Annotated in this window: 47 protein-coding genes and 1 tRNA gene (1 of these 48 running past the window's edge); 26 read left to right on the top strand and 22 right to left on the bottom strand. The window is 68.2% G+C overall.

Annotated elements, in window-relative coordinates:
• On the top strand, nt 1-1765 hold the 3' portion of the coding sequence (locus VFK57_08085) for an alpha-glucuronidase family glycosyl hydrolase (protein HET7695649.1). It extends 311 nt beyond the left edge of the window; only the last 1765 of its 2076 coding nucleotides appear in the window; its start codon lies beyond the left edge, outside the window; its stop codon occupies nt 1763-1765.
• Between the two features lie 347 nt (nt 1766-2112).
• Here the strand turns inward: VFK57_08085 and VFK57_08080 are convergent, their stop codons facing one another.
• Complete coding sequence (locus VFK57_08080; protein HET7695648.1) at nt 2113-5343, bottom strand: TonB-dependent receptor; 3231 nt, start codon at nt 5341-5343, stop codon at nt 2113-2115.
• Between the two features lie 138 nt (nt 5344-5481).
• Nucleotides 5482-6837 carry a PQQ-binding-like beta-propeller repeat protein gene (locus tag VFK57_08075; protein HET7695647.1) on the bottom strand — a complete coding sequence of 452 codons (1356 nt, stop codon included), beginning with the start codon at nt 6835-6837 and terminating at the stop codon, nt 5482-5484.
• 95 nt (nt 6838-6932) lie between these two features.
• On the opposite strand from VFK57_08075, the gene VFK57_08070 reads away from it, so the two are divergent.
• The gene (locus VFK57_08070; GenBank protein HET7695646.1) at nt 6933-9377 is read left to right on the top strand and encodes an ABC transporter permease; all 2445 of its coding nucleotides are present in this window, start codon (nt 6933-6935) and stop codon (nt 9375-9377) included.
• A gap of 274 nt (nt 9378-9651) precedes the next feature.
• Here VFK57_08070 and VFK57_08065 read toward each other — a convergent pair whose 3' ends face one another.
• The 6 genes from VFK57_08065 to VFK57_08040 all read right to left on the bottom strand — a co-directional run bounded on the left by VFK57_08065 (nt 9652) and on the right by VFK57_08040 (nt 15528).
• Complete coding sequence (locus tag VFK57_08065; GenBank protein HET7695645.1) at nt 9652-10167, bottom strand: prepilin-type N-terminal cleavage/methylation domain-containing protein; 516 nt, start codon at nt 10165-10167, stop codon at nt 9652-9654.
• A 138-nt stretch (nt 10168-10305) separates the two neighbouring features.
• On the bottom strand, nt 10306-11724 hold the full coding sequence (locus tag VFK57_08060; protein ID HET7695644.1) for an arylsulfatase: 1419 nt from the start codon (nt 11722-11724) through the stop codon (nt 10306-10308).
• Nucleotides 11725-11734: 10 nt separating this feature from the next.
• Entirely contained in the window at nt 11735-12967 is a 1233-nt protein-coding gene (locus tag VFK57_08055; protein ID HET7695643.1) for a DUF2264 domain-containing protein, read from the bottom strand.
• 54 nt (nt 12968-13021) lie between these two features.
• The gene (locus VFK57_08050) at nt 13022-13912 is read right to left on the bottom strand and encodes a VWA domain-containing protein (GenBank protein HET7695642.1); all 891 of its coding nucleotides are present in this window, start codon (nt 13910-13912) and stop codon (nt 13022-13024) included.
• On the bottom strand, nt 13909-14907 hold the full coding sequence (locus VFK57_08045) for a hypothetical protein (protein HET7695641.1): 999 nt from the start codon (nt 14905-14907) through the stop codon (nt 13909-13911). Before VFK57_08045 ends, VFK57_08050 begins: the two co-directional genes overlap by 4 nt.
• A gap of 24 nt (nt 14908-14931) precedes the next feature.
• Entirely contained in the window at nt 14932-15528 is a 597-nt protein-coding gene (locus tag VFK57_08040; protein ID HET7695640.1) for a murein L,D-transpeptidase catalytic domain family protein, read from the bottom strand.
• 293 nt (nt 15529-15821) lie between these two features.
• Between VFK57_08040 and VFK57_08035 the strand changes: the two genes are divergently transcribed.
• The 4 genes from VFK57_08035 (at nt 15822) to VFK57_08020 (ending at nt 21765) form a co-directional block, all read left to right on the top strand.
• Nucleotides 15822-19229 carry a phospholipase D-like domain-containing protein gene (locus tag VFK57_08035; GenBank protein HET7695639.1) on the top strand — a complete coding sequence of 1136 codons (3408 nt, stop codon included), beginning with the start codon at nt 15822-15824 and terminating at the stop codon, nt 19227-19229.
• A gap of 183 nt (nt 19230-19412) precedes the next feature.
• Nucleotides 19413-19499: transfer RNA gene (locus tag VFK57_08030), tRNA-Leu, on the top strand.
• Between the two features lie 684 nt (nt 19500-20183).
• Nucleotides 20184-21176, top strand: coding sequence for a hypothetical protein (locus tag VFK57_08025; GenBank protein HET7695638.1), 993 nt, complete (start codon nt 20184-20186; stop codon nt 21174-21176).
• 7 nt (nt 21177-21183) lie between these two features.
• Nucleotides 21184-21765: a hypothetical protein gene (locus tag VFK57_08020; protein ID HET7695637.1), complete on the top strand. Its 582-nt coding sequence runs from the start codon at nt 21184-21186 to the stop codon at nt 21763-21765.
• Here VFK57_08020 and VFK57_08015 read toward each other — a convergent pair.
• From VFK57_08015 to VFK57_07990, 6 genes are all read right to left on the bottom strand, one after another.
• The gene (locus tag VFK57_08015; protein ID HET7695636.1) at nt 21708-22130 is read right to left on the bottom strand and encodes a hypothetical protein; all 423 of its coding nucleotides are present in this window, start codon (nt 22128-22130) and stop codon (nt 21708-21710) included. The two genes, VFK57_08020 and VFK57_08015, sit on opposite strands and share 58 nt — an antisense overlap.
• 301 nt (nt 22131-22431) lie before the next feature.
• A complete protein-coding gene (locus tag VFK57_08010; protein ID HET7695635.1) occupies nt 22432-22758 on the bottom strand; it encodes a hypothetical protein in 327 nt (108 codons plus the stop codon).
• Between the two features lie 1276 nt (nt 22759-24034).
• Nucleotides 24035-24220 (bottom strand): hypothetical protein, encoded by a 186-nt coding sequence (locus tag VFK57_08005; protein HET7695634.1) that lies wholly within the window; start codon nt 24218-24220, stop codon nt 24035-24037.
• A 204-nt stretch (nt 24221-24424) separates the two neighbouring features.
• Nucleotides 24425-24859, bottom strand: coding sequence for a sigma 54-interacting transcriptional regulator (locus VFK57_08000; protein ID HET7695633.1), 435 nt, complete (start codon nt 24857-24859; stop codon nt 24425-24427).
• 152 nt (nt 24860-25011) lie between these two features.
• Nucleotides 25012-25677, bottom strand: coding sequence for a response regulator transcription factor (locus VFK57_07995; GenBank protein ID HET7695632.1), 666 nt, complete (start codon nt 25675-25677; stop codon nt 25012-25014).
• On the bottom strand, nt 25670-27574 hold the full coding sequence (locus tag VFK57_07990) for a PAS domain S-box protein (protein HET7695631.1): 1905 nt from the start codon (nt 27572-27574) through the stop codon (nt 25670-25672). Before VFK57_07990 ends, VFK57_07995 begins: the two co-directional genes overlap by 8 nt.
• 61 nt (nt 27575-27635) lie before the next feature.
• Between VFK57_07990 and VFK57_07985 the strand changes: the two genes are divergently transcribed.
• On the top strand, nt 27636-28472 hold the full coding sequence (locus VFK57_07985) for an alpha/beta hydrolase (GenBank protein ID HET7695630.1): 837 nt from the start codon (nt 27636-27638) through the stop codon (nt 28470-28472).
• A 66-nt stretch (nt 28473-28538) separates the two neighbouring features.
• A complete protein-coding gene (locus VFK57_07980) occupies nt 28539-28925 on the top strand; it encodes a hypothetical protein (protein ID HET7695629.1) in 387 nt (128 codons plus the stop codon).
• Between the two features lies 1 nt (nt 28926).
• Here the strand turns inward: VFK57_07980 and VFK57_07975 are convergent, their stop codons facing one another.
• Nucleotides 28927-30336, bottom strand: a complete 1410-nt coding sequence (locus VFK57_07975; GenBank protein HET7695628.1) for a PQQ-binding-like beta-propeller repeat protein — start codon at nt 30334-30336, stop codon at nt 28927-28929.
• Nucleotides 30333-30857: a hypothetical protein gene (locus tag VFK57_07970; GenBank protein HET7695627.1), complete on the bottom strand. Its 525-nt coding sequence runs from the start codon at nt 30855-30857 to the stop codon at nt 30333-30335. Before VFK57_07970 ends, VFK57_07975 begins: the two co-directional genes overlap by 4 nt.
• A 94-nt stretch (nt 30858-30951) precedes the next feature.
• Here VFK57_07970 and VFK57_07965 point away from each other — a divergent pair, with 94 nt between their 5' ends.
• From VFK57_07965 to VFK57_07955, 3 genes are all read left to right on the top strand, one after another.
• Nucleotides 30952-32397 carry an acyl-CoA synthetase gene (locus VFK57_07965; protein ID HET7695626.1) on the top strand — a complete coding sequence of 482 codons (1446 nt, stop codon included), beginning with the start codon at nt 30952-30954 and terminating at the stop codon, nt 32395-32397.
• 97 nt (nt 32398-32494) lie between these two features.
• Nucleotides 32495-32683, top strand: a complete 189-nt coding sequence (locus tag VFK57_07960; GenBank protein HET7695625.1) for a hypothetical protein — start codon at nt 32495-32497, stop codon at nt 32681-32683.
• 22 nt (nt 32684-32705) lie between these two features.
• Nucleotides 32706-33617, top strand: coding sequence for an MBL fold metallo-hydrolase (locus tag VFK57_07955; GenBank protein ID HET7695624.1), 912 nt, complete (start codon nt 32706-32708; stop codon nt 33615-33617).
• A 236-nt stretch (nt 33618-33853) separates the two neighbouring features.
• Here VFK57_07955 and VFK57_07950 read toward each other — a convergent pair whose 3' ends face one another.
• Nucleotides 33854-37159 (bottom strand): carboxypeptidase regulatory-like domain-containing protein, encoded by a 3306-nt coding sequence (locus VFK57_07950; protein HET7695623.1) that lies wholly within the window; start codon nt 37157-37159, stop codon nt 33854-33856.
• A 93-nt stretch (nt 37160-37252) separates the two neighbouring features.
• On the opposite strand from VFK57_07950, the gene VFK57_07945 reads away from it, so the two are divergent.
• From VFK57_07945 to VFK57_07935, 3 genes are read left to right on the top strand one after another with little or no spacing between them, the layout of a single operon-like run.
• On the top strand, nt 37253-38227 hold the full coding sequence (locus VFK57_07945; GenBank protein HET7695622.1) for a ring-cleaving dioxygenase: 975 nt from the start codon (nt 37253-37255) through the stop codon (nt 38225-38227).
• On the top strand, nt 38224-38859 hold the full coding sequence (locus VFK57_07940) for an alpha/beta hydrolase (protein ID HET7695621.1): 636 nt from the start codon (nt 38224-38226) through the stop codon (nt 38857-38859). Before VFK57_07945 ends, VFK57_07940 begins: the two co-directional genes overlap by 4 nt.
• 9 nt (nt 38860-38868) lie before the next feature.
• Entirely contained in the window at nt 38869-40677 is a 1809-nt protein-coding gene (locus VFK57_07935) for a phosphoenolpyruvate carboxykinase (GTP) (GenBank protein HET7695620.1), read from the top strand.
• A gap of 74 nt (nt 40678-40751) precedes the next feature.
• On the opposite strand, the gene VFK57_07930 is transcribed toward VFK57_07935, so the two are convergent.
• Nucleotides 40752-42206, bottom strand: a complete 1455-nt coding sequence (locus VFK57_07930) for a glycosyltransferase family 39 protein (GenBank protein HET7695619.1) — start codon at nt 42204-42206, stop codon at nt 40752-40754.
• Between the two features lie 43 nt (nt 42207-42249).
• Between VFK57_07930 and VFK57_07925 the strand changes: the two genes are divergently transcribed.
• From VFK57_07925 to VFK57_07910, 4 genes are read left to right on the top strand one after another with little or no spacing between them, the layout of a single operon-like run.
• Nucleotides 42250-43365: a carboxylate-amine ligase gene (locus tag VFK57_07925; protein HET7695618.1), complete on the top strand. Its 1116-nt coding sequence runs from the start codon at nt 42250-42252 to the stop codon at nt 43363-43365.
• On the top strand, nt 43362-44309 hold the full coding sequence (locus VFK57_07920) for a hypothetical protein (GenBank protein ID HET7695617.1): 948 nt from the start codon (nt 43362-43364) through the stop codon (nt 44307-44309). The genes VFK57_07925 and VFK57_07920 overlap by 4 nt, the downstream gene beginning before the upstream one ends.
• A 58-nt stretch (nt 44310-44367) precedes the next feature.
• Nucleotides 44368-45693 carry a circularly permuted type 2 ATP-grasp protein gene (locus VFK57_07915; GenBank protein ID HET7695616.1) on the top strand — a complete coding sequence of 442 codons (1326 nt, stop codon included), beginning with the start codon at nt 44368-44370 and terminating at the stop codon, nt 45691-45693.
• An 8-nt stretch (nt 45694-45701) separates the two neighbouring features.
• The gene (locus VFK57_07910; GenBank protein ID HET7695615.1) at nt 45702-46748 is read left to right on the top strand and encodes an aminopeptidase; all 1047 of its coding nucleotides are present in this window, start codon (nt 45702-45704) and stop codon (nt 46746-46748) included.
• A 67-nt stretch (nt 46749-46815) separates the two neighbouring features.
• Here the strand turns inward: VFK57_07910 and VFK57_07905 are convergent, their stop codons facing one another.
• Complete coding sequence (locus VFK57_07905) at nt 46816-47544, bottom strand: alpha/beta hydrolase-fold protein (GenBank protein ID HET7695614.1); 729 nt, start codon at nt 47542-47544, stop codon at nt 46816-46818.
• A 14-nt stretch (nt 47545-47558) separates the two neighbouring features.
• On the opposite strand from VFK57_07905, the gene VFK57_07900 reads away from it, so the two are divergent.
• From VFK57_07900 to VFK57_07875, 6 genes are all read left to right on the top strand, one after another.
• Nucleotides 47559-48299, top strand: coding sequence for an alpha/beta hydrolase-fold protein (locus VFK57_07900; protein ID HET7695613.1), 741 nt, complete (start codon nt 47559-47561; stop codon nt 48297-48299).
• Between the two features lie 12 nt (nt 48300-48311).
• Complete coding sequence (locus VFK57_07895) at nt 48312-49247, top strand: MBL fold metallo-hydrolase (protein HET7695612.1); 936 nt, start codon at nt 48312-48314, stop codon at nt 49245-49247.
• A 315-nt stretch (nt 49248-49562) separates the two neighbouring features.
• A complete protein-coding gene (locus tag VFK57_07890; GenBank protein ID HET7695611.1) occupies nt 49563-49970 on the top strand; it encodes a response regulator in 408 nt (135 codons plus the stop codon).
• 44 nt (nt 49971-50014) lie between these two features.
• On the top strand, nt 50015-50887 hold the full coding sequence (locus VFK57_07885; protein HET7695610.1) for a sulfite exporter TauE/SafE family protein: 873 nt from the start codon (nt 50015-50017) through the stop codon (nt 50885-50887).
• 84 nt (nt 50888-50971) lie between these two features.
• Nucleotides 50972-52000: a hypothetical protein gene (locus VFK57_07880; GenBank protein ID HET7695609.1), complete on the top strand. Its 1029-nt coding sequence runs from the start codon at nt 50972-50974 to the stop codon at nt 51998-52000.
• A gap of 30 nt (nt 52001-52030) precedes the next feature.
• Nucleotides 52031-54418: a prolyl oligopeptidase family serine peptidase gene (locus VFK57_07875; protein HET7695608.1), complete on the top strand. Its 2388-nt coding sequence runs from the start codon at nt 52031-52033 to the stop codon at nt 54416-54418.
• 91 nt (nt 54419-54509) lie between these two features.
• Here the strand turns inward: VFK57_07875 and VFK57_07870 are convergent, their stop codons facing one another.
• Complete coding sequence (locus VFK57_07870; GenBank protein HET7695607.1) at nt 54510-56456, bottom strand: VWA domain-containing protein; 1947 nt, start codon at nt 56454-56456, stop codon at nt 54510-54512.
• 120 nt (nt 56457-56576) lie between these two features.
• On the opposite strand from VFK57_07870, the gene VFK57_07865 reads away from it, so the two are divergent.
• Entirely contained in the window at nt 56577-56750 is a 174-nt protein-coding gene (locus VFK57_07865) for a hypothetical protein (protein HET7695606.1), read from the top strand.
• A gap of 10 nt (nt 56751-56760) precedes the next feature.
• On the opposite strand, the gene VFK57_07860 is transcribed toward VFK57_07865, so the two are convergent.
• Both VFK57_07860 and VFK57_07855 read right to left on the bottom strand, forming a co-directional pair.
• On the bottom strand, nt 56761-56919 hold the full coding sequence (locus tag VFK57_07860) for a hypothetical protein (protein ID HET7695605.1): 159 nt from the start codon (nt 56917-56919) through the stop codon (nt 56761-56763).
• A gap of 10 nt (nt 56920-56929) precedes the next feature.
• Complete coding sequence (locus tag VFK57_07855) at nt 56930-57343, bottom strand: hypothetical protein (protein HET7695604.1); 414 nt, start codon at nt 57341-57343, stop codon at nt 56930-56932.
• Nucleotides 57344-57403: 60 nt separating this feature from the next.
• Here VFK57_07855 and VFK57_07850 point away from each other — a divergent pair.
• On the top strand, nt 57404-57671 hold a 268-nt coding region (locus VFK57_07850), incomplete at its 3' end, for a hypothetical protein (protein HET7695603.1).

Below are 57671 nucleotides of genomic sequence, written 5' to 3'. Positions count from 1 at the left end.
CGCCGCGCTCGGGTGGAACGCAGCGCTCGCCCGCCTCGGTGACGAAGGGTACGTGATCCGCAGCGCGACCGTCGCGGGCACGCCGGCAACGGTCGTCGCCTCCGCCGGCGAAGCGGGTGTCCTCTACGGCGTCTTTCATCTGCTGCGGTTGATCCAGACGCGCGAGCCGCTCGCCGCACTCGACATCGCCGAGCGTCCCCGCCTGTCGCGCCGGCTGCTGAATCACTGGGACAATCTCGACGGCTCGATCGAGCGCGGCTACGCCGGGCGGTCGTTCTGGTGGCCGGAGCCGGCGCAGACGCGGATTCTCGACTACGCGCGCGCCAATGCGTCGATCGGCATCAACGGCACCGTCGTCAACAGCGTCAACGCCAACCCGCAGTCACTCACTGCGCCGCGTCTCGCGCAGGCGGCGGCGATCGCCGACCTGCTCCGTCCGTATCGCATCCGCGTGTATCTCGCCGCCAACTTCGCGGCGCCGCGGACGATCGGCGGGCTCGCCACCAACGATCCGCGCGATCCGGCGGTCGTCCGCTGGTGGCGGGCCAAGGCCGAGGAGATCTATCGGCGGATTCCCGATTTCGGCGGCTTCGTCGTCAAGGCCAACAGCGAAGGGCAACCCGGTCCGCAGGATTACGGGCGCACGCACGCCGACGGCGCCAATCTGCTCGCCGACGCGGTCGCGCCGCACGGCGGGATCGTCATGTGGCGGGCGTTCGTCTACAACGCGGACGTCGATCCCGATCGGGTGAAGCGCGCCTATGCCGAGTTCGTGCCGCTCGACGGCGCGTTCCGCCCCAACGTGTTCGCGCAGGTCAAGAACGGGCCGCTGGACTTTCAGCCGCGCGAGCCCTTCCATCCGATGTTCGGCGCGATGCCGCGCACGCCGCTGATGGCGGAGCTGCAGATCACCCAGGAGTATCTCGGCCAGTCCACCCACCTCGTCTACCTGGCGCCGATGTGGAAGGAGTTCCTCGACGCCGACACCTTTGCCAAGGGATCGGGCTCGCGCGTCGCGAAGATCGTCGACGGATCGCTGGACGGCCGCCGGGAGACCGGTATGGCGGGCGTCGCCAACACCGGACGCGACACCAACTGGACCGGCCACGACTTCGGCCAGGCGAACTGGTACGCGTTCGGCCGCCTCGCGTGGAATCCGGATCTCTCCGCCGAGCGCATCGCCGAGGAGTGGATCAGGATGACGTGGGGCGACGCGCCGGCGGTCGTCAGCACGATTCGTTCGATGATGCTCGACTCGCGCGAGATCTACGTGCGCTACACCATGCCGCTCGGCCTGCACCATCTGATCGGCGGCGACCATTACGCGCCGATGCCCGAGAACACGGATCCGCGCCGGGCGGACTGGTCGGCGACCTACTACCACCGCGCGGATCGGGACGGCATCGGCTACGACCGCACGCGGCGCGGGAGCGGCGCGGTCAATCAGTATCGTGCTCCGCTCTCGGCGCAGTGGAACGATCCGTCGGCGACGCCCGACGCCCTGCTGCTGTGGTTCCACCGGCTGCCGTGGGATTACCGGATGAAGTCGGGCCGGACGCTTTGGGATGAACTGGTGCTCACCTACCGGCGTGGCGCAGACGAAGCGGCCGGACTCGTCGAGCGCTGGACGGCGCTTCGCGGATCCGTTGACGAGGAGCGCTACCAGTCGGTGCTCGCCCGCCTGCGCCGTCAGGCGGCCGACGCCGCGGCCTGGCGCGACAAGTGCCTGCAGTACTTCGAGCGCGCCCGGTCAGGCGGGCTGTAGGCGCCGCTCTGTCATTCAAATCGAAGGACGCGAAGGAGGCGAAGCGACGAAGGAGCGTCGACGGAGGCAGTCGCGTCGGGGATCGAAGGACGCGATGAGCGAAGGAGCTTTCCTGTCGCTCGTTTCACGGGGCTTACTTCGAATCCTTCACCCTTCGCATCCTTCGCCCTTCGACCTTCGAGTCCTTCGATCACCGACGCGACTGCTCCTTCGACGCTCCTTCGCCTCCTTCGCGTCCTTCGCCCCTTCGATTAGAAGGACAGCCTTCGACCTTCGCGTCCCTTCGATCACCGACGCGACTGCTCCTTCGAGGCTCCTTCGCCTCTTCGCCTCCTTCGCCCCTTCGATTAGAAATACAGCTTCACGCCCAACTGCATCTGCCGCGCCGGCTGCGCGCTGGTGATCGTGCCGAACGCGTTCGACGAGCGGTTGCCGTTGGGGGTGTTGAAGTTCGTCCGGTTGAACAGGTTGAACGCCTCGATGCGCGCCTCGAGACGCGTGTTGGCGCGGCCGAGGCCGAACGCCTTGTGCAGCCCGAGATCGAACTGCGCGAAGCCTGGCCCGCGGGCGGCGTTGCGCGGCGCGTTGCCGAACGGCTGCGATCGATCGGTCGGGACCGTGACGTTGCCGCCGTTCAGATAGGTGCCCGGGCCGCCGTCCTCGGTCTTGGGGTCGCCGCTCAGGTTCGGCCGGTAGGTGAAGGCTCCGCCGACCGAGAACTGCGAGGTCGGCGTGTAGGACAGGTTCACCGGCGCGCCGCTCGTCATCGTGTTGATCCCGACGAGGCGCCAGCCGCCGAGGAACCCTTCGGCGATCGCCCCCATGTTCGACGCCCACTTGCGTCCCTCGCCGAACGGCAGCTCCCACACGAAACTGGTCGTGTTGTTGAACGGCTGATCGTAGCCGGAGCGGCCGTAGTCCCCTTCGATGTTGGCGAAGTTCACCCGGCTGTTGTCGCCGTTCTGGACCTCGAGGTGGCCGGAGGCATTGTCGCGCGCGCGCGACCAGGTGAACGAGTTGAGCAGGTACAGCCCGCGGCTGTAGCGCCGCTCCACCTTCACCTGCAGCGCGTGGTAGTCCCCCCTGCCGCCGTCGAACGCGATCTGAATCTCCGAAAAGTTCGGAATCGGACGGCGCGCCTGGACGGAGAGGCTCTCGTTCGGCCCGTTCACCCGCGCCTGGTTGTAGTCGGCGAGGATCATGATGTTGCGGCTCTTGTTGCCGACGTAGCCGACGTCGACCAGGAGGTTCGGCAGGATCTCGCGCTGCACCGAGGCGTGCCAGCTCGCTACGCTGCCGGTCTTGTTGTCCTTCGGGATGTAATTCACGCGGACGTTCAGCGGATTGAAGCTCGCCGGCGTCGTGTAGCCCTCGGGATACCCCTGTTGCGTCGTCCGGAAGCAGGTGGTCGGCGCCTGGTTACCAGTGCAGAGCGGCTGGCTGACCGTCTGGTTGATCGTCAGACCGACGACGTGCGGGCCGTTGAAGGAGAGCAGGTTCTCGCCGCCGAGCCGGTTGAAGTGGATGTAGCTCATGCCGTAACCGGCGCGGAGCACGGTCTTGCTGTCGAGCGCGTAGGCGGCGCCGATCCGCGGGGCGAAGTTGTTGCGATCCGGGTTGACCAGCGCCCGGTCGTAAATCGAGCCATCCTTCGCTTGAATCAGCGAGTTCGTCGCCGGATCGAAGTTGGTGAGGAAGTTGTCCTTCTCGTACTGCGGCGTCGCGTACTCGTAGCGCAGACCGACGTTCAACGTGAGCCGCGGGTCGACCTTGATGTCGTCCTGCACGTAGCCGAAGTGCATCCGCTGGCGCAGGTTGGCGAGGAACGGGGTGATGATCGAATACGAGCTGCGCAGGCCGAGCATGAAGTCCGCGAGGTTGTAGGTCGCCGGATCCGCGGTCAGGGCCGACGCCGGGCGCGAGAACTGGCTGCCGTAGCTGTCGCGGCCGTACTTCGGGTTGAAATCGTCGATCTGCGTGTTGATCGCCTGGTACTCGTAACCGGTCTTGAAGCTCTGACGGCCGCGGACCCACGAGAAGTTGATGCGTGGATTGAACACGGTCGGATCCTGGAACTGGGGATTGCTGTTCTGCCGTCCCCAGGTCGTCCAGCCGGTGACCCCCTGTTCGGTGAGGCCGCCCGCGAAGCGCGGATCGGTCGGCAGTCCGGGAATGCCGTAGGCCTCGAGCATGCCGGGCGATCCGACGCCCGGAGGCTCCTTGCCCGCCTTGGTGCGCGACCAGCCGAGGCGGAACTCGAGCAGCGAGCTGACGGCGGGCATGTAGGTGATGCCGCCGGCGACCTGCGTGTTCTTCACGTGGACGAACGCGTTGCTCGGGCTGCCCGTCTCCCCGGGAATCGGCCCGGGCTCGAAGTTCTCCAGGTTCCGGTGGCTGACGCGCACGAACGCGGTGGTGCGCGTGCTGAAGGTGTTGTCCACCTTGACGTCGAACTTGTCGTTGAAGTCGGTGCGCTCGGGGAGCGAATCGAAGTTGTTGGCGATCCCGGCGCGGGTCGGCTGCGGCAGTCCCGCGAGGACCTTCCTGGCGAACGGCGTGATCGCGCTGTCGGGGATGACGCCGTTGGCGTAGGTCTCGCCGGTCAGCGGGTTGAAGATCGGCTTGCCGAGGTTGCCGGCGCGCATCGCCGCGGTCGGGATGCTGGCGAACATCAGCTCGCGGCGCGTCTGCCGGAAGCCTTCGAAGTCGGTGAAGAAGAACGTCTGGTTGCGGACGATCGGGCCGCCGAAGACGAACCCGTACTGGTTGCGATCGAACTTCGGCTTCACCCCCGACGACGGCTTGAAGAAGCCGACGGCGTTCAACGCCGTATTGCGGTTGAACTCCCAGCCGGTGCCGCGGAACTCGTTGGTGCCGCTGCGCAGCGACGCGTTGATCACGGCGCCGCCGGTGCGGCCGTACTCGGCGCTGAAGTTGTTGGTCTGCACCTTGAACTGCTCCACCGCGTCGGGCGAGACCTGCACGACCTGGTTGGAGAAGCCCTGGTTGCTGGTGCCGTAGGAATTGTTGTCGACGCCGTCGAGCATGAAGCTGTTGACGGCGCTGCGCAGGCCGTTGACGTTGAACGACGCGTCGCGCGACTCGGAGATCGCCGAGCGGCGGACGCCGGGGCTCAGCAGCGCGAGGTCGGCGTAGGCGCGGCCGTTCAGCGGCAGATTGACGATCTGCTCCTTGGCGATGACCTGGCCGCGATCGCTGGACTCGGTTTCGAGCAGCTTGACGCTGGCCGTGACGTCGACGGTTTCGCCGACGCTGCCGACCGACAGCGTCAGGTCGACGCGCTGGCGCGCGCCGACGGTCACCGCGATGTCGCGCGCCTCCGCCGCCGAGAAGCCCTGCAGCTCCGCGCGCACCGTGTAGGTGCCGACGCGCACGGTCAGGAACTGGTAATTCCCTTCCGCGTCGGTCACCGCGGTGGAGGCAATCCCGGTCTGGACGTTCTTCAAGGTCACGGTCGCGCCGGGGACCACGGCGCCGGACGCGTCTTTGACCGCGCCAAGCACCGTCGACGTGTCGAACTGCGCGAATACGGGGGCCGGCAGCAGAGCGGCCAGCATGACGAGGAGGGCGAGAGCGAAACCCGCCCGACCGGATCGAGACTGCATGTAGCGTCCTTTTTGTGGTGAGGTGAGGTGAAAAGCCGGCACCGATGATACACCGGCACCCCGCGATTCGCGGCCGGCGAACCGATCCCGCTACTTCCGTCCAATCGCCATGATCTGGTCCTGCGTCCGCAGGATCAGCCGGCCCTCGGAGATGGCGGGCGTCGCCAGCACGGGCGTGGACATCTCGTTCATCGCCAGCTGCTCGTATTTCGGGCCGGCCGCGATCACGTAGATCTGGCCGTCCTCGCTGGCGATGAAGACCCTGCCGTCGTTGGCCACCGGCGACGCGGTGAACGCGGAGGTGGCGCCGCCAAGGCGGGTCTCGTATTTCTTCTCGCCGGTCCTGGCGTCGAAGACGTTCAGCACGCCGTTGTAGCGGACGATGTAGACGAGACCGCGGTAGACGAGCGGCGTGCACATGTACCCGCCGCTGCGCGGGGCGCTCCACGCGACGTGATCGTTGCTCGTGGCGTCGGCCTTGAGGCTGATGTCACCGGCGGCGGTATCCTTGATCGCGTAGACCGGCGACGCCGGGCCGTGCGCGTTGGTGATGTAGATCAGGCCGTCGTTCACCACCGGCGTCGGCACCGGGATGTCGCCGCCGCCGGACAGCTTCCAGACTTCCTTGCCGGTCTTGAAATCATAGGCCCCGACGTGGCGCATGCCGTTGACGAGGATCTGGGTCTGGCCGTTCACGGTATGAATCGTCGGCGTGCTCCACGTCGGCACGTCGGTGCGCGCGACGCGCCACACCTCGCGGCCGTCCCTGGCGTCGAACATCGCGAGGAACGATCCCTTCTGGACGTCGGCCTGCACGATCACCATGCCGTCGTGCAGCACCGGGGAGCTGCCGGTTTCCCACTGCGCGTCGGGCACCATGTAGTAGCCGGCGTCGAGCACGCCGAGATCCTTCTTCCACAGCAGCGTGCCGCGCATGTCGTAGGCGTAGAGGCCCTCCGACCCGAAGAAGGCGACGATCCGTTCGCCGTCGGTCGCCAGCGTGGAGTTCGCGTGGCTGTTCTTCATGTGCCGCTTGACCTTCGGCACACCCTTGTACGCCGTCCGCTGCCACTTCACGCGGCCGGTCTTCTTGTCGAGCGCGTAGACGCGCCACTCGTGTTCGGTGTCGTCCGGCACCGAGGCGATGTCGCCGTAATAGCCGACGCGAAGGCCCGCGTCCTTCTTCCCGCTGATCGCCGTGGACAGGAAGATGTCGTCCTTCCAGACGATCGGGCTGGAGAGACCCAGCCCGGGAATCGGCGTCTTCCACAGCACGTTGGCGCCGCCGGCGGTGTTCCACGTCGCGGGAAGCGAGAAGCCCTCGGCCACGCCGGACGCCGCGATGCCGCGGAACTGCGGCCAGTCGACGCCGGGCGTGGGCGGCGCCGGTGCCGCACGAAGCACGGCCGTCGCCACGACGATCACGAGCGCGGTCACGGTTCTCATCGGCGAAATCCTACACCGCTTGCCGTCCCGCGGCGGTACTATGTCGCCGCGGATCGAAGCCGCCGTGGGACGAAGACGACGATGGGGAGGCAGACGTGCATCAGGACCTGCGATACGCGGTGCGGATGCTGCTGCGGCAGCCGGGATTCTCGATCGTGGCGATCGTCACCCTCGCCCTCGGCATCGGCGCCAACACCGCGATCTTCTCGCTGCTCGACAAAGTGATCGTGCGGCCGCTGCCGGTCGAGGCCCCCGAACGGCTGGTCGCCTTCGATGCGAACGACTCGCCGCTGATCGTCTCCAATCCCGTGTACGAGGCGCTGCGCGATCGCGCGCCGGCGCTCGCGTCCCTGGCGGCGCACGCGGAGCGTCCGTTGACGCTCAGCGGCGGCACGCACGGCGAACGCGTCACCGGCGCCATCGTCTCCGGCAACTACTTTCGAACGGTCGGCATCACCGCGGCGGTCGGGCGGCTGTTCGGCGCCGACGAGGATCGTGCAGGCGGGACGCATGCCGTGGCCGTGATCAGCCACGGTCTGTGGCGCCGCGCATTCGCCGCCGATCCCGGGGTCATCGGCCGCAGGATCACGGTCAATGCCCGCACCCTCACGGTGGCCGGCGTGCTGCCGTCCGGCTTCTTCGGCACGACGCGCGGCATCAGCGTCGACGTCTACATTCCGCGCATGATGGCGCCCGCCATCGAGCCCCATAGCGAAGACGCGCTGACGGCGACGAACTGGGGATGGCTGCACGTCATCGCACGCCTCGCGCCGGGCGCGACGATGGCACAGGCGCAGGCGGCGCTGGATCCGGCATTCGAGGAATTCGGCTTCGGCCGCAAGGCCGCCGGCAATCCGAAGAAGGACAGCTTCAACCTGGGGCCGCTGCCGGCCGTGCGGCTGCGTGACGGCAGCCGCGGCGACACCGACGACGTCGACGGCCTCGAGCTGCCGCTGAAGATGGTGATGGCCGCGGTCGGGCTCGTGCTGCTCATCGCTTGCGCGAACATTGCCAGCCTGCTGCTCGCCCGCGCCGTCGTCCGCCGCAAGGAGATGGGCATCCGTCTGGCCGCCGGCGCCGGCCGCGGCCGCATCGTCCGGCAATTACTCACCGAGGGCGTGCTGCTCGCATCGATCGGCGGCGCCGCCGCAATCGTCGTCGCGTCGAAGATCGCGGAGGTGCTCGTCGGATTCCAGCAGCAGGTCACCTACATCCCGCACTCGCTCGACGCCGCGATCGATGCGCGGGCGCTGGCGTTTGCGGCGACTCTGGCGCTGCTGACCGGCATCGTGTTCGGCCTCGCGCCCGCGCGCCAGGCGCTCGCCGCCGATGTCCTGCCGGCGCTGAAGGTAGATGTGTCCGCGCCGAGCCGCGGCACCTGGCGGGCCGGCAGTCTGCTCATCGTCGTGCAGACGGCGCTGTCGATCGTCGTCCTCGTCGGGGCGCTGCTCTGCATCAAGAGCCTGCGCGCGATCCAGGCGGTCGACAGCGGCATCGACACGACGAAGGTCATGACCGCGTCGTTCGATCTCAACATGAACCACTACGACGTCGACCGCGGACGGCAGTTCATCGCGGCGCTGCACAACCAGGTCGCCGCGCAGCCGGGGGTGGAGAGCGTCGCGTTCGGCACGATCGTGGCGTTCAGCGACAGCCTCTGGGTGAGCGGCGCGCGCCCCGAGGGCTATCGGCCGGCGGCCGGCGAGCGGCTGGCGTTCGACTTCAACACGGTCAGTCCGGGGTACTTCCGCACGCTCGGAACGCCGCTTGCCGCAGGCCGCGAGTTCACCGAGGCCGACCGCCTCGACGCGGCGCCGGTCGCCATCGTCAACGAAGCGCTGGTCCGGCGGTTCTGGCCCGGCCAGAACGCCGTCGGCAAGCGGCTCGATCGCGGCCGCCGTGTCGTGGAGATCGTCGGCGTGGTGCGCGATACCCGGGCCAGGAAGATCACCGAAGAACCACGGCCGACGATCTTCCTGCCGTTGTCGCAGTTGTATTCATCGAACGTGACGATTCACGTCCGCTCCGCTGCCGATCCACGCGGCGTGCTTGGCGCGGTGCGCGCGGAAATTCAGAACCTCGATCCGGGTCTGGCCGTGTCGAACCTGCAGACGCTCGACGCGCAGCGCAACGGGTCGCTGTATGCCGAGCGGCTCTCCGCGGCGCTGCTCGGCATGCTCGGCCTGCTCGCGCTGACGCTGGTCGCGATCGGGCTCTACGGAATCCTCTCGTATGCGGTGACACAACGGACGCGCGAAATCGGCGTGCGCAGCGCGCTCGGCGCACAGCCGCACGATCTCCTGCGCCTGGTCATGGCACGCGGCCTGTGGCTGACGACGATCGGAATCGCCGCCGGAGTGGCCCTGTCGCTGGGGCTGGTGCGAGTGATCCGCGGCGTGCTGTTTCAGGTGAGCCCGCTCGATCCGCCGACGTTCGTGCTGGTACCACTCGGCCTGATGGCCGTCGCCGTCGCCGCGTGCTGGCTGCCCGCGCGCCGCGCCGCACGGCTCAACCCCCTCGCGGCGCTGCGGCGGGAATAGGGAGCGAGGAGCCGGAAGCTGGAAGCTGGCAACCGGCAACCGGCAACCGGCAACCGGCAACTGGCAACTGGCAACTGGCAACCGGCAACTGGCAACCGGCAACCGGCAACCGGCAACTGGCAACCGGCAACTGGCAACCGGCAACCGGCAACCGGCAACCGGCAACTGGCAACCGGCAACTGGCAACCGGCAACCGGCAACCGGCAACCGGCAACCGGCAACTGGCAACCGGCAACTGGCAACCGGCAACTGGCAACCGGCTACTGGCAACCGGCTACTGGATCGTGACCGCCCCAGACGGCGCGGCCGAATCGCTCGCGCCGGACATCGTGCTGGTCGCCTGCCACACGCTGCCGGTCGTGTTGAGCATGAAGTATCGCGTGCCGGTGCTGACCGCGATCGGATCGGCCCAGGCGTGGAAGCCCGACGCCAGATTCGCCGCGCCGTTGCACGCGGTGAACCCGCTGACCGCGGTGCCGGTCATCGACACCGTGTAGCCGCTCTTGCTGACGCTCGGCGCCTGCGCGAGATCCGGGCTGAGGAACGGCGCGCCGCCCGACGGGCCGCTCCCGAGCGTATCCAGCCCCTGGGCGTAGCGGCCGCTCGCGCAGCTGGCGGCGAACGTCCCTTGCGCGCTGCCGATGGCGCGGAGCGAGCCGATCGCCCACGCTTCGTTGCCGGAGATACGGGCGCGGACCAGGCCGGGAATGGCGATCGCCGCAATGATGCCGATGATGGCGACGACGATCAGCAGCTCGATGAGCGTGAAGCCGTCCGCGTGGCGTTTCATGAGCTGGACGACAGAGCAACGCCGGTGCCACGGCGGCGCGCGGCGGCGTCAGGGCGTCAATCGCTGCACCTGCAAGCACTTATGTGCAGCGCACGATCGGCGCGGCGACTGACAGAATTCGGCGGGTGACGTTCGTTGTCACTCCCGCCGGTCGTTCGCCTTGACGGGCCACCGCTCGCTGTCGGTGCGCGCGGTGCGGAGGTACGCTTCGATCTTCTGCACCACGGCGGGATTGGCCGCGGCGACGTTGCTCGATTCCGCGGGATCGTGCTCGAGATCGTACAGCTCGAGCGCCTGATCCTTCGCCAGCCGCACCGCCTTCCATCGTCCCATCCGCACCGCCTGCTGGAAGCCGCGCTCGTGGAACTCCCAGTAGAGGAACTCGTGCTGGCGCTGGCGTTCGCCGCGGAGCGCGCGCGCCATCGAGAGACCGTCGATCCCGGCCGGCACCTTCGCCGAGGCGATCTCGGCGAGCGTCGGAAACATGTCCCAGTGCGTCCACGGATGCGCGCTGACGCGCCCCGCCGGGATGGTGCCGGGCCAGCTCGCGATCATCGGCACGCGGATCCCGCCTTCGTAGAGATCGCGTTTGATCCCGCGCAGACCGCCCGAGCTCTTGAAGAAGGCCGGCGCGGCGCCCCCTTCCTGGTGCGGACCGTTGTCGCTGACGAACATCAGCAGCGTGCGGCGATCGAGACCGCGCGAGCGCAGCAGATCGTGCAGCCGCCCGATGTCGCGATCCATGCGGACGATCATCGCGGCAAACGCCGCCTTCGGCGCCGGCTGGGATCGGTATCCGAGGGACGGGCCGTCCGGGCCGGTCGGGCGGCCGTCTGCGGCGGCATTGGCGAACGGCGTTTCCGGAAACCGGCCGCGCAGCGCTTCGAGCGAATCTTCCGGCACGCGCAGCTCCGCGTGCGGCACGGTGTAATTGAGATAGAGGAAGAACGGCCGCGGATCGGCGCGCTCGATGAACGCCGCCGCCTCGCGCGTGAAGAGGTCGTTCACGTAGTCCTTCTCGAGGTCCGTCGCCACCGGCTCGCTGTTGCGAAACAGGTGATCGGTGTACTGGCGGTGCGCGTGGCGGTGATCGAGGAATCCGAACGAGTACTCGAAACCCTTCCGATCCGGCTGTCCCGGGGTGCCGGGACGGCCGAGCCCCCACTTGCCGATGACGGCGGTGCGATAGCCAACGTCCTTCAACGCCATCGCGATGGTGACGTCCTCGTCACGCAGCGGGATCTCGCCGTTGCCGCGAATCCACGCGTGGCCGGTGTGCAGGCCGGTCATGAGCGCGGCGCGCGAAGGCGCACACACGGTGCTGCCGGCGTAGTACTGCGTGAAGCGGATGCCGCCGGCCGCCAGGCGATCCAGCGACGGAGTGCGGAACCGCGCCTGCCCGTAAGCGCTCAGATCGCCGTAGCCGAGATCGTCGGCCTGGATGAGGACGATGTTCGGCCGCGACGGCGGCGGCTGCGGCACCGCGGCAATCGCGGCCCAGGACACCGCCGCGGCGCCCGCGGCGGCGAATGGCAGGGTGCGGATGAAACTCGGCATCTCTGAACTCCTACACCGAAATCGCCTTGTCGATCGCGAACGGCTGACCCGACCAGGCGCGCCGTGCGGTCCACGGCTCCGGCGCGGCCGCCCAGAACGCATCCGCCGCCGGAAGGCCGAGCGGCAGAAACGCGGTCGCGCACAGGTAGAGAGAGCCGGTGGAAATGTACGACTCGCCGACGCCCGGCTGATGACCGCAGAACCCGATCCGCAGCCATCCGTCCGTATCGAAGGTGCCCGGCGCCTCGAGTGTACGGCGGATCACGGCGGTCAGCGCGCCGCGCACCTGGGCCGGCGACACGTTCTCGGGCAGGGCGCGGCGCAGCGCGATCTGGGCGAGCAACTGGAACGCGCCGCAGCGGTAGGCCAGCGATCGGCCGAGCGGCGGAAAGCTCCCATCGGGGCCGATCAACCGCTCCTGCACCGCGGCGTACCGCCGCGCCCGCTCCTCCACCCGCGCGGATAGCGTCTTCCAGGCGGGCTGGCGTTCGCGGAACACCTCGAGCACGTCGAGCAGCATCGGCTGGATCACGAAGCTGTTGTAGTAGTCCCAGTGAAACGCGGGACCGTCGCCATAGGCGCCGTCGCCTTTGTACCAGGCCTCGTGCTGCCGGACGGCGTAGTCCACGCGCATCAAATCGGCACGGCCGCCGAGCGCCGACACGCCGGCCTCGACCATCGCCGAGAACAGCAGCCAGTTGTTGTAGCCGGGCGTGATGACGCGCGTCGACTCGAGCGCCGCGAGGAGATTCCGTGCGGCCCGCGCGTCGAGCGGCTCGACCAGCGTCCGCCGCGCGCGCAGCAGTCCGTGCGCGAGGAAGGCCGCGTCGACCAGCGGCTGGCCGCCGCGCGTGAAGTTCAGGAAATCGGGCGAGGCCGGATCGACCGCCCGATCGATGGCGGCACGCGCGAGCTCCGCCGTCGCGCCGCGCGCCCGCCCCTCCTCGGACGAATCCGCGGCCAGCTCGAGCCACGGGGCGACGCCGGCGACGAGACGCCCGAGCGCTTCGAGATGCGTGACGTCCGCCCGATTCCCCCCCGCCGCCTGCTCCACGGGCATCCGCGCCTTGAGCGTTCCCGCGGCGAGATGCCTCAGCACCGGATCGGCGAGACGCCGGAGCAGCCCGACCCAGATCGCACGGTCGTCCGCCGGCGCGCTCAGGCTCTGAGTGACGGCCGTGCCCGACACGGTCGGAACCGCGAGGACGCCGGCGACCGACTGCAGCAACTCACGTCGATTCATGGATCTCCCGCTCATCTCCACCGCTTGCCGCTCTCCGCTGACCGCGCTCCGCGTTCAGCGGAAGTACCCGCGACGGGCTCTCACGGTCCATGGTTCGCGGCGGTTCAGGCGGACCTCCAGCGCGTGCCAGCCGGGGGCCGCATCCGTGGGGGAATAGCGCAGCACGTAGCTGGATCGAAAATCCTCCAGCGCCGCGGTGACCGCGCGCAGCGAATCGGGCCCGAGCTGACCGCCCGCGTGCATGTCGCCTCCCGTGCGCCGTGCCGCCTCGCGCAGCACTTCCAGATCGGCGTCGCGCCGGGGCAGCCAGTTCGGCGGCACCGGCGGCGGCGCCGCCGCGAACGTCACCGTGACGATGTGGAGCAGGACGTCGGAGCGTTCGGCGGCGTCGCGAACCGCACCGGCGTCGAGCGCGCTGATGGTATCGACGCCGTCGGTCAGCGCGATGAACAGATGCCGGCGATCGGCGTCCACCGGAGTCACCAGCCCGGCGAACAGCGCGTCGTGCACCGCGCTCGCGCCATTGAACGGAATCCGCGCCGGCCAGATCTGCTCCGCCGCGCTCCGCAACGGGAGGACTTCGTGCACCATCGTGTCGATGGACAACAGCCGGAACCGGTCGCTCGCACGAAGCCGGCGCGCGAGCGACGCCGCCTCGGCAACCAGCCGGCCGACGCCGGTTGCGGTGCTGCCGCTGGTGTCGATCGCCAGCGTGAGATCGATCGGCAGCTTCTCCATCGAGACTGCGTCGATCCTCTGCCCGTGGCCATTGTCGGTCAGCCGGAAATCCGCTGCCGTCAAGGCGGTGACCGGGGCGTTGCCGGACCGCACCGAGACGACGACCGATACCACGGTCCGCTCCGACCGGAACGGCACCTGGCTCGCTGCGACCGACACCACGGCCGCGAACAGCACACCGCAGGCGAGCGTCGGCCGCGGCGTCATCGAAGCTGCGTCCGGAGCTGCGCCACCAGCTCGGGCCAGAAGCGATAGTCCCCGTCCTGATACGTTCGCCACGGATCCGGGGCGGCGTCCGTCCCCGCGACCGCCGCCTCGACAACCCCTGGCGCGCGCGCACGGTCCGGTCCGCGGAACAGGATCCCGGCCAGGGCGAACGAGGCCGACTGCGCCCGCGGGAACAGCTCGAGCGCGGACGCGAACGCCGCCGCGGCGCCGGGCACGTCCGCCATGCCGAGCCGCGCGCGGCCGCTGAAGTAGCGCGAGAGATACAGCAGGAACCGATCGCCGGTCAACGGCTCGACGCGCGCCAACTGGGTCCACGCGTCGGCGTGCCGCCCGAGCCGCAGATAGGTGAGCCCGACGCGGAGGCGCGCCTCGGCCTCCACGACGCGGCGCGACGTCAAGCCCTCGAAGTCCTTCGCCAGCGACTGCAGCATCGCGGCGCCGGGGTCGCCCGCCCGGGCCTGCATCTTCACGACGTTCCAGCTCTCCTGTTCGCGCGCGAGCAGCCGCGCCAGCAGCAGCCGGTCGTCGTCAGGGAACCGCGCGAGGCTCTGAACGGGAAGATTGACGAGGAAGGCATCACGGGTGCGCTGCACGAGGGCGTTGGCCGCACGGTGCCAGGCGCGCTCGCCGTCAGACGGCGGATGCTCGGTCAGCAGCGCCGCGGCCCACGGAAGCAGCGCGCGCTGCGCTTCCCTGGCGCGCAGATCGGCAGCCGCGACCTCGAGCGCGGCGGACGCAACCGCGAGGCGGCGCCTGCGGGCCTCCGGCGGCGCGGCGTCGATCCACGGGTACGCGGCGGATCGCAGATCCATGACGAAGCCGTTCGTCTGGACGAAGCGAGCGATGGCGCTGTCGATCTGCTTCCCGGCGAGATACGCGTCGAAGAGATCGGCGGCGGGCATGTCCGCAGCCGGGCGCGGCGCGTCCTGCGTCAGGGACAGCAGGAAGAGCACGAGGATCGCGCGCGCCGGCATGGCGCGCATTATGAGGCAGTTCGGCTAGTTGAGGTACGTCGAGGACGACAGCCAGGAGCGATTCGGGTAATAGGCGAACAGCAGCCCGCCCCCCTTCACCGCGTTGATCAGCGACGCCGCGATCTCGGGCCGGACCGCAGGGCAGCCGAGACTGCGGCCGAGACGTCCCAGCGCGTGCGCCGTGGCGGGATTCACGTAGTCGGCGCCGTGAATCACGATCGCCCGCTCCCGTGCCCGATCGTTGATCCCCCGCTCGAGCCCGTCGAGGCGCAGCGACAGACCGTGCTTGCCCATGTAAGCTTCGGCCGTCCGGAAGAGGCCGAGACTCGACTGGTTGCTCTCCGGCACGTTCGAGAACGCCGTCGCGAGATTCGCGCCGCTGCCCCGCCCGTGCGCCACCAGCTCGTGGAACAACAGCGCGCGCGATCGGAGGTCGTAGACCCACATCCGCTTCTCGGTGGAGGGACGCGAGAAGTCGATCACCGTCAGCGTGCGTGGCTCGGCCGCGTCACCGCGGGAGACGGCCTGCGCGGCGGCGTCCATCGCCAGGGCGAACAGCGCGGGATCGATCCCGCCGCGGAGCGCCGGCGCCCACGCGGCGGCGTCGAACTCCGCTGCCACAGTGGTAACGGCTTTCCGCGCCGCCGCGGCTGAGGTTGCTGCCGACGGCTCGACCGTTCGCCCGGCGGCGGTGGAACCCGGCAGCGCCAGAACAGCCGTGGCAAGCGCGAAGCGAAACGTAGCCACACGTGTGGCAGCACGGAAAAAATGGAGCATTTTTGACGTTTGAACGCGGCCGCTGAAACGCGACCGCACAATCATTCTACCACACCGGACGGTAAATCCAATCGATTCTACACGATACGGAACAGCTTGAAGCCCGTCCGGCACACCCCGTGCTTTCAGGGCGCGCCATGGGTAGGCGCCTTCTCTTCAACCTCGGAGTCCTCCTCCTCGCGCTGTCCTCCCGGGCCGCAGCGGCCGAGCTGATGTGCGACCCGTCGTTTCAGGACTGCCGCGCGCTGCTCCTCTCGCGCATTCAGAACGAACCGACGGCCATCGATCTCGCCATGCTCTTCATGGAGGACGACGCGATGGCGGACGCGATCATCGCGCGCCACCAGGCCGGCGTGCGCGTGCGCGTCCTGATGGAGCCCCGCCGCAATCTCACCACGCCGAAGAACGAGATCATCCTGGCGCGCCTGAGAGATGCCGGCATCCCCATGCGCGCCAAGAGCGGCGGCGGCATGCTCCATTGGAAGTTCATGATCTTCGACGCGCAGAACGTCGTGGAGTGGAGCGCCGCCAACTACTCGGACTTCTACTTCAAGCCGATCGTCCCCTACGCCAACTACACCGACGAGGGAATCTATTTCACGGATCAGCCGAGCCTCGTCGACAGCTTCCGCCGGAAGTTCGACGACGCGTGGGTGGACGCGGCGGCATTCTATGACTACGCCAACATCGCGTCGGCGCCGGTGCGGCGCTACCCCCTCTACGCGATCGATCCCGATCTCAGCTTCGTACCGTTCGAGAATTTCGCCACCCGATCCGTGCCGCTCTACGACGCCGAGCAGGTGCGCATCGACAGCGTGATGTACAAGATCACGGACGCCAATCATGCCGACGGCCTGATTCGCGCCGCCAGGCGCGGCGTCCCCGTGCGGCTGATCGTCGAGGGGGAGCGCTACCGCAATCCCTCGAACTTCTGGCAGGCGTATCAGGTCGATCGCCTCTACATGGCGGGCGTGCAGATCCGCGATCGCGCGCACGAAGGCTTCCTCCACCAGAAGAGCACGCTGCTCTACGGACAGGCGACGACGATCTTCGGCTCGTCCAACTGGACCAACGAGTCGAACACGTCGCAGTACGAGCACAACTACTTCACCGCCAAGCCGTGGTTCTTCGAGTGGTTCCGGCAGAATTTCGAGCGCAAGTGGAACAACGCCGCCGGGGCGATCGAGACGGCGCCGTTCCGTCCGCTGCCGCCCGATGCGCCGGCCTACGTCTCGCCCGCGAACGGCGCGACCGGCGTCGCGACCAGCGGCACGGCGCTGCGGTGGAACCCGGGACTCTGGGGCTGGACGGCGGACGTCTACTTCGGCACCTCGCCGTCCCCGCCGCTGCTCGCCGCAGGCGTCACCGCCACGCCGAGCGAGGTGCACGGCTTCACCCTGCCGGCGCTGAACCCGGGGACGACCTACTACTGGAGGATCGTGAGCAAGACGGCGGCGCTCCAGCAGGCCGCGGGGGCGGTCTATTCCTTCACCACCGCCGGGGGCACGCCGCCTCCCCCACCGCCGAACGCGCCGCCGACGGTGTCGATCGCGAGCCCGGCCAGCGGCAGCACGTTCACCGCCCCGGCCACGATCGCGATCGCCGCCACCGCCGCTGACAGCGACGGGGCCGTCGTCCGCGTCGACTTCTACGCGGGCAGCAGTCTCATCGGCAGCGATACCAGCAGTCCGTTCCAGCTCACGTGGAGCAACGTGCCGGCCGGCAGCTACACGCTGACGGCGCGCGCGACGGACAACGCCGGCGCGGCCGCCTCCTCGTCGGGCGTCACCGTCACGGTGGCGAATGCGCCGCCACCGGCGTCCCTGCCCTCGCCCTGGCAGTCGCAGGACATTGGCGCCGTCGGCCCCGCGGGACGCGCCAGCGCCTCGAACGGCGCCTTCACGATCGCCGGCGGCGGCGCGGACGTGTGGGGCGCTGCCGACGCGCTGCACTTCGCCTGGCAGCGGCTCAGCGGAGATGCCGACGTCATCGCCCGCGTCAGCTCGGTCGAATACATCCACGCGTGGACCAAGGCGGGCGTGATGATCCGCGAGCGGTTGACCCCGGAATCGGCGCACGCGTTCATGCTCGTGTCGCCGGGCAAGGGGCTCGCGTTTCAGCGCCGCGTCGCCGAGGGCGGACTGTCGACGAGCACCGCGGGGGGCGGCGGGACTGCGCCGGCGTGGGTGAAGCTGGAGCGCCGCGCCAACACGATCACCGCGTCCGTGTCTGCCGACGGCTCGAGCTGGTCGGTCGTGGGCAGCGATACGTTCGCGATGGGCGCCGACGTGCACGTCGGGCTCGGCGTGTCGAGCCACGACGCGACGCGGCTGGCGACCGCCGGGTTCGACAACGTCACCGTGCGAAGCGTGACGCCGACGCCGCCGCCTCCGCCGCCGCCGGCGCTGCCGGATCCCTGGAAGGCGCAGGACATCGGCGCGGTCGGCGCCGCGGGATCGGCGGCGGCCTCGAACGGCACCTTCACCGTCAAGGGAGCCGGGGCGGACGTGTGGGGCTCGGCCGACGCATTTCAGTTCGTCTGGCAACCCCTCACCGGCGACGCCGACGTCGTCGCGCGCGTGGCGTCGGTGGAGTACGTGCACGCATGGGTGAAGGCGGGCGTGATGATCCGCGAGCGCCTCGCCGCGGACTCGCCGCACGCGTTCATGCTGGTGTCGGCGGGCAAGGGGATCGCGTTCCAGCGGCGCGTCGCGTCGGGCGGGCTGTCGGCCAACACCGCCGGAACGTTCGGCGCCGCGCCGGCGTGGGTCAAGCTGGAACGCCGAGGCGGCACCATCGCCGCGTATCAGTCGGCGGACGGGGTCAGCTGGTCGTTCGTCGGGCAGGACACGTTCGCGATGCCGGCGACGGTGTACGCCGGGCTCGCCGTCTCGAGCCACGACGTATCACGAACGGCGACCGCGACGTTCGACAACGTCCGCGTGCAGGCGACGACCGCGCCGCCGCCCCCGCCGCCGTCCGGGATCAAGGAGATCGTGCTCTACGCAGCCGATGCCACGACGGTGGCGGGGCCGTGGCGGCTCGAAAACGACAGCACCGCCGCGGCGGGCAGGCGCGCGTGGATTCCCGACATGGGCGTGCCGAAGGTCGTCACGCCGCTGGCGGATCCGTCGGGCTACGTCGAGTTCACGTTCAACGCCGACGCCGGCCGGGCGTATCGTCTGTGGATCCGCGGCATGGCGGAACGCAACGACTGGAGCAACGATTCGGCGCACATCCAGTTCTCGGGCGCGGTCGACGCGCAAGGCACGCCCATCTACCGCATCGGGACGACGAACGCGGCGCAGTTCCTCCTCGAATCGTGCAGCGGGTGCGGCGTCGCCGGCTGGGGCTGGGAAGATCACGCGTGGGGTGCCGGGGTGATGGCGCCGGTGCTGTACTTCGCCACCACCGGCCCGCAGCGCATCCGCGTGCAGAACCGGGAGGACGGCCTCTCGATCGATCAGATCGTGCTGTCGGCAGAGCGCTACCTGAACGCCGCGCCCGGCAGCGGCAAGCTGGACTCGACCATCGTGCCGAAGTGAGACGGGCCATCGGGTGATCGGGTGATCGGGTGATCGGGTGATCGGGTGATCGGGCGATCGGGTGATCGGGCACCGAATGCGGAAAGCTGTGAGCGGACGGCGCCGAGCGGCGGGCACGACTGTATCGCGCGCCGGATTGCGGTATAATCGGTGGTTCAAGCTGATCGCTTGACCCCTCTTCGTGCGGAAGTGGCGGAACTGGCAGACGCGCAAGCCTCAGGAGCTTGTGGCCGCAAGGTCGTGAAGGTTCAAATCCTTTCTTCCGCACCAAAACACGAGAGGCCCAGTATTCGCTGGGCCTTTTTCATTTTTAGCTAACGCGCAGCTAACGCCGCGCTCGGACCGCTCCGAATCGACGCGCGGCCGAACCTCGACCGCGTAGACGGTGGCAGGAGCGGTGGCGCCGGGAGCCTTGGGGTTACCCTTACCGGGTCCCGGCCGGACGCGCCTGCCAGCCGCAGTAGAGCCGGTTACGAGCCGTCGTCGTCCGGTTCTCGCGGTCCGTCTGGTGCGTCGATCAAGTCGTGCTCGTCGCCGTCGTCGCACGCGTCCGGTTGCGCCATTTTCGTGAGCAACCTGCGCTTGCCCGGAAGCACGAACACGGGGGGGAAGGATGGGATGCGTCAACGGTCGATTACGCGACCTCAGCGAACTTATCGGCGGTGCTCACCACGAGCCCGGATTCTTGTAGGACATTTCCCGATAGACCAGAGCGGACTCAGTAGCAATACTATCCGGCAAAATCTTCCGCTCCGATACAAAATTGAAACCCTCGCGCGTTTGATTCGTTGTCCTTGGAGGCGCACCGTGGGCCCGTTACGCAGGTTTTCCGGCCAGCAGGCCCTGCTAATCTCACTCGCAGTGGTCGTGTCGTCGTTGCTTATTCCCTTGCGCGCGACAACCTGTGCCTTGGGAGGCTGTCCCGATCAGCCGCATTTCGGACCAGCAGAGACGTTGATCCCCATGCTGTCGAGGAACGGTCAGCAATGCGAGGCCGACAGTTACGTGCAAGGCAATAAGCCCTATCCGGTTGATGCACGTTCCGAAGCATATGGGTCGTGCGACAGGTATGCCGAGGATGGTGTGACGGGTGACTGCATTCTCTATGCGACGGAGCAGCGCGGCGTGGTCGGCGTTCTAGTGCGGGAGGACAGTACTTTTGACCAGGGATATTTTTCTCCTGTCGGCGCATCGCCGCACGTGTTCGATACCCGGGTAACTGGTACGACGACGCCAGAAAACATGAATTGGTACTTCTATTACGAAGGCCTGCGGACATTACGCTACCGAGCGTCGTTTGCACAGACGGCATGTTTAATGCCGCCTGCGTGGAAAGAAGAGACGATCAATTTTCGAGTGTTGAATTGTCTCCCGATGTGGAACAGAACTACCCCGACTGCCCCGATCGTCCACGTGGCACCCCAAACGATAAACGTGTACATTGATCCGACGTTGTGGCCGAATATGGATACCGGAATTCGTCAGGCAATCACGGCTCTGAACGCCGCGCTGGATCCCTTCCGCGGTACAACGCAACTTCCGACCTTTGTGCCAACGACGAGCGGCCCCTGCGGGGGGCCGTACTGTATCAACATGCGTGCTGGTACGCCTCCCGGCACAGCGTGTGCTGGAGGTCCCATCACGTTCGATCCCAGCACTGGTGCGGTCATCAGTTCCAACAACTATTGGCCTGTTACGTCGAGCAGTATGACGTGGGGAGTGAATTTCATTACGCGAACCGCGCTGCACGAACTGGAGCACCACTTGGGGCTGCAGGACAACTCCGCCTGGTGTCCCTTGAACTCCACGGGTTCGGTGATGGGTTCGCCGATACCCTGTGGGGCGACTTCCGGCTACCCGACGAGCCCCACGCTCAGCGACATCACACCTATTGTGCGTTCCGTGTACGGCGGGCAATCGACAAAGACCTGTCCAAGTACGAACTGAGGCACCGATGCGTCACATCATCCTTCTGCTAGTGGCACTTTCCCTCGGCACGCCTGAGGCTCAGGAGACGCTGCGAACGCTGGTCCGCCAACATGGGCACGTCACGCAGGCGATTCAGAACGAGTACCCGCCAGCTACGTTCGGAGAGCTGGTGAAGCACTCGAACTTAGTGGCCAGAGTCGTAGTCATCAAGGAGCGCGCCGTGCTCAGTCCGGATGAGACGACCGTGTCGACACGGTACACGGCACAGTTACTCGACGTGATGCACGCGCGTGGACGCGCCCCTGTGACGGGTGGGAATATCGAAATCGATCGACTGGGCGGCACGATCATTCTCGAGGGAAAGACCGTTAACGTCTACGAGTCGGACTTTCCGAATTTCGAGCTAGGGGATGAGTATATCTTGTTTTTGGGTGGTTCGGGCGGCCAGGTCTACGATGTCCCAGCCGGCGGTCAAGGCGCCTTTAAGGTCGTAGGCGGACTGGCGCAGCAGGTCTCACGAAACAACGCAGTCATCAGACAACAGATCCCTCAGTTGTCGCTAGAACGCCTGCGCGCGGAGGTCACCGCCGCGGCATCACGTAAGTAGCCGCAGGTCCGCTGCCGGCGCAAATGGAATAGCGAGGTCTTGGCCCAGGGCGAAGTAGACGGGTAGTGCGCGGCGAGCCGCAGCGCCGGGAATACCCGCCGCTCAAATACGCGCCGCACGGCCGACAACGCTTCGGCCATGGACCGCTCCGGAGCAATCTCGCGCCCGATAGCCTCGCGCACGTCCAGCCCGTTCGGACCTTTGGACAAGCCGCAGAGCGTCAGCGCCCACGGCCCATAGATGCGAATCTTCGGCCGACGCTCGCCGGGATGCAGGCGGCGGTCGTCAGGCGTGGCGCCGATCTCACGCGAGTCGGACGCGAGGATGATTCGGTCGGATTGGCGAAACACGACGATACGCCTCATAACCACTCCAGTCGTAAAGTGCCGGTGCCGCTGCCGCTGCCGCCACGGAGGTAGACGGACGACAGGCGGCTGACGCAGGGGACCGGCGGCTCCCTGTTTGCGCATCGGGTTTGCACCGTTGGGAACGACGGCGGGAGATACCGATGCGCCGCAAATCAAAAGGGTCGGGCAACGCCGCCTTGCGGCGGCTTCACGATCAGGGCACTGCCCGCTGCCCTGCGATTAGTCGTTCCGCCGATCCATGGACTCCCTCGCGGGACGCCGCGCCGAGGCGGAACGTGTCGGAGTCGGCAGTGGCGGACTAGCTCTCAGCGGGCACGAAGCGGTCCGCCCATGCCGCCGCCTGTCGCTCGTTCAGTTCAACCATGTCGCCGGGACGGAGAAGGTTGCCGTTCAACTCCGCCACACCTGGCTTGCCGACATACGTGTAGCGCCCGGGCCAGGTCGTCGTCGGCCGTCGGAGCGGAACCGGCAGCGACGATGTATTCTCGCAGCGTGCCGGAGAAGGCTGCGTGATCAACAGGTAGTCGCCCTGCATGTGGCCGACTATTTCTCCAACATTGAACAATTTTTCGGGATTGTCCGACGGATCAGGCGGCAGATTGGCATCGAGGTCTCCTCGGCGCACGCGCGATCCCACTGCGACGGTAGCGGCTCTCTTGAAAAGGAATTGACAGTGCTGACGGCGGCGTTCCCGCGATGAAGTGTCTACCAAGGGCTCAGGCAAATTCACCACGAGCCTGAATTTTGAATTTTACTCGACTCTCACCGTCACCCGACGCGGACCCGGGAGTCGTGTAGAGCTTAAACCCGTCTGGCCGTTGTTTCGTACCCGACTCGGCCCCGAATGTAATCAACATTGAGGGAAGGGTTACGACGAAACGGTCGCTCGTAGAAGTATTCGTGAGTACGGCCCGTGTCATATGGAATCGCCCATTCGCTCTCTAACACGTCGGCACTGCGGGTTCTGGCGCGATTCGCTCTCCAGGTCAGCAAGAAGGCAACTGCGGAGGCAGCCGCGAAGCCCAGGGGCAGGCGTCGTTCCCCTTGGTAAGTGACGAGACTAAAGACTAGCGACGCGATCGATGCCACAATCGCAGCGGCTTCTAGTGGTCGCCACCAAACACTTCCGGCTTGAGTCTGCACGGCGACATTATACGAAGGTGTTCAATCAAACATTTCCTAAACGAGACGCGAGGCCCCCAACGGGAGGGCCTCGATTCTGGCAATTCGGCAGGTTAGCGGGCGGATTCTGAGGAGGTTTTCTGAGACAGCCAGCGGTGGGCGGTGGCGGGGCTGACCCCAAGCCGCGTGGCCTCGATGAACTGCTCGTCGCAGAGCTTCCGTCCGCGTATGCTATTTTTCTGTCGGCGTATACTCTCGTTTAAAATCCGAGTTACAGAACGCACAGTTGTTAGGGAACAACATTCCGCCCATAGGGTCCACTCGGCCTCCGCCCAACGTACGCGACGCTCATACGCAAGACGCCGGCAGCGCGGGCACCGCAGATAGCCGAGCATAATCTGACCAGAACATGGCGAATGCAATGCCGAGCAGAAGTAGGCTGTGTCGCTCAGTTACCGCCTGCAATCCAAAGGCACTGAAGAAATTAAGCACTGTAAGGAAGGCAAGAACGATCATCTTCTTCCTTACAGGCCATTTAGCTACCTGCATGTCCCATCCACGGTTCATGCCCTTACCCACAACAGCGACGCCAGTCCCGCCCACTGAGGCAGAGATTCCTTTACCAATCCCAAACGTTATAACGCCGCCGGAACCCCTCTGTCACTGAACGCCACGCTCATGCCTATCGGCCCGAACTGCGCTCCGACTATGCTCGCGGAGCCCGCACAGCAGGTGGCCGCGACGAGGGGTGCCGTCCTGCAGGGTAGCGCAGTCGTCGATCAGTTGTCGTCCGCGTCCCGTCCGGTGAGGGCGCGCACCACCGCCGCACCCAAGACGCCGTAGGCGAATACCTTGCTGGTTACGGCCCACGCTGAACCTACGGCATCGATCTGATCCAGTGGCAGCAGGGAGATAGCGTAGGCAACCGCCAGACCGGCTACAACGATCAAGGCGAATCGAGCCATCGGAGGGCACGAGTGTACCGCCCAAGTGAACGGACAGCGACCGCGCGACTAACGAATTTTGTGTCAACGCCGGACCGACGTGGATGCGCGGGCGCACCAACACAATAAAGGCCCAGTATTCGGTGGGCCTTTCTCGCGTTCAGACTACTGACAGGGCAATTCCCGTCGCGCATCTGCGCGCCCCTCGACCCTCGGACCTCGCCCCTACGCCATCAAATCCATGCAGGCGACATTCAGCCGGAAGTAAAGAGCGCGATCGAAGCTCCCCTCCTCGACGCACGCGCGCAGCTGGGCGCTCGTCGTGCTGATCACGCGGGTGCGCAGGTTCGGCTCCTCCAGCCACTTCAACAGGCGGAACTGATCGAAGGCCGGGAGCGCCTCGACGCCGCGCAGGATCAGGGTGCCGGCTTGCGTCGGCGGGGGCAGTTGAAGCGCGCTGTTCGGCGTCCAGATCTCCACCGCGCCGCACAGCGTCGGGATGAAGTGCAGCAGCGCGAGCTGGATGAGATCGTCGGTGCCGGTCAGCAGCAGATTGACGCGCGGCGTGCTCTCCACGAGCAGGTCGGCGTTGGCGGCACGCGCCATGGGCCAGTAGGTGCGGTGTTCGGCTTCCGCGAAGACCGTCGAGGAGTTCTCCATGATGCCCTTCCCTGGTTCAGAATGGCCGACGTGCCGCGACTGTAACGGCGCGATACGCCGAGCACCATCGGGAACACGGCGGAATCCTCTAGGGAAGATCCCTTAGGCGGTCATCTGTTGCAGGAACGGGATTTAGACGGGAGATCCGGCGGTTACGACTGGTGCAGCCAGCCCTGGAGCACCGCGTACTTCACGATGTCGATCCGCCCGGACAGATCGAGCTTCCGCATGGCGTTGGCCTTGTGCGCTTCGACCGTCTTGACGCTCAGCGACAGCCGCGCGGCAATCTCCTTGTTGCTGTAGCCGCAGGCGATCAGCCGCAGCACTTCCAGCTCGCGCTCGCTCACCCCGCCGCTCGGCTGGCGCTGGTGAGTGGACGGCCGGCCGACGAACGCCGCCGTGACGCGCGCCGTCAGCGCCGAATCGATGTAGGTGCCGCCGGCGGCGGCGGCGCGGATCGCCTGCAGCAGTTCCGCCGGCTCGCTCTGCTTGAGCACGTACCCGCGGACGCCGGCTTTCAGCAGCTCCTGCAGGTAGGCCTCGTCGGTGTGACGCGTCAGCGTGACGATCGCCGCGTTCGGCTGGAGCTGCCGGAGCTTCCGCGTCGCCACCAGTCCGGTCATGCCCGGCATCGACACGTCCATCACGACCACGTCGGGCCGGAGTTCGACCGCGCGGCGGATCGCCGCCGCCCCGTCGCCCGCCTCGGCGATCACCGTCAGATCCGGCTGCCCGTCGATCAGCAGCTTCAACCCGTGCCGCACGACGGCGTGATCGTCGGCCAGCAGCACGCGCAGACGGGGCTTGGCGTCAGCCATGATCGTTCACCCGGACCAGGATGGTCGTCCCTCCGCCGATGGAGGATTCGATCTCGAGACTCGCGCCGATCAGCGAGGCGCGCTCCTGCATGCCCAGCAGGCCGAAGCCCCCCGTCTTCGCGTCGGGCGCGAAGCCGGCGCCGTCGTCTTCGACGACCAGCAGCACGTGATCCGCGGTGCGCTCCAGAATCAGTTCGACCTGCGTCGCCCGCGAATGCTTGGCGACGTTGGTCAGCGCCTCCTGGGCGATGCGGTAGAGCGTGGTCTCCGTCTCCGGAGCGAGCCGGCCGTCGAGGCGGCCGGAGACGTGCAGCTCCGCCCCGATGCCGGCGCGCGCCGACCAGTTCTGGATGTAATTGGAGAGCGCCGCCTGCAGGCCGAGATCGTCGAGCGCGGTCGGCCGCAGCTCCCACACCAGATCGTCGACGTCGCGATCGAGCTGCTGCGCGACGGCCTGCAGCGCGTCGATGCGATCGCGCAGCTCGGGGCGATCGGCGAGCGCGTCCTTCAGCGACGCAATGCGGTGCCCGAGCGCCGTCAGCTGCTCGCCGAACTGGTCGTGCATCTCGCGCGCGATCCGCCGCCGCTCGTCTTCCTGTGCGAACACCAGCCGCCCGAGCAGCTCGGTCCGCGCCCGTTCGGCGCGCTCCCGCTCGGCCATCTCGGCGCGGAGCGCCTCGTTGGCTCGCGCCAGCTCCACGGTCCGTTCGCGCACGCGGACTTCCAGTTCCTCGTGCGAGCGCCGCAGCAGATCCTCCGCCCTCTTCCGTTCGGTCAGGTCGAAATGGGTCCCGACGATGCGCACGACGGGGCCGCCGGGATCGCGCCGCACCGGAAAGCCGCGGGAGAGGACGTGGATGTAATGGCCGTCCTTGTGGCGAAGCCGGAATTCCGCTTCGTAGGTCGGCTGCCCGCGCGAGACGCTCTCGTGCGCGCGATCGGCGCGGGGGCGATCGTCGGGGTGGACCAGCCGCTCCCAGGCGCTGACGTGCGGCTCGATCTCCTCCGGCGCGTAGCCGAGCATCTGCGTCCATCGCGGCGAGTACGTCACCGCGTCGGTCTCGAGATTCCAGTCCCAGACCCCTTCCTGCGCGCCGGCGAAGGCGAGCGTCAGCCGCTCCTCGCTCTGGCGCAGCGCCTCCTCGGTCCGCTTGCGCTCCGTGATGTCGAGATGCGTGCCGACGATGCGGACGACCGGACCGCCGGGGTGCGTCCGGACCGGCAGGCCGCGCGACAGCACGTGGATGTAGTGCCCCTCCTTGTGCCGCAGGCGGAACTCTCCCTCGTAGGTGCCGGCGCCGTGCAGCAGGCTCTCGTGCAGCGCCTCGGCGCGCGGCTTGTCGTCGGGGTGCAGCAGCCGCTCCCACGCGCTGACGTGCGGCGCGATCTCGTCCTCGGCGTAGCCGAGCATCTCCTTCCAGCGCGGCGAATAGACGACGGCGCCGGTCTCGAGATTCCAGTCCCACACCCCTTCCCGCGCGCCGGCGAAGGCGAGCGTGAGCCGCTCCTCGCTCTCGCGCAGCAGCGCCTCGGCGCGCTTGCGCGCCGAGATGTCGCGGACGATCACCTGGATCGCGGGCCCGTCGGGTTCGTCGAGGCGGATCGAATTCACTTCGACGTCGGTGACCGCGCCGTCGAGCCGGACGATCTTTTCTTCGGCCGGCGGGACGGCGTGCCCGGCGAGCATCCGCGCCACCCGCTCACGGATGAGCGCGTGGCTGCCGGGATGGAACAGCTCGAAGGGGGAGCGCCCGAGGATCTGGCCGGGGGAGGCGGCGCCGAACAGCCGCATCGCCGCAGGGTTCAGGAAGACAATGCGATCGTGCCGGCTGATGAAGATACCGTCCGGGGACAACTCGACCAGCCGGCGGTAGCGGTCTGGAGGATCGCTCGCCACGCGCAGAGTGTATACCGGCGCGCGGCGGCGATCTCCGATTCGCGGTAGTAGATAATGCGCCGTGGTGAGGCGCCGCGTGCTCCCCCTCCTCGTCGGCCTCGCACTGGTGATCGCCGCGCTCGCGCTGCTGGTGCGCTGGGTCGAGCCGCAGCTCGCGTTCTTTCCGTTCAAGGGGGAGAGCGAGACGCCGCGCGATTTCGGCATTCCGTTCGAGGCGGTGACGATCGAGACCGCGGACGGCGAGCGGCTGCGCGCGTGGCGGATGAGCCCGGCGGCGCCGCAGGCGGCGCGCGCCCGGATCGTGTACTTCCACGGCAACGGCGGCAATCTGTCGAACTGGTCGCCGATCCTGGCCGGGATCGTCCGCCGCGGCTACGCCGTGTTCGCGATCGACTACCGCGGCTACGGGCTGAGCACGGGGCGGCCGACCGAACGCGGCCTGTACAAGGACGTCGAGGCGGCGACCGCGGCCGCATGGCCGCAGCCGGCTCCCGGCGTCCCCCTCGTCTACTGGGGACGATCGCTGGGCGGGTCGATGGCGGCGTACGCCGCGACGCTGAAGAAGCCGGACGGCGTGATCGTGGAAGCGGGCTTCCCCAGCGCCCGCGCCGCCGTGCGCGGATCGCCGGTGCTCGCGGCGCTGTCGCTGTTCGCGAGCTACCGCTTCCCCGCCGGCGAGTTCCTCGCCCGCGCCGGCGCGCCGGTGCTGATGCTGCACGGCGATCGCGACAGCGTCATCCCCCACGCGCTGGGGCGCGAGCTGTTCGCCGCCCTGCCGGAGCCGAAGACCTTCGTCACCATCCCGGGCGGCGATCACAACGACGCCGCCCCGCCGGACGCCGCGGCGTACTGGGCGGCAATCGATCGCTTTGTTGCGGCGCCCGCCGCAAAGATGTAGCATAGGCTACATCTCCGATCCCGGACGCACCGGGAACCCGGCAACCGCGAAAGTCAGGAGCGCACCGTGACGCCCGAACGCGCCGTCGAGATCTTTGCCGTCGTCAACTTCGTCGTCATCGGCCTGTCGCACGTCGCCCGGCCGCGGGTGTGGGTGCACTTCTTCGTCCTGCTGCGCGAGAAGGGGCATCCGGGCGTGTTCGCCAACGGCATGCTGAGCCTGCTGGTCGGTTCGATCATCGTCGCGTTCCACAACGTGTGGAGCGGGTGGCCGATCCTCCTGACGGTGATTGGCTGGGCGCAGGTCGTGAAGGGCCTGGTCTCGCTGGTCGCCCCCGCCGTCGGCATGCGGGGGTTGATGCGCGTCTCGATGGAGCGGGCGCGGGAGTTCCAGTACGCCGGCGCGATGTTCCTCGTGATTTCGGCGCTGATCGCCTGGGGCTGGCGGGGCTAGATCAGTTGGCGATCTTGTAGAGCTTCGACTCGGTGCGGATGTACAGCGCGTTGCCGGCGATCGCCGGCGAGGCCAGCGACATCTCGCCCAGGTCGTTCTTCGCCACTTCCGTGTACGCCGCGCCGGCGTCGAGCACGAACGTGGTGCCTTCCTCGGTGAGCAGGAGCACCCGGTTGCCGGCGCCGATCGGCGAGGCCGAGAACGTCTGCCCGCCGCCGCCGACGCGGACCTTGTAGGCGAGCCGGCCGGTCCTGGCGTCGAACACGGTGAGGATGCCGGTGTCGTGAATCACGTACGCGCGGCCGTGGTGGACGAGCGCCGACGGCGTGTAGCCGGAGGCACGCGGATGCGACCAGGCGATGAACGCGCTGCTCGTCTCGCCCGGCGGAAGCGTGATGTCGCCGCTCGCCCCCGGCTTGATCGCGTAGAAAGGCCGGTTGGCGTCTCCCTGCGATCCGGTCCCGACGTAGAGCAGGCCGCCGGCGGCGAACGGCGAGGCGGTCGGCATCGACATCCGCGTCACGCGCCAGAGCTCCCTGCCGTGCAGGTCGTACGAAACGACGTTGCCCTGGCCCGTGGTGATGATCTCGGTGCGCACCGCGTTCTTCCACACGAACGGCGTCATCCACGAGGACTTCACCGGAAAGCCGGTCCCGGAGCGCGGCGTGCGCCACAGCTCCTCCCCGGTCTTCGCATCCAGCGCCGCCAGCGACGGCTCGGTCTCGTTGTCCTGCAGCAGATAGATGCGGCCATCGGCCAGCGTCGGCGACGAGCCGGTGCCGAAATCCAGATAGATCGGCCTGGGGGCCCACTGCTTCTTCCACAGCAGCGTACCGTCGAGCGCGTACACGAACAGGCCGACGTTCTGGCCGAAGGAGACGTACAGGCGCTGGCCGTCGGTGACCGGCGTTTCCGAGGCGTAGGTGTTCTTGCGGTGCCGCCCGCGGAACGGCGTCGTGCGAATCGCCTCGCGCTCCCACTTCACCTTGCCGGTGCGGGCATCGAGCGCGAACACCATGTAGCGCACTTCATCGGCTTCGGCCGACGTCTCGCCGTCGCGCTCCGCCGAGCGCCTGCCGATCTCCTCGTTGGACAGTCCCTGCGCCTGCATCTCGGCGATGTACTCGTTGCCGTACAGCCCCGGCGTCGGCTTCTTGAACGGCCGGCTGCCGATCGCCGAGGTGACGAACACGGTGTCGCCCCACACGATCGGCGACGACCAGCCGTGCCCCGCGATCGGCACCGCCCACTTCACGTTCTGCGACGTCGACCAGCGATCCGGCAGCGCGGCCGCGGGCGCGACGCCGCTCATCCCGTGGCCGCGGAAGCCCGGCCAGGTATCTTCCGGTTTCGGATCTGCGTACGCAGACGAGGCGACGATCAACGCGGCGGCGAACAGAAGCTGTTTCATGGCTTTCGGAATCGGATCGAATAGTGTCCGGGCACGATGCCGCTCTCGGCCTCGCGCTTCAGGCCGGCCGCCGCCGCCAGCTTGACCACGTCGTCCGCCTCGAGGCCGGTGACCTTCCTGCCGTCGTTCTCCTGCGGGACGTCGACGACGAGCAGGATGCCGCCGGTGCCGAGCGCCGCGGCGGCGCGGTCGATGACGCCCTTGTGAAGATCGGTTGCGCTGAACACCTCGATCAAGGCGATGGCGTCCACCCGTCCGTCCGGGATGCCGATGGCTCCGGTCGTGCGGTCGAGCGTGCCGAACATCACGCGGCCGTTGGGCCCCACGAGCGGCGCGAGCTCGGACGCGATGACGGCGGCCGGCGACGAACCGACCTCGGCGACCGACATCCCCGGCTTGAGCTGCATCAGCGCGGCGATGGCCGCCCGGTAGCGATGGACCGCCGTCGCGGCGTTGTCCTGGGCGGCCAGCGTGGCTGCCGCGACGCACACCCATGCGGCCGGGAGCGCGACCCTCTGCATGAGGGGAGCGTAGCACGGCGGTCGCGCCCGGCCGGCGGCGGAGTGACGAGCGGCTTGATGAACCGCCGCGCCGCCGGAGTGCGACAATGATCGCATCGCTACCGATCGCCTCGCCATCGTCGCCGCTGACGGCGTGTTCTCGCATTTCGATCTGGCGCAGGCCGCGGCGCGCGTGGCCGCCGGACTCGCCGGCCCGGGCGGCGACCTTCAGGAGGCGCGCGTCGCGTACCTCGTGCCACCGAGCTTCGCCCACGTCGTCGTCTCGCGCGCGATCTGGCTCGCGGGCGGCGTCGCCGTACCGCTGGCGACGTCACATCCGCCCGCCGAACTCGAACACGTGGTGCGGGATTCGGGCGCGTCCGTCGTCATCGCCAGCGGCCGCCGGAGCGATGACCTGGAAGCGATCGCGGCCGCGGCCGGCGCCCGCTTCCTGCGCACCCCCGACCTGCTCGCCGACGCGCTGGCCGCGGGCGATGATCCGGTCGTGCGCCTGCCCATGGGCGCCATCGGCGTCTGGTCCGACCCCGGACGCCGGGCGCTGATCCTTTACACGAGCGGAACGACGGGCAAGCCGAAAGGTGTGGTCACGACGCACGGCAACGTGTCCGCGCAGATCGCCATGCTCGTCGACGCGTGGGAGTGGAGCGCGGACGACCGCGCGCTCCTGGCGCTGCCGCTGCACCACGTGCACGGGTTCATCAACGTGCTCGGCTGCGCGCTCGCGGTACAGGGCAGCTGCGAGATCCTGCCGCAGTTCGACACCGAGCCGGTGTGGGAGCGGCTCGCCTCGGGCGAGATCACCGTGTTCTCGGCGGTGCCGACCATCTACCACCGGCTGATCGCTTCGTGGGATGCGGCGCCGCCGCCGGTCCGCCGCGCGCGATCCGAAGGCGCGCGGCGGGCGCGCCTGATGATGTCGGGATCGGCCGCTCTGCCGCGCCGCACGCTCGAGCGCTGGCGGGAGATTACCGGCCACACGCTGCTCGAGCGCTACGGCATGACCGAACTGGGAATGGCGCTGTCGAACCCGCTGCACGGCGAGCGGCGCCCGGGTTTCGTCGGCGCCCCGCTGCCCGGCGTGGAGGTCCGCACCATCGATGGAGAGCTCCAGGTCCGCGGGCCGGCCGTCTTCCTCGAGTACTGGCAGCGGCCGGACGAGACGCGCCGCGCGTTCGACGACGGATGGTTCCGTACTGGCGATGTGGCGGTGCTGGACGCCGGCGCCTATCGGCTGCTCGGCCGGCGCAGCGTGGACATCATCAAGACCGGCGGCTACAAAGTCTCGGCGCTGGAGATCGAGGAGACGCTGCGCGAGCATCCCGCCGTCGCCGATTGCGCGGTGGTTGGAGAAACGGACGAGGAGTGGGGCGAGCGGGTGATCGCGCTGGTCGAGCTGAGTGCCGGCGCAACGCTCGAGCTCGAGGAGCTGCAGTCATGGCTCAGGCCGCGGCTGGCGCCGTACAAGGTGCCGCGCGCGCTGCGCTGCGGTCCGCTCCCGCGAAACGCCATGGGGAAGGTGATCAAACCTGTCGTCAGGTAAATCACCCGGTCAAGAACTGCATACTCGATGCATACACAGCAGCACCTCACCTGGGGGATTTTCCGGGCATCGAATGTGCTTGATCGGGGGCATCCCGATGCCGAAGGACTGGAAGAACGAGGACGATATCAAGGCTGAGCTTCGTGTTCTGACCGACGAGCTTCGCAACCTGCGACACGAGCTGCGGAACATGGTGGCCCCTCCCAAGCCGAAGAATCCATCGCGCGCATTCCTGCACCGGCACTCGTGGCAGGGGATGCCCAAACCCGACAAGAAGAACGACTGACCAGGGCCTACAATGGCGGCGCATGCGGCGCCGCCGGTTCTTCGCCACCGCGTTCGGTCTCCTCGCCGCCGCGGGTCCCCTCCGCGCCGCACGACGTCAGCCGGCCGCCCGCTCGCGGCTGATTCTCCTCGGCACGGCCGGCGGCCCCACTCCCAAACGCACCCGGTCCGGACCGTCCCAGGTCATCGTGGTCGGCGACCGCGGCTACGTGGTCGACTGCGGGGACGGGGTCGCCCGGCAGATGATGATCGCCGGCGTCTTCCGCACCCTGCGCCACGTGTTCATCACCCACCATCACTCGGATCACAACGCCGATTACGGCAACCTGCTGCTCCTCGCGTGGGGCGATCGCCTGACGACGAGGGTGGATGCGTGGGGACCGCCGCCGCTGACGCGCATGACGACGCTGTTCCTCGATCTCAACGCCGCCGACATCGACGTCCGCGTCCGCGACGAAGGACGGCCGCCGCTGGCGCCGCTGCTCCACCCGCACGATCTCGACGCGGGCGGCAAGGTCATGGAAGACGACCGGGTGCGGGTGACCTGCGCGGTGGTCGATCACCCGCTGGTGCCGCTGGCGCTCGCCTACCGGTTCGACTGCCCGGATCGGTCGATCGTGATCTCGGGCGACACGCGCCCCTCCGACGCCCTCGTGCAGCTCGCGCGCGGCGCCGACGTCCTGGTTCACGAGGCGCTCTACGCCCCGGCCGCGCCCGGCGCGCCCGGATCCGCGCTGCGCAAGCACGTGATGGACAGTCACACTACGGTGGAGGACGCGGGTCGCATCGCGACCAAGGCCGGCGTGAAGACGCTCGTGCTGTCGCATTTCGTGCCCGCCGAAGAGCCGCCGATCAGTGACGAGCAGTGGCTCGCCGGCGCCCGCCAGACCTTCGCTGGACGGATTGTGGTGGGGAGGGATCTGCTGGAGGTGTAGCTGTCCGGTAACCGGTAACCGGTAACCGGTTACCGGTTACCGGTTACCGGCTACCGGTTACCGGCTACCGGCTACCGGTTACCGGCTACCGGCTACCGGCTACCGGTTACCGGCTACCGGCTACCGGTTACCGGCTACCGGTTACCGGTTACCGGCTACGGGTTACCGGCTACCGGCTACCGGCTACCGGCTACCGGTTACCGGCTACCGGTTACCGGCTACCGGCTAGTGGTGCGCTAGAAGGCAAACCTCCCGCCGAACCGGAGGCTGCGCTGGCCGCCCGTCGTGCCAGTGACCTGACCGAACGTGTTGTTCGGAGCGACGCTGAATCCGGTGTTCGGGTTCCCCCACCGCACGGAGTTCGTCACGTTGAACGCGTCGACGCGGAACTCCGCGAACTTCGTGCCGCTGATCGTGAACCGCTTGAACAGCGCGGCGTCGAGCTGCCAGAAGCCGGGGCCCTCGATCGCGGAGTTGCGGCTCATGTTGCCCTGCGTGCCCGGGGTCGGCTGTGCGTAGGCGGCGGGATCGAAATAGAGACGGCCGGGCCCGAGTCCGCCGAGCACGCGCTGAGTCCCCACCACATTGGCGAAGGCGGTGGTCCCGGGCGTATTGAGCGCGGTCCCGTTGGCGGTAATCGTCAGCGGCGCGCCCGACTGCGCCACGAACAGCGTGCTGAACTGCCAGCCGCCGATGACCTTGCTGGCGAGCCCGTCGGCCAGCCAGCGCCGCCCCGGTCCGAACGGCAGGTCGTAAATCGTGGTCAGCGTGTAGACGTGCGTGCGGCCGAAGCCGGCGCGGCCCCAGCTCTTCGAGAAATCGATCGGCGAGTTGATCCCGCCGTTCTCGTCCACGTAATTCATCGCCCGGCTCAGCGTGTACGAATTGGTGATCATCACGCCCTGACGGAACCGGCGATCGATCTTCATCTGCAGGCCGTGGTACGTGCTCTTGCCGAGGTTGGTGCGCTCGCGGGACGTGCCGGTGCGGTTGAACGTCGCGAACTGCGGGCGGCCGTTGTTGCCCGAGTTGTAGACGAGGCTGGCGTTGCGGTCGACGTCCATGACCAGGTCGACGCCGCGGTTGCCGACGTAGGCGATGTCGGCCGACAGGAAGAACGGCAGCTGCCGCTGGTAGGCGACGTTCCACGAGTGCAGCGTTCCCTCGGTCAGCCCCGTCGGAATCACGTCCAGCGTCGCGTTCTGCAGCGATGTCCCGGCGATCGGAATGATGCCGGTCGCGGGAATCTCGAGCAGCGCCGGCGCCGGGAACCCGGCCGCCATCGATCCCTGCGCCTGGAAGCCGTTCGCCGCGGTCCCGTTGTAGTTCTGCTTCACGGGATAGTTGAAGGCGAACCGGTTGTCGGGGAACGGAATGGTGCTGGCGCCGTAGCCGGCCCGCACGACGGACTTCTCGCCGATACGCCAGGAGACGCCGGTGCGGGGTGAGAAGTGCGTGAGGTCCTTCTTGACGTTCAGCGCGTTGTCGAAGGCCCCGTAGCCGGCGACGTTGATCGTGTGCGTCGCGGGATCGTAGTTCGCCAGGCCGCCCTTGCCGGCGATGCCGACGAGCGGCGTGTAGAACTCCCAGCGGAGGCCGAGGTCGACGGTGACGTTCGAGCGGGCCTGCCACTTGTCGTGGACGAACGCCGCGAGGCCGGTGTGCCGCGTGCCGGGCTCGTCGAACACCTTCAGGTCGCGGCGCACGATCTGCGGCCAGTCGAGCAGGAACGCCGCAAACGAGTTCGCCTGACTGCTGGTGGACCCGGCGTCGGCGGGATTCGCCGTGCCGTTGGCGTTGAAGACGAACTCGCCGCGCGGGCCGCCCGCATCCTGCGTCTGCAGCAGCATGTCGGTGTTGTTCCGGTACTCGCCGCCGAACTTCAGCGTGTGCTTCGTCATCATCCGGGTGATGGTCGCGGCGACGTTGTAGGTCTTCTCCCACCGGTCCCACGGCTGGCTGTTCGAGAAGCCGAGCGCCGGATTCGAGAACCCGTTGTTGAGCGTGATCTGCGAGATCCCGCTCGTGAACTCGTTCAGGTTCGCACCCCGGATCCCGACCTCGGTGCTGGTCGTGAGACCGGCGCCCGTCGTCTCGGTGATGTTGCGGTAGTAGTTGAGGCCGCCGCGGACGTCCATGACGGTCTTGGCGCTGAAGACGCGCGTCCAGGTGACCGCGGTGCTCGAGCTGTTGTTGGTGCCGGTGCCGGCGAAGCCGCCGTTGGCCGGCCCGCCGTAGATCCCGTACAGACCATCGTCGAACACGACCGGCCGCATGAAGTTGAAGCGATACGAGAGCTGGTCGCGCTGGTTCAGCGTGTGGTTCACCTTGGCGTCGATGCCGTCGGTCGTCCGCTCGCGCACCATGGCGCGCGTGAAGTTGTTCTGCCCGACTGCCGCACCCGGAATGTTCGGCATCGGGATGAAGGCCAGCAACCGCTGCGCGATGGGGCTGATCCGGTTCGCCGGAATGATGTTGCCCTCGAACGCGGTGCGGCCGGCGCCGTTGATCGCGCCGGTCAGCGGATCGTAGATCCCGTTCGAGAATTCGCTGAAATTCCCCTGCCGCATCAGCGCGGTCGGCACCGTGGCGCGGATGATGTAGCCGTTGTTGTCGATCGTCCGCTGATAGGCGCCGAAGAAGAACAACTTGTTCCTGACGATCGGGCCGCCGAGCGTGAAGCCGGTATTCAGGAACTTCGTCGGCGCCTTCTGATGGTTGAAGTAGTCGCCGGCGTTCGTCTTCTCGTTGTTGCCGAACATGAAGACGCTGCCCTTGAACTGGTTGGTGCCCGACTTGATCGTGACGTTGGTAATCGCGCCGCCGGATCGGCCGAACTCGGCGTCGTAGTTGCTCGTCGTCACGGCGACGGTCTCGAGCGCGTCGGCCGCCGGGATGATGACCTGGAGCAGGCCCGTCTTGTGGTTGTCGTCGAGCCCCTCGATCAGCGTGTTGCTCGCCATGCCGGCCTGACCGTTGACTTCGAACCGCAGCGAGTCCTGCGAGTTGAAGAACTGGGAGTGCTCGCGATGGGGCCGCGTCGACCCGGGCACGGTGATCAGCAGGCTCTGGAAATTGCGGTTGAAGGTGAGCGGCAGGTCGGTCACCATCTTCGATTCGATGATCCGTCCCGTGTCGGTCCGATCCGTCTGCAGCACGGGCGTCTCGGCCGTGACCTGCACGGCTTCGGTCATCGCGCCGACCTCGAGCACCATGTCGACGCGGATCGTCGTGTTGACGTCGACCTTGATGTTCTGGTGGACGACTTTCTTGAAGCCTTGCAGTTCGGCGGTGACCGTGTAGCGGCCGTTGACGAGGCTCGAGAAGATGTAGCGGCCCGCATCGGTGGTGACCGTAGTGCGGCTGACGTTGGTCTCCGCTTCGGTGGCTGTCACGGTGACGCCGGGAACGGCGCCGCCACTGGAGTCGGTAACGTTGCCGAGGAGCGTGCCGGTGACGGCCTGCGCTGCGGCGGTCGAGGGCATGGCGCAGACGCCGATCGCGACGGCGCACGCCAGTGCCAGACGAAGTACGTGACGCATGTAAACTGTCCTCCGGGAAAGGGATACCGGCGCCGATAGATGACTCCAGCTTGCCAGTGGAGTCAAGCGTTTTCGGTCGGCCAGAAACGAGGAATGAGCCACATGCATGCCGTCCACGGACTCCACCACATTACGGTCATAGCAGGCCCGGCCCAGGAAAACCTGGACTTCTACGCCGGCGTGCTCGGGATGCGTCTGGTGAAGCGCAGCATCAATCAGGACGACCCGGGAACCTACCACCTGTTTTATGCCGATGCCGAGGGGCATCCGGGCACCGACCTGACGTTCTTTCCATGGTCGCATCTCGCGCCGCCGCGGATCGGCCACGGCCTCGCCGTGGAGGTCGGCCTGGAGGTGCCCTCCGGCAGCCTGGCGTTCTGGGGCGCGCGGCTCGAACGCTACGGCTTCACGCCCGGCGCGATCGAGACCCGGTTCGGCGATCGCGTGCTGCCGATCGCGGACCCGCACGGCCTCAGGCTCGCGCTCACCGAAAGCGTCCGCCCCCACCAGCGGCCGTTCGCGCCGTGGGACGGCAGCCCGATCCCCGTCGAGCGGCAGATCCGCGGTCTCTACGGCGCGCAGATCTGGGAGCGCGAGCAGGCGCCGACCGCCGCGTTCCTGACCGGCGCCCTCGGCTTCGAGGAGCTTGCGCGCGAAGGCGGATGGACGCGCTATGGCGTTCGCCACGCTCCCGGCGTGGTCGACGTGCGCGAGACGCCGGGCGAGCGCCGCGGCGCCTGGGGCGTCGGTGCAGTGCACCACCTGGCGTGGACGGTCGACGACCTCGACGAGGAGCTGATCGTGCGCGCGCAGGTCGAAGCCGCGGGCGGACGCGCGACCGAGGTGATCGATCGCTTCTGGTTCAAGTCGGTCTACTTCAAGGAGCCGGGCGGCGTGCTCTTCGAGATCGCGACGCGGGGTCCAGGGTTCGCCGTGGACGAGGACGCGTCGCATCTCGGCGAATCGCTGGTGCTGCCGCCGTGGTACGAACCGTCGCGGGCCGAGATCGAGCGCGTGCTGCCGCCGCTGACGCTGCCGGGCGACCGCTTCGTGGAGCAGCCGGTATGAGCGGTGAGGACCTCGGGTTCGTCCACGTCTACCAGGCGGCGCCGCAGCCCGGCGCGCCGACGCTGCTGCTGCTGCACGGCACCGGCGGCGACGAGCACGACCTGCTGCCGCTCGGCGGCCTGCTGCCGGGCGCGAACCTGCTCAGCCCGCGCGGCAAGGTGCTCGAGCGCGGCATGCCGCGCTTCTTCCGCCGCCTCGCAGAAGGGGTGTTCGACGTCGACGACGTCAAGCGGCGCGCGAACGAACTGGCCGACTTCATCGCCGCGGCGGCCGCGCAATACGGCTTCGATGCCTCGCAGGTCTACGCGCTCGGCTTCTCGAACGGCGCGAACATCGCTTCGGCGGTGATGCTCGCGCGCCCCGGCGTCCTCAAGGGCGGCGTCCTGCTGCGGGCGATGGTGCCGTTCGAGCCGGAGACACCCGCGGGGGCGCCGCCGCTCCGCGGCACGCGCGTCCTCGTCTCGAACGGCGAGCAGGACCCGATCGTCTCCGCAGCGGAGACCGATCGCCTCGCGCGGCTGCTGCAGCGGCACGGCGCGGAGGTGCAGGTGCACTGGCAGCCGTCGGGCCACGAGCTGATGCCAGGGGATTTCGCCGCCGCGAAAACGTGGTTGCAGGCGATTAATCGATAAAATGCATTCATGAGCGACAAGGGCGCGTTGAAACACGCGGGAATCCGCCAGTGGGTCGATGAAGTCGCCGCAATGACCCGGCCGGATCGCATTCTTTTTTGTGATGGATCGGCAGCCGAGCGCGACGAACTGATCGCCGAGTCCCTCGCCACCGGCGAACTGATCGAGCTGAACCAGCAGAAGATGCCGGGCTGCTATCTGCACCGCAGCGCGAGCCACGACGTGGCCCGCACCGAGCATCTCACCTTCGTGTGCACCGGGAAGAAAGAGGACTCGGGGGCGAACAACAACTGGATGCCGCCCGCCGAGGCCATCGCCAGACTGACGCCGTTGTTCGATGGCGTCATGAAGGGCCGCACCATGTACGTCGTCCCCTTCCTGATGGGGCCGGCGGGATCACGCTTCTCCAAGGTCGGCGTCGAAATCACCGACAGCAAGTACGTCGTGCTCAGCATGCGCGTGATGACGCGCGTCGGCCAGGTGGCGCTGGATCACCTCGCCGGGTCGAACGATTTCACGAAGTGCCTCCACTCGCTCGGCGATCTGAGCCCCGAGCGGCGCTTCATCATGCACTTCCCCGAGAGCAACGCCGTGTGGTCGATCGGCTCGGGCTACGGCGGCAACGCGCTGCTCGGCAAGAAGTGCATGGCGCTGCGGCTGGCGAGCTGGCTGGCGAAAACGGAAGGCTGGCTGGCCGAGCACATGCTGATTCTCGGGCTCGAGGATCCGCAGAAACGGATGCACTACATCGCCGGGGCGTTTCCCTCGGCGTGCGGCAAGACCAACATGGCGATGCTGCTGCCGCCCAAGACGATGCCGGGATGGAAGGCCACGACGGTCGGCGACGACATCGCGTGGCTGCGGCCGGGATCGGACGGGCGCTTGTACGCGGTGAATCCCGAAGCGGGGTTCTTCGGCGTGGTCCCCGGCACCAGCCGGAAGACCAACCCGATCGCGGCCGAGATGATCCAGCGCGACACCATCTTCACCAACGTGGCGCTGCGGCCCGACGGCACGCCGTGGTGGGAGGGACACGACGATCCGGCGCCGCAGGAGGCGCTCGACTGGCAGGGCCGCCCGTGGACGCCGGCGTCGACCGAAAAGGCGGCGCACCCGAACAGCCGCTTCACGACCCCGGCGACGAACTGCGCATCGCTCTCGCCCGAGTTCGACAACCCGGAAGGGGTGCCGATCGACGCCATCATCTTCGGCGCGCGGCGTCAGCGGCGGATTCCCCTCGTGTTCCAGGCGCGCGACTGGCAGCACGGGACCTTTCTCGGCGCGACGCTGTCGTCCGAGACGACGGCGGCCGCGACCGGCAGGGTCGGCGTGCTGCGCCGCGATCCGATGGCAATGTGGCCCTTCTGCGGCTACAACATGGGGGATTACTTCCAGCACTGGCTCGACGTCGGCGCGGGTCTCGCCAACCCGCCGAAGGTGTTCCGCGTGAACTGGTTCCGCACCAACGAGGCGGGGCGGTTCCTGTGGCCGGGCTTCGGCGACAACCTCCGCGTGCTCCAGTGGATCCTCGACCGGTGTGAGGGACGCGGCAGCGCGGTGGATACGGTGATCGGCGCCGTGCCCACGCCCGACGGGATCGACCGCGCCGGACTCAACGTCAGCGACGCCGACATGGCGGCGCTGCTCCGCGTCGATCCCGCGGAATGGGTCGAAGCGGTCGCCGGTCAGGAAGAGCTGCTCCACATGTTCGGCGAGCACACGCCGAAGGAGCTGCGGAAGGAGCACGAGGATCTGGCGCGGCGGATCCACACCGCGATCACCCCACCGGATCTGGTCGGGAGAGACAGCGGAACGTAGGGGAATCGGGTGATCGGGTGATCGGGTGATCGGGTGATCGGGTGATCGGGTGATCGGGTGATCGGGCGGTCGGCTCATTTCAGGCGCACGACGCGGATCGGCGGTCCCCACCGCTGGCTCGTCGGCGCGATCTGGAAGACGGTGGGACCGGCGGTCAGGTAGTCCCCGTAGCGCGACAGGTCGGCGGAACTGATCACCAGGAAATCCACCCGGCTGCGATACCAGTCGATGGGATGATCGAGCAGCAGTTCCGTCGGCGCCACGCGGAATCCCGCGGCGTCGAGATACGTCGGACCGCTGTTCTCGGTCGCAACGCGCGCTCCCTTCGGCGCGTTCGCCTTCAACCAGTCCGCCGCGAGGGTGCGCGTCTCGGCCTCCTTGTACTGATCGAGCCAGCGCACCGCGACCGCCGCCGGCGGCCACAGCAGCCCGGCGAGCACGGCCACCAGCAATGCCGCCGCCGGCGCCGGGCGGCGCAGCGGCCCGAACCGGCGGACGTAGCCGGCCAGCGCCAGCACGGCAACCGCCGACATGATGCACACGACCGGGACGAGCGGCAGTGCGTAGCGGCCGAAGACGAGCGAGTGCGTCGCGACCACGTAGAAGAACGCCAGCGCGAACGCGATCACCGGAATGGCGGCGCGCCGCGCGCCGGCGCGGGTCAGCAGGATCAGCATGCCGGCGATCGCGAGCGGCACGGACGCGCGTCCCCATGACGGCGAGAGGTGCTTCAGATACGTGAGCCATGCCGGCTCCGCGCCCCTCGGCGGTCCCGCGAACCGCGCGAACTGCGCCGCGAAGCCGTCGAGGAACGCCGGCATGTCGAGCACGGTGTAGGGCGCGCCGGCAAGGAACGCGACCGCCGCCGCGCCGACGATCGCGGCGAGCTTGCGCCACCGGTCGGCAGCCGCGCGCTCGCCAATCGCCCACGCCGCCAGCGGCGCGATCAGCACCACCCCGCCGGTGTACTTCGCGGCGGCCGCCAGCCCGCACAGCGCGCCGGCCCAGGCGTACGCGGTCGTGTCGCGGCGGCGCGCCGCCCGCACCGCAAGCCACAGCGCCAGCGTGGTCAGCATCACCATCGGCACGTCGGTGAGGATGAAATGCGATTCGCGGACGTGCAGCGGGTGCACCGCCAGCAGCGCCGCCGCGAGCGTGGCCGCCGGCCGGCCGCTCAGCTCGCGGGCGAGCCGGTAGGTGAGATAGACCGTCAGCACGCCGATCAGCGCCGCCACCACGCGTCCCGTCTCGTAGACCGCGTCGACCGCGAAGGCGTCCAGCGAATTCCATTCACCGCGCACCGCGCCGAGCAGGAAGCGGGCGATCGCGATGGCGGCGTGCAGATAGATGACCAGCGTCGGGTAATCGAAGATGTGGGGGTTCCAGTCGCCGCTGCGCAGGATGGCGAGCGACCGTCCGATCACCTGCGGCTCGTCGATGCCCACGGCGTGCGGAATGCCGGCGTGGAGGAACCACAGCCGCGCCGCGGCCGCGACCGCGAGGATCACAACGAGGACAATCCGCTGCATGCCTTGAGGCTGGGCAGGATATCACTTGCACTATGATCGCGTGATGGCCCACGCCTTCACGATCGGCGTCGAGGAGGAATTCCAGATCGTCGACCCCGACACCGGCGCGCTGCGATCGCACGTCTCCGAGCTGCTCACCGCGAGCGCGCCGGCCCTCGGCGATCAGATCAAGCGCGAGCTGCATCAGTCGATCGTCGAAGTGGGCACCAAGATCTGCGCCGACGTCAACGAGCTGGAGCGGGAGGTGTGCCGCATCCGCCGCGAGCTGTCGCAGAGCGCCGAGAGCGTCGGGCTGCGCATCGCCGCCGCCGGCACGCACCCGTTCTCCAGCTGGAAGGACCAGCTCGTCTCCCCCGGCGAGCGGTACCAGAACATCGTCGAGGAGCTGCAGCAGCTGGCCCGATCGCTGCTGATCTTCGGGCTGCACATCCACGTCGCCGTCCCGGACAAGGCCAGCACGATCGAGCTGCTGAACGAAGCGCGCTACTTCCTGCCGCACCTGCTCGCCCTCTCGACCAGCTCGCCCTTCTGGCAGGGACGCGACACCGGGCTCAAGTCGTACCGCACCACGGTCTTCCGCCGCTTCCCGCGCAGCGGCATTCCCGACGAGTTCAGCTCGTGGAGCCAGTACGAGGAATACGTCGACACCCTCGTCGCGCTGCACTGCATCGACGACGGCAAGAAGGTGTGGTGGGACCTGCGGCCGCATCCGGTGTTCGGCACGCTGGAGTTCCGCATCTGCGACGTGCCGACCTCGCCCCGCGCCACCATCGCGCTCGCGGCGCTGGCCCAGGCGCTGGTGGTGAAACTGTACCGCCTGCGGCGCAGCAATCTCGGCTTTCGCATCTACTCGCGCGCGCTGGTCGAAGAGAACAAGTGGCGGGCGGCGCGCTATGGGCTCGACGGGCAGCTGATCGACTTCGGCAAGCGCCAGGAAGTGCCGATGCGCGTGCTGGCCAGAGAACTGCTCGAATTCGTCGACGACGTCGTCGACGAGCTGGGCAGCCGGAAGGCGCTCGGCTACATCGAGACGATCCTCGCCGAGGGCACCAGCGCGGATCGCCAGCTCGCCGTGTTTCGCGAGACCGGCGACCTGCGGCAGGTGGTGAACTGGCTGATTGCGGCCACGCGTGAGAGCAACGAGGAGGTCCGTTCGTGAAAGTCGGGCTGCTGTGCGGTCGCGAATACGCCTTCCCCCCTGCCTTCATCGAGCGGGTGAACGCCGCGGGACGCGAGCACGGCATCACCGCCGAGATGGTCACGCTCACCGGCACGCGGATGGGGGAACGGCCCGAGTATCGCGTGATCGTCGACCGCATCTCGCACGAAGTCGAGTACTACCGGGCCTACCTGAAGCATGCGGTGCTGCAGGGCGCGTACGTCATCAACAACCCGTTCTGGTGGACCGCCGACGACAAGTTCTTCAACTACGCGGTCGCCGAGCGGGTGGGGGTGGCGGTGCCCAGGACGGTGGTGCTGCCGCAGAAGTCGTATCCCGCCGACGTCGATCTGACGTCGGAGTCGCTGCGCAATCTCGGGTATCCGATCGACTGGGACGGCCTGCTCGACTACGTGGGACGGCCGGCGATCCTCAAGCCCTACTCGGGCGGCGGCTGGAAGCACGTGTACAAGGTCAACAACAAGGAGGAACTGCTCGCCGCGTACGACAACACCGGACCGTACTGCATGACGCTGCAGCAGTTCATCCGCTTCGACAAGTACGTCCGCTGTTTCACCTTCGGGAAGACCGACATCACGCCGGTGCGCTACGACGTCGCCGAGCGGCGCTACCTGGTCGAGCACGCCTATCTCGAGTCCGATCTCGGCGCGCGCATCGTCAAGGACGCACAGACGCTGAACACCGCGCTCGGCTACGAGATGAACACGATCGAGTTCGCCGTGCAGGACGGCGTCCCCTACGCGATCGACTTCCTGAATCCGGCGCCGGACTTCGAGCGCGACCGCATCACGCCGCACTATTTCGAGCTGGTGCTCGACCGTATGACCCGGCTGGTGATCGACCGGGCGCTGAGCGGCAAGGCGTCGCAGTCGTGGCCGCGGTGGGCGGAGATGACCGGCCTGTCGCACGCGACCGCGATTTGAAGGGGTGTGGTCAGCGGCCCTGCCACGGACGTGAGCGGGGGCGGCTGTCAATCAGACGATGACTCAGGGACTGGATCCGATCGCCGAGTGGCAGGCGCTGGTGCACGCGCAGGACGGAAGCGGGCTGTGCGGCGCGCTCGCCGTCCAGATGCGCGAGCGGCGGCTGACCTTCGGTGAGCGGCTGCTCTGCCCGTTTCTTCGCCCGTTCTTTCTCTCGGTGGCCGACGAGCAGCGCGTCAGGCACGCCGCCGAGACGCTGTGGCGGCTGGGGGAGCGGGTGGCGGACGCCGCGCGCGAGCGTCCCGAGCTGCTGCGCGATCTGTGTCTCAGCGATGCCGAGATCGCGCTCGCGGAGATCGATCCCGGCTACGGCGTGTCCAGCACCGCCGGACGGGCCGACGCCTTCCTGCTGCCCGACTCGCTGCAGTTCGCCGAGTACAACGCCGAGTCGCCGGCGGGGCCGGGCTATAGCCAGCGGCTCGCGGAGCTGTTCGAGGAGGGGGCGCTGATGGCGCGCTTCCGGGAGTCGTTCGCGGTGCGGCACGACACGCCGATCGCGCACCTGCTGCAGGCGCTGCTCGAGAGCTACCGCGACTGGGGCGGCACGGCTTCGCCGCCGCAGATCGCGATCGTCGACTTCCGCGGCGTCCCGACCTGGAGCGAGTTCGAGCTGCTGCGCGATGCGTTCGCCGCCTCCGGGGTGCCGGCGCTGGTCGCCGACCCGCGCGACCTCGAGTTCGACGGCCGCCGTCTGGCGGCCGGCGGCCGGCCGATCGATCTGGTCTACCGCCGCGTCCTGATCAACGACATCGTCGCGCGCGCCGACGACTGCCGGGCGCTGGTCGAGGCGTATCGCGCGCGCGCGGTCTGCGTCGCCAACAGTCTGCGCTGCAAGATCGCGCACAAGAAGGCGTTCTTCGCCGTGCTGACCGACGAGCGCCATGCCGGGCTGTTCTCCAGGGAGGAGCGGGACGTCATCGCGGCGCACGTGCCGTGGACCCGCGTCGTGCGCGAGCATGGCGCGGAAGACATCCGCCGCCGGCGCGAGCAGCTCGTGCTGAAGCCGAACGACGAGTACGGCGGCACCGGCGTCACGCTCGGGTGGGAAGCCTCCGACGCCGACTGGGACGCGGCGATCGAGCGTGCGCTGGCCGAGGCGGATCGCGGCTGGGTGGCGCAGGAGCGGATCCACGTCCGGCGCGAAGTGTTTCCCGTCTGCGCCGGCGATCGCGCGAGCGACCGGGAGATGCTGGTGGATTTCGCGCCCTACGTCTTCCGCGGCCGCGTCGGCGGCTTCCTCACGCGGCTGAGCGCCACCGGCCTCGCCAACGTCACATCGGGCGGCGGCCAGGTGCCGGCCTTCGTCGCCGAGCCGGTGTCATGAGTACAGGCATGTTCGGGTCGTTTCCGCCGCAGCTCGCGCCCGGAGCGCGCAATGCCGTTGAAGTCTGTCTCGCCGTCCGCCGCGGCGAGCGGGTCGCGGTCATCGCCGATCGCGCCAGCAGCGCCGTGGCGGCGAGCCTCGAGGCCGCCCTGGTCGACTGCGGGGCGGCGCCGGACGGCGTGCTCATCGAGCGCGTCGCCGCACGTCCGATGACCGAGGCGCCGGCCCCGGTGCTCGAGGCGCTCGAACGCTGCGACGCCGGCATCCTCTGCGTGCAGCCGCAGCAGGGAGAGCTCGGCGCGCGGATGCGGATCGTCGCGACCGTCGAGCGGCGGCAGATCCGCTACGCCCACATGGTGGGCGTCACGCCGGGCATCATGACGCAGGGAATGCGGGCCGACTATCGCCTGGTCGATCGCTTGAGCACGGCGCTGTGCGACCGGATGCGGACCGCCGAATCGCTCCGCGTCGAGACGCCGCACGGCACCTCGCTGCGCGCCACCTTCGATCCGGCGCTGCACTGGGTGAAGACGAGCGGGCTGATCAACACCCGCTACTGGTCGAATCTGCCGGCCGGCGAGGTGTTCACCACGCCGGCCTCCGTGGACGGCCGGTTCGTCTGCAACGCGACGGCCGGCGATTATTTCGGTCCCAAGTATGGCGACCTGTCACCGACGCCGCTGACGCTCGAAATCGCCGGCGGCCGGCTGGTGTCGGCGGACTGCGCGCGCAAGGAGCTGGAGCGCGAATTCTGGGAGTACTGTCACACGGACGATTCGAGCGATCGCGTCGGCGAGCTGGCATTCGGCACCAACCTCGCCCTGACCGACATGATTGGCATCCTGCTCCAGGACGAGAAAGTCCCGGGCGTGCACCTGGCCTTCGGCGATCCCTACGGCAGCCAGACCGGCGCCGACTGGAAATCACGCACCCACATCGACGTGCTCACCCGCGACTGCGACGTGTGGATCGACGACCTGCAGGTGATCGCCCGCGGCCGGTACCAACTCGAGGTCCTCGGCCTCACGGACCAGGGACAGAGCCCTGAGCACTAAGCACTGAGCACTGAGCACTGAGCACTGCGCACTGAGCACTGCGCACCGCGCACCGCGCACTGCGCACTCAAACGTAATTCATGTATTCCCACATCATGTGGCGCCAGTACGGCCAATCGTGCCCTCCCTGGGCGCCCCAGTCGTCGAGGTTGTGCCGGATGCCGCGGCTCGCCAGGATGGCGGACAGCCGGTAGGCTTCCTCGGGATGCTCCCACGGCCCGGTTCCCGTCGCCAGATGGATGTCGCAGCTCGAGAGCTGGTGCAGCGTCCAGCCGTCCGACATGCTGCTCATGTAGTCGACGGGATTGTTGAAATAGAAGTTGTCGTCGTAGTCGCCGCTCATGAAGCGGCGCATGTCGTAGACGCCGGAGAGCGCGAAACAGCGCTTGACCACGTCCGGATGTTTGAGGATGGTGTTCGCCGCGTGATATCCGCCGAGCGACGCCCCCATGACCCACATCGCGATGTCCTCGGTGCGGCAGTGGCTCCGCACGAACGGCATCACTTCCTCGACGATGTAGGCGTCGTACTGCGCCTGCATGTAGCTGCGGTGCCGCGGGTGCGCGCCGCCGTTGCCGAACGAGTCGGCGTTGTTGGTGTTCACGCAGAACACCTTCACGCGGCCCGCCTCGATCGCGCCCGACATCGCACCGATGACCCCCTGCCGCTCGTACTCCCATTCGTCGCCGCCGGTGGTCGGAAAGGCGATCATCGGCGGGCCGTAATGGCCGAAGATCACCACGCCCATGTCGCGGCCGAGCCGATGGGAATACCAGTAGTGCGCCTCGCGCTGCATCACGTAGAAGTCTAATGGAAAAGCACACCTTCCAATTGTGGTCGCCGCAGCTGCGGAACCGGCGCGGCATCGACGTGTACCTGCCGGATTCGTACAGCCAGGGCCGGCGGCGCTATCCGGCGGTGTACATGCACGACGGGCAGAACCTCTCCGACCCGTCGATCGCGTTTGCCGGTAAGACGTGGAGCCTGCACGAGGGGCTCGCGTGGCTCGCCGGCCGCGGGATCGAGCCGATCGTGATCGGCATCCACAACACGCCCGGACGGCTGGCCGAGTACAGCCCGTTCCCCGACGCGGCGCACGGCGGCGGCGACGGCGATCGCTACGCGCGTTTTCTGATCGACACCGTGAAGCCGCGCATCGACGCCGCGTTCCGCACCAGGAAGGATCGCGACAGCACCGTCGTCGCCGGCTCGTCGATGGGCGGGTTGATCAGCCTGTACGCGTTCTTCCGGCGTCCGTCGCCGTTCGGCCGCGCCGCGGTGCTCAGCCCGTCGGTGTGGTTCGGCGGACGCGAGATCCTGCGGTTCGTCGAACGGGCGCGGACGACCCGCGGGCGGCTGTACGTGGACGTCGGAACCGACGAGGGGGCCGGAACGCTGCAGAATGCCCGCGCGCTCAACCGGCTGCTGCGGCGGAAGGGATATCGCAAAGACACGCTGGCCTACCTCGAAGCCGACGGGGGAAAGCACCAGGAATCCGACTGGGCCTGGCGGCTCCCGCAGGCACTGGAGTTTCTGCTCGGGGAGAAGTAATCTGACGCCGCCATGAAACTCGATCGCCGAGCGTTCTTCGTCTTGACATCCGTCGGAGCGGCCGGGTTGCTCGCGCCGCGCCGGATCTTCGCCCGGGCGGCGCCGCAGCAGCCGGTGTCGGCGCCGCCGAAATTCGAGGACGTGCGCCGCAACGTCGGCGTGTTCACGATGCGCGGCGGCACGATCGGCTGGCTGGTGACGCGCGATGCGGTCGCGGTGGTCGACAGCCAGTACGCCGACACCGCCCAGGCGTGCATCGACGGCCTGAAGCAGAAGGCGCCGAACCGCGGCATCGACATGCTGTTCAACACCCACCATCACGGCGATCACACCGGCGGCAACGGCGTGTTTCGCCCGGTGGTGAAGAAGATCGTCGCCCACAGGAACGTGCCGGATCTGATGCGGAAAGCGCTGTCGGCGTCCAGCGCGCCCCCGGCCGCCGCGCCGGCGATTCCCGACGCGATCTTCGAGACGGCCTGGTCGCAGGATTTCGGCGACGAGAAGATGACCGCGCGCTACGACGGCCCCGGGCACACCGGCGGCGACGCGATCGTCCATTTCGAGCGCGCGCACGTCGTCCACATGGGGGACCTGCTGTTCCACGAGCGTCACCCGCGCGTCGATCGTCCGGCGGGGGCGTCGATGCAGAACTGGATGAAGATCCTCGAGCGCGTCACCGCGGCGATGCCGGCCGACACCATTTACATCGCCGGGCACTCGCGGGACGGGCTGCCGGTGACGACGGACCGCAAGGCGGTGCTGCGCTTCCGTGATTACCTGGACGCGGCGCTGACGTTCGCCAGAAAGGGGATCGCCGCGGGACAGAGCAAGGAGGCGATTGCCGCAGCCACGCTACTGCCGGGCTTCGAATCGTACCAAGGCAGCGGCACGGCGCTGACGCTCGGCGGTGTGCTCACCGCCGCGTTCGAGGAGCTCAGCGCGAAGTGATCCAGGGCAGCTTCCGGCTGGGTTCGTCGGTGTGGAGGAGCGTCCACAATTCGATACGCCACAACCGGGCGCATTCCCGACACCACGTCAGGTAATAGACGTCCATCGTGCCCCGCAGCTCCGTGCCGGCCTCACACTTCGGACAAATCAACGTCATGACAACCCGCGTTTTGTAAGAAAACCCGACGCGAAACCCGCTCCGCCCCCGGCTTTGCCGGGGGTGCCGCATGGTGCGTGCCGTTTTCAGCTGAAGAACTCAGCCGTGGCACGGGAATCGCAAGGCGAAGAGTGCCAGCTCCCCCGGAGGCACACAACGTGACACGCAAGCGCGGACAGCCTCTCGTGCTGCTCGCTGAAGACTTCGAAGACGCCCGCGAGTTGTACCGCGACTACCTGGAATTCTCGGGCATCTCCGTGCACGCCGTCGGCAACGGCCGGGAAGCCATCGATCAGGCGATCGCGCTGCAGCCCGATCTCATCCTGATGGACGCGAGCATGCCCGTGCTCGACGGCTGGCAGGCGACCCGGGAGTTGAAGCGCAATCCCGCAACCCGCCACATTCCCGTCCTGGCGCTGACCGCGCACGCCTTCGACCACGCACGGCGCGAGGCGGCGGCAGTGGGCTGCGACGGCTTCGTCACCAAGCCGTGCCTGCCCGACGATCTGGTGTCGCGCGTCCGCGCCGCACTCGGCACCGGCGCGGTCGGCAGGAAAAAGCGCTAGGCCCTCCCGGGCCGCCCGCCGGCGTGTTGTAAGCTACCGGGCGAATGAATCCCATTACCGCGCTGCTGGTGGCTCTTGGTGTGCTCACCGGGGGCTATATCGTCGCCTGGTCCAGAATCGAAGACGGACCCACCCCGCTGTCGATCGTCACCGGCGCGGTCACCAATTTTCTCGACGCGCTGGGAATCGGATCGTTCGCCACGAGCACCGCGATATTCCGCGCCTTCAAGATGGTGCCCGACCGGGTCATCCCCGGCACGCTGAACGCCGGACACACCCTGCCGACGGTGGCGCAGGCCTTCATCTTCACCGCGCTGATCCCGGTCGACGTGCTCACGCTGTTCTCGATGATTGCCGCGGCGGTCGCCGGCGCGTGGCTGGGCGCCGGAATCGTCGCACGATGGCCGAAACGGCGGGTGCAGCTGGGGATGGGCTTGGCGCTGCTCGCCGCGGCGATGTTCTTCACCATGCGCAATCTCAATCTCTTTCCGGCGGGATCGGACGCGATCGGCGTGCGCGGTGCGACGCTGGTGCTCGCCGTGGCGGGCAATTTCCTGCTGGGCGCGCTGATGTCGCTCGGCATCGGCCTCTACGCGCCGTGCATGGTGCTGGTCAGCCTGCTGGGGATGAGCGAACGCACGGCGTTCCCGATCATGATGGGCTCGTGCGCGTTCCTGATGCCCGTGGGCAGCCTGAAGTTCATCCGCGAACGTGCCTACAGCCGGTCGGTCGCGCTCGGCCTGGCGCTCGGCGGGATTCCCGGCGTCCTCGTCGCCGGGCTGATCGTCAAGAACCTGAATCTCACCACGGTGCGCTGGCTGGTGATCGTCGTCGTGCTCTACACGGCGCTGACGATGCTCTACTCGGCGTTCACCGAACGCTCGGCGGCGGAGGGGGAACGGCTGCCGCGGAGTTGATGTCGCCGGCGGCGGGAACCGCTGCGCCCGCCACTCGCGGTCCGGCCTGCGAAGACGGGATCCGTTCCGTGGGAGAATTCGCGCGTGAAAACGTTCCTCCTCTCCGCGCTCGCCATGGCGGGCTGGCTGGCCATGGCCCCGGCGCCGCCGCGGTGGGAAGCGCAGACGAGCGGAGTCACGGCGCGGCTGCGCGGCGTGAGCGCGGTCAGCGAGCGGGTGGCATGGGCGAGCGGCGCGAGCGGCACGGTGCTGCGTACCGGCGACGCCGGCGCGACGTGGGCGAGGCTCAGCATCCCCGACGCGGCGTCGCTCGACTTCCGCGACGTCGACGCGATCACGGCGGCGGCCGCCTACGTCCTGAGCATCGGTCCCGGCACCGCGTCGCGCATCTACAAGACCACCGACGCCGGCGCGACATGGACGCTCCAGTTCACCAACCAGGAGCCGAAAGGGTTCTTCGACGCCATGGCCTTCTGGGACGATCGCCGCGGCCTGGTGATGGGTGATTCGATCGACGGCCGGTTCGACATCCTCCGCACCGTGGACGGCGGTCGGACGTGGGCGCGCGTCCCCGCCGCAGGTCTGCCGCCGGCGCTGCCGAATGAAGGGGCGTTCGCCGGCAGCGGGACCAACGTCGCGGTGCTGCCCGGCGGGCACGCCTGGATCGGGACCGGCGCGGCGGCGCGCTGCCGCGTGCTGCACACCAGCGATTACGGCGCGACCTGGACGATCGCCGACACGCCGGTGGCGGGATCGGAGTCTGCCGGCATCTTCTCCATCGCCTTTCGCGATCCGCGCCGCGGACTCACCGTCGGGGGCGACTACCGCAAGGAACACGACGCGGCGAACAACGCCGCGGTGACGCTCGACGGCGGCCGCACGTGGCAGGCGGTCGCCGGCCTCGGCGGCTTTCGCTCCGTCGTCGCCCGCGTACCGGGGGCGCCGGGATCATGGATCGCCGTCGGCCCGCAGGGGGCCGACATCAGCGCGAATGACGGACAAAGCTGGACGCCGGTCGACGGCGGCGGATACCATGCGTTCGCGTTTGCGCCCCGCGGCCGCGTCGGCTGGGGCGTCGGCGAGCGAGGCAGGGTCGGGAAATTGATCTGGTGATCGGGCGATCGGGTGATCGGGTGATCTGTCATGAAACGACTGCTCTTGACCATCGCCGGCGCGCTGTGTGCCGCTCCCGTGCTGGCGCAGGGAACGCAAGCGGACTACGACCGCGCGCTCGGTCTGCGCCGGCAGTACGAGGCGCAGGTCGGCAACGTGCCGGAGCCGCCGCGATGGGTCGGCCGCACGCACAAGGCGTACTACCGGCGCGCGGTGAAGGGGGGGCATGACTTCATCCTCGTCGACGCGGATGCGCGGAGCAAGGCGCCGGCGTTCGATCACGCCGCCATCGCCGCGTCGCTCTCGAAGGCCGCGGGCAAGAGCTACACCGCCCTCGATCTGCCGTTCAACTCGTTCGAATTCGCCGACGCCGAGCGCGCGATCCAGTTCGTCGCCGAGAACGCGACCTGGCGCTGCACCGTCGCCGACTCGTCGTGCCGCAAGGCGACGCCAGCCGAGGCGCAGCAGGGCGGCGGCCGCGGCGGACGGGGCGGCGGCGCCGGCACCGGCGGGCGCGGCGGCGCGCCGGCCGACGGCACGCCGGCGGTTCGCGTGTCGCCGGACGGCCGCCTCGAGGCGCTGATCTGGAACTACAACGTCGCGGTGCGCGACGCCGCGACCGGGGACAACCAGGTCGTGCTCAGCACGGACGGCTCGGAAGGCAACGCCTACGAGTTCGCGTCGATCGCGTGGTCGCCGGACTCGAAGCGGATCGCGGCAAACCGGGTCCGTCCCGGGTATCGCCGCGAAGTGCACTACGTGGAGTCGTCGCCGGCGGATCAGCTGCAGCCGAAGCACACCGTCAACGTCTACGCCAAGCCGGGCGACGCGCTGCCACTGCCGCAGCCGGTGATCTTCGACGTCGCCGCGAAGTCGGCGCTGCTCCTCGACGACACGCTGTTCCCCAACCCGTACGGCCTCAGCCGGTTCGAGTGGCGGAAGGACAGCCGCGCGGTCACCTTCGAGTACAACCAGCGCGGCCACCAGGTGTTCCGGGTGCTCGAAGCCGACGCGGCGACCGGCCGCGTGCGCGCCGTCATCTCGGAAGAGCCGAAGACGTTCTTCAACTATCGCCCCGCCAACGGCAACCTCGCCGACTCGGGCAAGAAGTACCGCTACGACCTGGACGACGGCCGCGGCGTGATCTGGATGTCCGAGCGCGACGGCTGGAACCATCTGTATCTGATCGACGGCGCCAGCGGCGCGGTCAAGCAGCAGATCACCCGCGGCGAATGGGTGGTGCGGGCCGTGATCAAGGTGGACGAGGCGGCGAAACAGATCATCTTCAGCGCCGGCGGGATGACCGCGGGCAGGGACCCGTACTTCCTCAGCGTCTACCGCATCAACTTCGACGGCAGCGGGCTCACGCCGCTGACGCCCGGCGACGGCAACCACACCGTGGCTTTCTCGGAAGACGGCACGCTCTACGTCGACACCCGTTCGCGCGTCGACGCGGCGCCGGTGTGGGAGCTGCGGCGCACCGCCGACGCGAGCCTGGTGCTGCCCCTCGAGACCGGCGACATCGCGCAACTGCAGGCGTCGGGCTGGAAGGCGCCGGAGACGTTCGTCGCCAAGGCGCGCGACGGCCGCACCGACATCTGGGGCGTGATCTACCGGCCGTCGAACTTCAGCGCGGCGCGCAAGTACCCCGTGATCGAGAACATCTACGCCGGTCCGCAGGGCTCGTTCGTGCCGAAGTCGTTCGCCGTCTACAACGCGATGCAGGCGATCGCCGAGCTCGGCTTCATCGTCGTCCAGGTCGACGGCATGGGTACGTCGAACCGATCGAAGGCGTTCCACGACGTGGCGTGGAAGAACCTGGGCGACGCCGGCTTCCCCGATCGCATTTTGTGGCACAAGGCGGTGGCGGCGAAGTATCCGTACTACGACATCACCCGGGTCGGGATCTACGGGACGTCCGCCGGCGGGCAGAGCGCGCTCGGCGCGCTGCTCTTCCACGGCGACTTCTACAAGGCGGCCGTGTCGGCGTCGGGCTGCCATGACAACCGCATGGACAAGATCTGGTGGAACGAGCAGTGGATGGGATGGCCGATCGGACCGCACTATGCCGAGGCGTCCAACGTCGACCACGCGAAGCATCTGCGGGGCGATCTGCTGCTGATCTACGGCGAGATGGACACCAACGTCGATCCGTCGTCCACGCTGCAAGTGGTCAACCAGCTCGTCAGACACAACAAGAACTTCGATCTGCTCGCCATCCCCGGCGCCGGCCATACCTCCGGCGGCACCTACGGGGATCGCAAGCGCTGGGACTTCTTCGTCCGCCATCTGCTCGGCGTCAACCCGCCGCGGTGGACCGACGCGATGAAGACTGCCGCCACGGCCGCGGCCGCGGAGGACGAGGACGAGGACGAGCTCGCGTCGCCGTGGGTGACGGAGCGCGGCGGAGATCGCTGACCGTCGGCCACGGCTTGCACGCAATACAGCGATACACGGAAGTGTTTCCGTGCGCTCCGTGAAATCCGCGGCGTGAAGTCCGCGGCGTGCGTCAGGGGCGGATGCGAATCGCCAGGAGCGAACGCTCCACCGCCTCGCCGGAACCGGCGGTCAGCTCGAAGAGATAATCGCCGCGCCCGAGGCCCGAGAGGGACATCTCGAGGACCAGCTGTTTCTTCTCCACGTCTTCCGCGAGCGGCAGCCCGACCGGGATCGGCTTGCCGGAGCGATCGAGCAGGCGCACGTCGCGGCGATCGAGGGACGACAGCACCGGCCACTCGACGCGGATCCGTTCGTTGCGGGCGAACTCGAAGGCCGCCACCGGCCGTGTCGCGATGCGCGATGAGGATCGGTAGGCGATCGGGTCGGCGATGAGTTTCCGGCGAGCCGCCGGGAGCTTCGCCCAGTCGTCCGCCGGCGGCGCAGCCGGCGATACCAGCCGGACGGCGACGCGCGAGGGAGCGGCGGGCAGCGGCACCGCCACGGCAGTGGAGTGCGCGCCCGGCTCGAGGCGCCCGCGGGCGCGGGCGATCGGCACCCCATCCGCCGCCACGGCATCGACTTCGACGTCGGCGCCTTCCTTCCACTTCCCGGCCGCGATCGACGCCGCGGACAGCTCCGCCACCACGGTCATCTGCTGCGGCGCCATTGCCGCATAGACGGCGAACGGCCGCGCGCCGCGCTCGAGCACGGCGAGCGCGGCTTCCACCGCCGACTGGCCGCCGGGGGCGGCGGCGCGGGCCGCCGAGCCGGCCAACGCGGCGATCTCCCCGGCGGTCGGCGCCCGGTACTGCCGCCGCGCGCGGACCTGCTGTCCGGTGCGCGTCAATCGCACGCGCAGATTGCGCAGCCCGCCGTCGAATCTGGTGTTGGTGGTGTAGTAGCCGAGCACGTAGTAGGCGGCGAGGTCGTCGGCGATGCGCTTGAAACCGGCGTTCAGATCGTTGGTGCCGGTGACGGCGATGCCATCGGTTTCGTCCGCTAGCGATCGCAGGTCGTCGTACGCGCTCTGCATGGCGCGCGTGCTGCTCCGATCGGGGGGGGCCTGCAATCCGCCTGGCGTAATCGTGTAGAAGCTGACGTTGTCCCGCTTCGCCGCCTGCAGCAGTTCGCGGAACCGGGGCTCGAAATCCATCAGCGCGAGCCGCTGGAACTCCGCGGCGCAGCCGCTGGCATTCCCGCCGCGCGCGTTGGTCACGACCTGCCGATCGTCGCCGGTGACGCGGCCGCGGTCGATGCCCACCCGCGGCATCTGTTGCCCGCGTTTGTCGAGCAGCGACGGATCCGGCCGCCACCGCGGGAGCAGGTTGGTGACCAGGACGAGATTCTTCCGCTCCTGCCGAACCGACCCGAGCTGCCGCACGAGATCCGTCAGGTTCGTGTAGGTGGCGTCCGCCCGGAAGCGCACCTTCATCGGGTCGTCGGCCCTGGTGATGTCGACGCCGTCGCAGAAGCCCAGCACTTCGTCGGCCTCATCGCGATCGATCACGCTGGCGCGCCACAGGTCCTTGATCTGGCTGACGGTGACCGCGGTCTTCTGCGCGAGCACGAGATCCTTCACCGAGTTCCTGGTCGTCACGAAGCCGTAGAGATCCCGCGGCCCGACGACCCGCTCGAAGAAGTCGATCAGCGGCTGCTGGATGTGCGGCAGGTCCTCCTGCGCCGCGAACGGTCCCGCCGACTTGCTCAGCGCCATGTCGACGTAGACGACGAACACGCGGTAGCGGGGATCGGCCGCGAGGTCGTAACCGGCGCGCTGCGATGACGGGTCGCGCCGTTCCGCCTCCGGCGTCAGCCCCTCGAACTCGATGTAGTCGAAGCTCTCGATCGCCTGCGGCTTGCCGTCCTCGAAGACTTCGAAATCCGCCGCCTGCAGTCCCTTGACGATCCTGCCGTCCACGATCGGATAGGCGTCCACGCGGACGAAGTGCGTGCCGCCGCGGAACACGGGGCGCTGTTGCGCTTCCGCCGGCTTGTCGGCCGGCGCCTGTGCCGACACGACCGACGGTCTACGCTCCGCCACAAAGACCACGAAGAACACAAAGACCACGAAGAAAACCCAATTGCTCGTCTTCCTGAGCTTTGTGGCCTTCGTGAACTTTGTGCCGGAGCGCCCGCCGTGGCGCGTCTGAGTATTCGCCATTATGGCGTCCACGAGACAACCAACGGTTCACGCGCCGCCACAAAGCTCACGAAGGCCACCAGGATCACGAAGAAGACCGATCTGGTTTTCTTTGTGGCCTTGGTGATCTTCGTGGCCTTTGTGCCGGAGCGCCCGCCGTGGCGCGTCTGAGTATTCGCCATTATGGCGTCCACGAGACAACCAACGGTTCACGCGCCGCCACAAAGCTCACGAAGGCCACCAGGATCACGAAGAAGACCGATGTGGTTTTCTTTGTGGCCTTGGTGATCTTCGTGGCCTTTGTGACGGAGCGCCCGCCGTGGCGCGGTTCAGCGCTCACTGCAGGACCCTTACTGCTTGCCGCCGCCTTTCGCCGACAGCGACCGGTAATACTGCTCCACCAGCTTGCGGTACTGCTCGGGGACGTCGTCGTTGCCCGAGAGGAACACCTGACTGGCGTTGGCGTCGAGGCGCCGGCGCAGCATGTATTCGAAGCGCTTGATGTTGTCCGTCACCGACTGCTCGAGACGGGCGAGGGTCTCGGGGTTGGCGTAGACGCTCTCGTCATCGAGCTTGCGCAGCCCTTTGATGATCTCGTCCAGCTCCTTGGCGTCGATCTTCTGCTGATTGAGCAGGCGGCGCAGCTGCTCGGCGTCGGCGGCGCGCTGCCGCGCCTCGCCGCGGAACTGACGCGTCTGTTCCCCCGTGAAGCGGCCCGGCATCGGACGCGCGTCACCGGCCGATCCGCCGAACGGATTCACCATCGCGCTCTGCGAATCGCCGCGTCCGTCGGGGGTTCCCTGGCCGCGCTGCCCCTGCCCCTGTTGCTGGCCCTGGCCTTGTCCCTGTCCTTGCTGACCCTGCTGGCCTTGCTGCCCTTGCTGGCCTTGCTGCCCTTGCTGGCCTTGCTGCCCTTGCTGACCCTGCTGCCCTTGCTGACCTTGCTGGCCTTGCTGGCCTTGCTGACCCTGCTGGCCTTGCTGACCCTGCTGGCCTCGCTGACCCTGCTGGCCCTGCTGGCCTTGCTGGCCTTGCTGGTTCTGTTCGCCCTGCTGCCCTTGCTGGTTCTGGCGGTTCTGCGAGCCCCGGGCG

This window comes from Vicinamibacterales bacterium (assembly GCA_035699745.1).
In the GTDB taxonomy this organism is placed as follows: domain Bacteria; phylum Acidobacteriota; class Vicinamibacteria; order Vicinamibacterales; family 2-12-FULL-66-21; genus JAICSD01.
Note: the sequence above shows the minus strand (reverse complement) of the source record. Positions and strands in the feature narration are given on the sequence as shown.

Bases quoted from the DNA above. Each gene is read 5' to 3' on its own strand.
- VFK57_08080 (HET7695648.1), bottom strand. From the start codon at position 5,343: ATGCTGGCCGCTCTGCTGCCGGCCCCCGTATTCGCGCAGTTCGACACG.
- VFK57_08075 (HET7695647.1), bottom strand. From the start codon at position 6,837: ATGAGAACCGTGACCGCGCTCGTGATCGTCGTGGCGACGGCCGTGCTT.
- VFK57_08065 (HET7695645.1), bottom strand. From the start codon at position 10,167: ATGAAACGCCACGCGGACGGCTTCACGCTCATCGAGCTGCTGATCGTC.
- VFK57_08060 (HET7695644.1), bottom strand. From the start codon at position 11,724: ATGCCGAGTTTCATCCGCACCCTGCCATTCGCCGCCGCGGGCGCCGCG.
- VFK57_08055 (HET7695643.1), bottom strand. From the start codon at position 12,967: ATGAATCGACGTGAGTTGCTGCAGTCGGTCGCCGGCGTCCTCGCGGTT.
- VFK57_08050 (HET7695642.1), bottom strand. From the start codon at position 13,912: ATGACGCCGCGGCCGACGCTCGCCTGCGGTGTGCTGTTCGCGGCCGTG.
- VFK57_08045 (HET7695641.1), bottom strand. From the start codon at position 14,907: ATGCCGGCGCGCGCGATCCTCGTGCTCTTCCTGCTGTCCCTGACGCAG.
- VFK57_08035 (HET7695639.1), top strand. From the start codon at position 15,822: ATGGGTAGGCGCCTTCTCTTCAACCTCGGAGTCCTCCTCCTCGCGCTG.
- VFK57_08020 (HET7695637.1), top strand. From the start codon at position 21,184: ATGCGTCACATCATCCTTCTGCTAGTGGCACTTTCCCTCGGCACGCCT.
- VFK57_08015 (HET7695636.1), bottom strand. From the start codon at position 22,130: ATGAGGCGTATCGTCGTGTTTCGCCAATCCGACCGAATCATCCTCGCG.
- VFK57_08005 (HET7695634.1), bottom strand. From the start codon at position 24,220: ATGGCTCGATTCGCCTTGATCGTTGTAGCCGGTCTGGCGGTTGCCTAC.
- VFK57_08000 (HET7695633.1), bottom strand. From the start codon at position 24,859: ATGGAGAACTCCTCGACGGTCTTCGCGGAAGCCGAACACCGCACCTAC.
- VFK57_07995 (HET7695632.1), bottom strand. From the start codon at position 25,677: ATGGCTGACGCCAAGCCCCGTCTGCGCGTGCTGCTGGCCGACGATCAC.
- VFK57_07975 (HET7695628.1), bottom strand. From the start codon at position 30,336: ATGAAACAGCTTCTGTTCGCCGCCGCGTTGATCGTCGCCTCGTCTGCG.
- VFK57_07970 (HET7695627.1), bottom strand. From the start codon at position 30,857: ATGCAGAGGGTCGCGCTCCCGGCCGCATGGGTGTGCGTCGCGGCAGCC.
- VFK57_07960 (HET7695625.1), top strand. From the start codon at position 32,495: ATGCCGAAGGACTGGAAGAACGAGGACGATATCAAGGCTGAGCTTCGT.
- VFK57_07955 (HET7695624.1), top strand. From the start codon at position 32,706: ATGCGGCGCCGCCGGTTCTTCGCCACCGCGTTCGGTCTCCTCGCCGCC.
- VFK57_07950 (HET7695623.1), bottom strand. From the start codon at position 37,159: ATGCGTCACGTACTTCGTCTGGCACTGGCGTGCGCCGTCGCGATCGGC.
- VFK57_07945 (HET7695622.1), top strand. From the start codon at position 37,253: ATGAGCCACATGCATGCCGTCCACGGACTCCACCACATTACGGTCATA.
- VFK57_07940 (HET7695621.1), top strand. From the start codon at position 38,224: ATGAGCGGTGAGGACCTCGGGTTCGTCCACGTCTACCAGGCGGCGCCG.
- VFK57_07935 (HET7695620.1), top strand. From the start codon at position 38,869: ATGAGCGACAAGGGCGCGTTGAAACACGCGGGAATCCGCCAGTGGGTC.
- VFK57_07930 (HET7695619.1), bottom strand. From the start codon at position 42,206: ATGCAGCGGATTGTCCTCGTTGTGATCCTCGCGGTCGCGGCCGCGGCG.
- VFK57_07925 (HET7695618.1), top strand. From the start codon at position 42,250: ATGGCCCACGCCTTCACGATCGGCGTCGAGGAGGAATTCCAGATCGTC.
- VFK57_07915 (HET7695616.1), top strand. From the start codon at position 44,368: ATGACTCAGGGACTGGATCCGATCGCCGAGTGGCAGGCGCTGGTGCAC.
- VFK57_07910 (HET7695615.1), top strand. From the start codon at position 45,702: ATGTTCGGGTCGTTTCCGCCGCAGCTCGCGCCCGGAGCGCGCAATGCC.
- VFK57_07905 (HET7695614.1), bottom strand. From the start codon at position 47,544: ATGCAGCGCGAGGCGCACTACTGGTATTCCCATCGGCTCGGCCGCGAC.
- VFK57_07900 (HET7695613.1), top strand. From the start codon at position 47,559: ATGGAAAAGCACACCTTCCAATTGTGGTCGCCGCAGCTGCGGAACCGG.
- VFK57_07895 (HET7695612.1), top strand. From the start codon at position 48,312: ATGAAACTCGATCGCCGAGCGTTCTTCGTCTTGACATCCGTCGGAGCG.
- VFK57_07885 (HET7695610.1), top strand. From the start codon at position 50,015: ATGAATCCCATTACCGCGCTGCTGGTGGCTCTTGGTGTGCTCACCGGG.
- VFK57_07875 (HET7695608.1), top strand. From the start codon at position 52,031: ATGAAACGACTGCTCTTGACCATCGCCGGCGCGCTGTGTGCCGCTCCC.
- VFK57_07855 (HET7695604.1), bottom strand. From the start codon at position 57,343: ATGGTGAATCCGTTCGGCGGATCGGCCGGTGACGCGCGTCCGATGCCG.